The sequence below is a fragment of the Allobosea sp. P1_A7 genome (genome assembly GCF_056406775.1).
This window is the reverse complement of sequence record NZ_JBFTZN010000007.1, coordinates 1-52735: the sequence shown is the minus strand read 5'-3', so window position 1 is coordinate 52735 and position 52735 is coordinate 1. Positions and strand designations below refer to the sequence as shown.

The 52735-nt window shown below is 65.6% G+C and carries 57 protein-coding genes and 1 pseudogene; 35 read left to right on the top strand and 23 right to left on the bottom strand.

Going from position 1 to position 52735, the window contains the following annotated elements; genetic code table 11:
• Positions 1 to 672 (bottom strand): GTP-binding protein (locus tag AC1D34_RS02145; protein ID WP_476823382.1); only part of this gene is annotated, 672 nt, incomplete at its 3' end.
• Positions 673 to 786: 114 nt separating this feature from the next.
• Here AC1D34_RS02145 and AC1D34_RS02140 point away from each other — a divergent pair.
• Complete coding sequence (locus tag AC1D34_RS02140; RefSeq protein ID WP_441490432.1) at positions 787 to 1386, top strand: helix-turn-helix domain-containing protein; 600 nt, start codon at positions 787 to 789, stop codon at positions 1384 to 1386.
• Positions 1383 to 1922 (top strand): GNAT family N-acetyltransferase, encoded by a 540-nt coding sequence (locus AC1D34_RS02135; protein ID WP_441490433.1) that lies wholly within the window; start codon positions 1383 to 1385, stop codon positions 1920 to 1922. Before AC1D34_RS02140 ends, AC1D34_RS02135 begins: the two co-directional genes overlap by 4 nt.
• Here AC1D34_RS02135 and AC1D34_RS02130 read toward each other — a convergent pair.
• Entirely contained in the window at positions 1919 to 2392 is a 474-nt protein-coding gene (locus AC1D34_RS02130; RefSeq protein WP_476823381.1) for a MarR family winged helix-turn-helix transcriptional regulator, read from the bottom strand. The genes AC1D34_RS02135 and AC1D34_RS02130 overlap by 4 nt on opposite strands.
• A gap of 89 nt (positions 2393 to 2481) precedes the next feature.
• On the opposite strand from AC1D34_RS02130, the gene AC1D34_RS02125 reads away from it, so the two are divergent.
• Positions 2482 to 2961 carry an anthrone oxygenase family protein gene (locus AC1D34_RS02125; RefSeq protein WP_441490435.1) on the top strand — a complete coding sequence of 160 codons (480 nt, stop codon included), beginning with the start codon at positions 2482 to 2484 and terminating at the stop codon, positions 2959 to 2961.
• A gap of 11 nt (positions 2962 to 2972) precedes the next feature.
• Here AC1D34_RS02125 and AC1D34_RS02120 read toward each other — a convergent pair whose 3' ends face one another.
• The 3 genes from AC1D34_RS02120 to hrcA all read right to left on the bottom strand — a co-directional run bounded on the left by AC1D34_RS02120 (position 2973) and on the right by hrcA (position 5206).
• Positions 2973 to 3215: a DUF3297 family protein gene (locus tag AC1D34_RS02120; protein ID WP_069877953.1), complete on the bottom strand. Its 243-nt coding sequence runs from the start codon at positions 3213 to 3215 to the stop codon at positions 2973 to 2975.
• Between the two features lie 249 nt (positions 3216 to 3464).
• Positions 3465 to 4127 (bottom strand): ankyrin repeat domain-containing protein, encoded by a 663-nt coding sequence (locus AC1D34_RS02115; RefSeq protein WP_476823380.1) that lies wholly within the window; start codon positions 4125 to 4127, stop codon positions 3465 to 3467.
• Entirely contained in the window at positions 4124 to 5206 is a 1083-nt protein-coding gene (gene hrcA, locus AC1D34_RS02110) for a heat-inducible transcriptional repressor HrcA (protein ID WP_476823379.1), read from the bottom strand. The genes AC1D34_RS02115 and hrcA overlap by 4 nt, the downstream gene beginning before the upstream one ends.
• A 142-nt stretch (positions 5207 to 5348) precedes the next feature.
• Between hrcA and rph the strand changes: the two genes are divergently transcribed.
• The 3 genes from rph to hemW are packed head-to-tail and all read left to right on the top strand — an operon-like array spanning position 5349 to position 7914.
• Entirely contained in the window at positions 5349 to 6065 is a 717-nt protein-coding gene (gene rph, locus AC1D34_RS02105; RefSeq protein ID WP_476823378.1) for a ribonuclease PH, read from the top strand.
• Between the two features lie 2 nt (positions 6066 to 6067).
• Positions 6068 to 6715, top strand: a complete 648-nt coding sequence (gene rdgB / locus AC1D34_RS02100; RefSeq protein ID WP_441490438.1) for an RdgB/HAM1 family non-canonical purine NTP pyrophosphatase — start codon at positions 6068 to 6070, stop codon at positions 6713 to 6715.
• Entirely contained in the window at positions 6712 to 7914 is a 1203-nt protein-coding gene (gene hemW / locus AC1D34_RS02095; RefSeq protein ID WP_476823377.1) for a radical SAM family heme chaperone HemW, read from the top strand. Before rdgB ends, hemW begins: the two co-directional genes overlap by 4 nt.
• A 101-nt stretch (positions 7915 to 8015) precedes the next feature.
• Here hemW and AC1D34_RS02090 read toward each other — a convergent pair whose 3' ends face one another.
• The gene (locus AC1D34_RS02090; RefSeq protein WP_476823376.1) at positions 8016 to 9227 is read right to left on the bottom strand and encodes a penicillin-binding protein activator; all 1212 of its coding nucleotides are present in this window, start codon (positions 9225 to 9227) and stop codon (positions 8016 to 8018) included.
• Between the two features lie 194 nt (positions 9228 to 9421).
• On the opposite strand from AC1D34_RS02090, the gene rsmI reads away from it, so the two are divergent.
• The 3 genes from rsmI to gshB all read left to right on the top strand — a co-directional run bounded on the left by rsmI (position 9422) and on the right by gshB (position 11770).
• Positions 9422 to 10372 (top strand): 16S rRNA (cytidine(1402)-2'-O)-methyltransferase, encoded by a 951-nt coding sequence (gene rsmI / locus AC1D34_RS02085; RefSeq protein ID WP_476823375.1) that lies wholly within the window; start codon positions 9422 to 9424, stop codon positions 10370 to 10372.
• The gene (locus AC1D34_RS02080) at positions 10369 to 10749 is read left to right on the top strand and encodes a YraN family protein (RefSeq protein WP_069877958.1); all 381 of its coding nucleotides are present in this window, start codon (positions 10369 to 10371) and stop codon (positions 10747 to 10749) included. The genes rsmI and AC1D34_RS02080 overlap by 4 nt, the downstream gene beginning before the upstream one ends.
• 70 nt (positions 10750 to 10819) lie before the next feature.
• Positions 10820 to 11770, top strand: a complete 951-nt coding sequence (gene gshB, locus AC1D34_RS02075) for a glutathione synthase (RefSeq protein ID WP_476823374.1) — start codon at positions 10820 to 10822, stop codon at positions 11768 to 11770.
• 68 nt (positions 11771 to 11838) lie between these two features.
• Here the strand turns inward: gshB and AC1D34_RS02070 are convergent, their stop codons facing one another.
• Complete coding sequence (locus AC1D34_RS02070) at positions 11839 to 12627, bottom strand: HesA/MoeB/ThiF family protein (RefSeq protein WP_476823373.1); 789 nt, start codon at positions 12625 to 12627, stop codon at positions 11839 to 11841.
• 160 nt (positions 12628 to 12787) lie between these two features.
• Here AC1D34_RS02070 and AC1D34_RS02065 point away from each other — a divergent pair, with 160 nt between their 5' ends.
• The 12 genes from AC1D34_RS02065 to AC1D34_RS02010 all read left to right on the top strand — a co-directional run bounded on the left by AC1D34_RS02065 (position 12788) and on the right by AC1D34_RS02010 (position 24539).
• Positions 12788 to 13789: a BMP family lipoprotein gene (locus tag AC1D34_RS02065; protein WP_113518360.1), complete on the top strand. Its 1002-nt coding sequence runs from the start codon at positions 12788 to 12790 to the stop codon at positions 13787 to 13789.
• A 61-nt stretch (positions 13790 to 13850) separates the two neighbouring features.
• Complete coding sequence (locus AC1D34_RS02060) at positions 13851 to 14588, top strand: MBL fold metallo-hydrolase (RefSeq protein WP_441490444.1); 738 nt, start codon at positions 13851 to 13853, stop codon at positions 14586 to 14588.
• The gene (locus tag AC1D34_RS02055; protein WP_476823372.1) at positions 14585 to 16111 is read left to right on the top strand and encodes an ABC transporter ATP-binding protein; all 1527 of its coding nucleotides are present in this window, start codon (positions 14585 to 14587) and stop codon (positions 16109 to 16111) included. Before AC1D34_RS02060 ends, AC1D34_RS02055 begins: the two co-directional genes overlap by 4 nt.
• Positions 16108 to 17208, top strand: a complete 1101-nt coding sequence (locus AC1D34_RS02050; RefSeq protein ID WP_441490446.1) for an ABC transporter permease — start codon at positions 16108 to 16110, stop codon at positions 17206 to 17208. Before AC1D34_RS02055 ends, AC1D34_RS02050 begins: the two co-directional genes overlap by 4 nt.
• Positions 17209 to 17210: 2 nt before the next feature.
• Complete coding sequence (locus tag AC1D34_RS02045; RefSeq protein WP_441480867.1) at positions 17211 to 18185, top strand: ABC transporter permease; 975 nt, start codon at positions 17211 to 17213, stop codon at positions 18183 to 18185.
• Complete coding sequence (locus AC1D34_RS02040) at positions 18185 to 18598, top strand: cytidine deaminase (RefSeq protein ID WP_476823371.1); 414 nt, start codon at positions 18185 to 18187, stop codon at positions 18596 to 18598. The genes AC1D34_RS02045 and AC1D34_RS02040 overlap by 1 nt, the downstream gene beginning before the upstream one ends.
• A gap of 57 nt (positions 18599 to 18655) precedes the next feature.
• Complete coding sequence (locus AC1D34_RS02035; protein ID WP_476767929.1) at positions 18656 to 19468, top strand: purine-nucleoside phosphorylase; 813 nt, start codon at positions 18656 to 18658, stop codon at positions 19466 to 19468.
• Between the two features lie 2 nt (positions 19469 to 19470).
• Positions 19471 to 20232 (top strand): deoxyribose-phosphate aldolase, encoded by a 762-nt coding sequence (gene deoC / locus AC1D34_RS02030; protein WP_441490449.1) that lies wholly within the window; start codon positions 19471 to 19473, stop codon positions 20230 to 20232.
• Positions 20232 to 21560, top strand: coding sequence for a thymidine phosphorylase (deoA, locus tag AC1D34_RS02025; protein WP_441490450.1), 1329 nt, complete (start codon positions 20232 to 20234; stop codon positions 21558 to 21560). The genes deoC and deoA overlap by 1 nt, the downstream gene beginning before the upstream one ends.
• A complete protein-coding gene (locus tag AC1D34_RS02020) occupies positions 21557 to 22501 on the top strand; it encodes a 2-hydroxyacid dehydrogenase (RefSeq protein ID WP_476767932.1) in 945 nt (314 codons plus the stop codon). The genes deoA and AC1D34_RS02020 overlap by 4 nt, the downstream gene beginning before the upstream one ends.
• A gap of 102 nt (positions 22502 to 22603) precedes the next feature.
• Positions 22604 to 23962, top strand: coding sequence for an esterase-like activity of phytase family protein (locus AC1D34_RS02015; RefSeq protein WP_476823370.1), 1359 nt, complete (start codon positions 22604 to 22606; stop codon positions 23960 to 23962).
• 214 nt (positions 23963 to 24176) lie between these two features.
• A complete protein-coding gene (locus tag AC1D34_RS02010) occupies positions 24177 to 24539 on the top strand; it encodes an SPW repeat protein (protein WP_476823369.1) in 363 nt (120 codons plus the stop codon).
• A 74-nt stretch (positions 24540 to 24613) separates the two neighbouring features.
• Here the strand turns inward: AC1D34_RS02010 and AC1D34_RS02005 are convergent, their stop codons facing one another.
• The 4 genes from AC1D34_RS02005 to nth form a co-directional block, all read right to left on the bottom strand.
• Positions 24614 to 25420: an ATP-binding cassette domain-containing protein gene (locus tag AC1D34_RS02005; protein WP_476823368.1), complete on the bottom strand. Its 807-nt coding sequence runs from the start codon at positions 25418 to 25420 to the stop codon at positions 24614 to 24616.
• A gap of 15 nt (positions 25421 to 25435) precedes the next feature.
• Positions 25436 to 26677 (bottom strand): sugar ABC transporter permease, encoded by a 1242-nt coding sequence (locus AC1D34_RS02000; RefSeq protein WP_476823383.1) that lies wholly within the window; start codon positions 26675 to 26677, stop codon positions 25436 to 25438.
• A 64-nt stretch (positions 26678 to 26741) separates the two neighbouring features.
• Positions 26742 to 27791, bottom strand: a complete 1050-nt coding sequence (gene xylF / locus AC1D34_RS01995) for a D-xylose ABC transporter substrate-binding protein (RefSeq protein ID WP_476823367.1) — start codon at positions 27789 to 27791, stop codon at positions 26742 to 26744.
• A gap of 103 nt (positions 27792 to 27894) precedes the next feature.
• Complete coding sequence (gene nth / locus AC1D34_RS01990; protein WP_476823366.1) at positions 27895 to 28596, bottom strand: endonuclease III; 702 nt, start codon at positions 28594 to 28596, stop codon at positions 27895 to 27897.
• A 20-nt stretch (positions 28597 to 28616) separates the two neighbouring features.
• Here nth and AC1D34_RS01985 point away from each other — a divergent pair, with 20 nt between their 5' ends.
• Together AC1D34_RS01985 and AC1D34_RS01980 are read left to right on the top strand one after the other, a co-directional pair.
• Positions 28617 to 29156, top strand: coding sequence for a DUF2244 domain-containing protein (locus tag AC1D34_RS01985; RefSeq protein ID WP_476823365.1), 540 nt, complete (start codon positions 28617 to 28619; stop codon positions 29154 to 29156).
• A gap of 69 nt (positions 29157 to 29225) precedes the next feature.
• Positions 29226 to 29612 (top strand): YybH family protein, encoded by a 387-nt coding sequence (locus AC1D34_RS01980; RefSeq protein WP_441490458.1) that lies wholly within the window; start codon positions 29226 to 29228, stop codon positions 29610 to 29612.
• 90 nt (positions 29613 to 29702) lie between these two features.
• On the opposite strand, the gene AC1D34_RS01975 is transcribed toward AC1D34_RS01980, so the two are convergent.
• Positions 29703 to 30914 carry an HD-GYP domain-containing protein gene (locus AC1D34_RS01975; RefSeq protein WP_476823364.1) on the bottom strand — a complete coding sequence of 404 codons (1212 nt, stop codon included), beginning with the start codon at positions 30912 to 30914 and terminating at the stop codon, positions 29703 to 29705.
• Positions 30915 to 31074: 160 nt separating this feature from the next.
• Positions 31075 to 31677 carry a class I SAM-dependent DNA methyltransferase gene (locus tag AC1D34_RS01970; protein WP_476823363.1) on the bottom strand — a complete coding sequence of 201 codons (603 nt, stop codon included), beginning with the start codon at positions 31675 to 31677 and terminating at the stop codon, positions 31075 to 31077.
• Between the two features lie 199 nt (positions 31678 to 31876).
• On the opposite strand from AC1D34_RS01970, the gene AC1D34_RS01965 reads away from it, so the two are divergent.
• The gene (locus tag AC1D34_RS01965) at positions 31877 to 32779 is read left to right on the top strand and encodes a methylated-DNA--[protein]-cysteine S-methyltransferase (RefSeq protein WP_441490505.1); all 903 of its coding nucleotides are present in this window, start codon (positions 31877 to 31879) and stop codon (positions 32777 to 32779) included.
• 12 nt (positions 32780 to 32791) lie between these two features.
• On the opposite strand, the gene AC1D34_RS01960 is transcribed toward AC1D34_RS01965, so the two are convergent.
• The 4 genes from AC1D34_RS01960 to AC1D34_RS01945 form a co-directional block, all read right to left on the bottom strand.
• Positions 32792 to 34417 (bottom strand): hypothetical protein, encoded by a 1626-nt coding sequence (locus AC1D34_RS01960; RefSeq protein ID WP_476823362.1) that lies wholly within the window; start codon positions 34415 to 34417, stop codon positions 32792 to 32794.
• 295 nt (positions 34418 to 34712) lie between these two features.
• Entirely contained in the window at positions 34713 to 35741 is a 1029-nt protein-coding gene (locus AC1D34_RS01955) for a proline racemase family protein (RefSeq protein ID WP_476823361.1), read from the bottom strand.
• Between the two features lie 13 nt (positions 35742 to 35754).
• A complete protein-coding gene (locus tag AC1D34_RS01950; protein WP_476823360.1) occupies positions 35755 to 36690 on the bottom strand; it encodes a PfkB family carbohydrate kinase in 936 nt (311 codons plus the stop codon).
• The gene (locus AC1D34_RS01945) at positions 36687 to 37865 is read right to left on the bottom strand and encodes a fumarylacetoacetate hydrolase family protein (protein WP_441490464.1); all 1179 of its coding nucleotides are present in this window, start codon (positions 37863 to 37865) and stop codon (positions 36687 to 36689) included. The genes AC1D34_RS01950 and AC1D34_RS01945 overlap by 4 nt, the downstream gene beginning before the upstream one ends.
• 228 nt (positions 37866 to 38093) lie before the next feature.
• On the opposite strand from AC1D34_RS01945, the gene ugpB reads away from it, so the two are divergent.
• The 5 genes from ugpB (at position 38094) to AC1D34_RS01920 (ending at position 43095) form a co-directional block, all read left to right on the top strand.
• Entirely contained in the window at positions 38094 to 39395 is a 1302-nt protein-coding gene (gene ugpB / locus AC1D34_RS01940; protein ID WP_441490506.1) for a sn-glycerol-3-phosphate ABC transporter substrate-binding protein UgpB, read from the top strand.
• 61 nt (positions 39396 to 39456) lie between these two features.
• Positions 39457 to 40338, top strand: coding sequence for a sn-glycerol-3-phosphate ABC transporter permease UgpA (ugpA, locus tag AC1D34_RS01935; protein WP_441490465.1), 882 nt, complete (start codon positions 39457 to 39459; stop codon positions 40336 to 40338).
• Positions 40338 to 41096: a creatininase family protein gene (locus AC1D34_RS01930; RefSeq protein ID WP_069877983.1), complete on the top strand. Its 759-nt coding sequence runs from the start codon at positions 40338 to 40340 to the stop codon at positions 41094 to 41096. Before ugpA ends, AC1D34_RS01930 begins: the two co-directional genes overlap by 1 nt.
• A complete protein-coding gene (gene ugpE, locus AC1D34_RS01925; protein ID WP_476823359.1) occupies positions 41096 to 41944 on the top strand; it encodes a sn-glycerol-3-phosphate ABC transporter permease UgpE in 849 nt (282 codons plus the stop codon). The genes AC1D34_RS01930 and ugpE overlap by 1 nt, the downstream gene beginning before the upstream one ends.
• Before the next feature lie 71 nt (positions 41945 to 42015).
• The gene (locus tag AC1D34_RS01920) at positions 42016 to 43095 is read left to right on the top strand and encodes a sn-glycerol-3-phosphate import ATP-binding protein UgpC (RefSeq protein ID WP_441490467.1); all 1080 of its coding nucleotides are present in this window, start codon (positions 42016 to 42018) and stop codon (positions 43093 to 43095) included.
• Between the two features lie 56 nt (positions 43096 to 43151).
• Here the strand turns inward: AC1D34_RS01920 and AC1D34_RS01915 are convergent, their stop codons facing one another.
• Positions 43152 to 44417, bottom strand: a complete 1266-nt coding sequence (locus tag AC1D34_RS01915) for an alkyl sulfatase dimerization domain-containing protein (RefSeq protein WP_476823358.1) — start codon at positions 44415 to 44417, stop codon at positions 43152 to 43154.
• Between the two features lie 146 nt (positions 44418 to 44563).
• A complete protein-coding gene (locus AC1D34_RS01910; RefSeq protein WP_476823357.1) occupies positions 44564 to 44950 on the bottom strand; it encodes a SpoIIAA family protein in 387 nt (128 codons plus the stop codon).
• 112 nt (positions 44951 to 45062) lie between these two features.
• Here AC1D34_RS01910 and AC1D34_RS01905 point away from each other — a divergent pair, with 112 nt between their 5' ends.
• Positions 45063 to 45701: a glutathione S-transferase family protein gene (locus AC1D34_RS01905; protein WP_476823356.1), complete on the top strand. Its 639-nt coding sequence runs from the start codon at positions 45063 to 45065 to the stop codon at positions 45699 to 45701.
• Positions 45702 to 45858: 157 nt separating this feature from the next.
• A complete protein-coding gene (locus AC1D34_RS01900) occupies positions 45859 to 47097 on the top strand; it encodes a multidrug effflux MFS transporter (protein ID WP_476776756.1) in 1239 nt (412 codons plus the stop codon).
• Between the two features lie 68 nt (positions 47098 to 47165).
• On the opposite strand, the gene AC1D34_RS01895 is transcribed toward AC1D34_RS01900, so the two are convergent.
• The 4 genes from AC1D34_RS01895 to aspT form a co-directional block, all read right to left on the bottom strand.
• The gene (locus tag AC1D34_RS01895; RefSeq protein ID WP_052513594.1) at positions 47166 to 47420 is read right to left on the bottom strand and encodes a hypothetical protein; all 255 of its coding nucleotides are present in this window, start codon (positions 47418 to 47420) and stop codon (positions 47166 to 47168) included.
• Between the two features lie 134 nt (positions 47421 to 47554).
• Positions 47555 to 47821 carry a 30S ribosomal protein S21 gene (rpsU, locus tag AC1D34_RS01890; RefSeq protein WP_441490472.1) on the bottom strand — a complete coding sequence of 89 codons (267 nt, stop codon included), beginning with the start codon at positions 47819 to 47821 and terminating at the stop codon, positions 47555 to 47557.
• A 145-nt stretch (positions 47822 to 47966) separates the two neighbouring features.
• Positions 47967 to 48176, bottom strand: a complete 210-nt coding sequence (locus AC1D34_RS01885; RefSeq protein WP_043234255.1) for a cold-shock protein — start codon at positions 48174 to 48176, stop codon at positions 47967 to 47969.
• A 301-nt stretch (positions 48177 to 48477) separates the two neighbouring features.
• Complete coding sequence (gene aspT / locus AC1D34_RS01880) at positions 48478 to 50145, bottom strand: aspartate-alanine antiporter (protein ID WP_476823355.1); 1668 nt, start codon at positions 50143 to 50145, stop codon at positions 48478 to 48480.
• 223 nt (positions 50146 to 50368) lie between these two features.
• Here aspT and AC1D34_RS01875 point away from each other — a divergent pair, with 223 nt between their 5' ends.
• The 4 genes and pseudogenes from AC1D34_RS01875 (at position 50369) to AC1D34_RS01860 (ending at position 52599) form a co-directional block, all read left to right on the top strand.
• Positions 50369 to 51028 (top strand): GntR family transcriptional regulator, encoded by a 660-nt coding sequence (locus AC1D34_RS01875; protein ID WP_476823354.1) that lies wholly within the window; start codon positions 50369 to 50371, stop codon positions 51026 to 51028.
• Between the two features lie 54 nt (positions 51029 to 51082).
• On the top strand, positions 51083 to 51487 hold the full coding sequence (locus tag AC1D34_RS01870; protein ID WP_476823353.1) for a TRAP transporter substrate-binding protein: 405 nt from the start codon (positions 51083 to 51085) through the stop codon (positions 51485 to 51487).
• Positions 51384 to 52081: pseudogene (locus tag AC1D34_RS01865) on the top strand (TRAP transporter substrate-binding protein). The gene AC1D34_RS01870 and the pseudogene AC1D34_RS01865 overlap by 104 nt, the downstream one beginning before the upstream one ends.
• Before the next feature lie 5 nt (positions 52082 to 52086).
• The gene (locus tag AC1D34_RS01860) at positions 52087 to 52599 is read left to right on the top strand and encodes a TRAP transporter small permease (RefSeq protein ID WP_441490476.1); all 513 of its coding nucleotides are present in this window, start codon (positions 52087 to 52089) and stop codon (positions 52597 to 52599) included.
• Positions 52600 to 52735 lie beyond the last annotated feature (136 nt).

Here is a 52735-nt window from a genome sequence, read left to right as displayed (position 1 = left end):
CTTCTTGAGCACGCCGTCGATGATGCGCACGAGCACGACGACGCCGAGATAGGCATCGTACCAGGAATCGACCAGAAGTGCCTTCAGCGGCGCTTCGAGATCGCCCTTCGGCGCCGGCAGTTTCTGGACGATCGCTTCCAGCACGCCTTCGATGTTGAGACCGGTCTTGGCCGAGATCGGCACGGCTTCCGAGGCATCAAGGCCGATCACATCCTCGATCTGCTGCTTGATGCGCTCGGGCTCGGCTGCCGGCAGGTCGATCTTGTTGAGGACCGTGACGATCTCGTGGCCCGCATCAAGCGCCTGATAGACGTTGGCGAGTGTCTGCGCCTCGACGCCCTGAGAGGCGTCGACAACCAGCAGCGAGCCTTCGCAGGCGGCCAGCGAGCGCGAGACCTCATAGGCGAAGTCGACGTGGCCGGGCGTGTCCATCAGGTTGAGGATGTAATCCTTGCCGTCCTGGGCGCGATAATCGAGCCGGACGGTCTGCGCCTTGATGGTGATGCCGCGCTCCTTCTCGATATCCATCGAGTCGAGGATCTGCTCGCTCATGTCGCGGGCCGCGACCGTGCCGGTCTGCTGGATCAGCCGGTCGGCAAGGGTCGACTTGCCGTGGTCGATATGGGCCACAATCGAGAAATTGCGGATGTTGTCGAAACTGCGCGTGCTCATGGGCGCGCAATAGCAGTGAAGCTGCACGGGGCCAAGGGTTTGTGGCAGGCGCCTTGCTTCTCTGCAGCATGGCAGGCGCTTGACATTCCAGTATATTAGATTTTCTCTACTAAAATGGAGAATCCTCCCGAGAGAGACATCGACAGGCGCCTCGCGACGCGCCTGAAGTCAGCGCGCCAACGGCGCGATCTGACGCTCGACGTGCTTGCCGAGCGCACCGGCGTCAGCCGCGCGATGATCTCGCGAATCGAGCGGGGCGAATCGAGCCCGACCGCGGCGTTGCTCGATCGACTGACCGCTGGACTCGGCGTGACCTTGTCGTCGCTGTTCCACGAGGAGCGCCATGCCGGCCCGGTCGCGCGCCTGGCCGACCAGCCGGTCTGGCTCGACCCTGGCAGCGGCTATGTGCGGCGCAACGTCTCGCCGCCAGGCATCGGCTCACCGGTCGAGATCGTCGACGTGACGCTGCCCCCCGGAGCGCGCGTCCTGCTCGACGGACCGCGCATGCTGCACCGCCTCGACCAGCAGGTCTGGCTGCTCGCCGGAGAGATCGAGCTCAGCTTTGGCGGCGCCAGCCATCGACTGCGGAGCGGCGACTGCATCCACATGCTGCTCGATGGGCCGATCACCTATCACAATCCCGGCCCGGAGCCGGCCCGTTATGCCGTCGTGCTGATGACGGCAGACGGCCTATCCCAGGAAAGACCACGATGACGACGCAGCTCGTTGATACGGCCTCGATCACGCGTCTCGATGCCGCTGGTGCGCGCAACGCCATCCCTGCGCTTACCGGTATCCTTCGGGATTCCGTTGCGAACGGCGCCTCTGTCGGCTTCATGGCGGAGAATACCGAGGCCGATTTCAAGGCCTATTGGACAGGTGTCGTAGCCGGCGTCGAAGCAGGACAGATCCTGCTTCTGGTCGCGCGGCAGGGCGACGAGATCGTCGGCACCGCGCAGCTCCACCCCGCCGGCAAGCCGAACCAGCCGCACCGCGCCGATATTGCCAAGGTGCTGGTGCATTCCTCCGCGCGCCGGCAGGGTATCGGCGAAGCGCTGATGCTGGCAGCGGAGGCCGAGGCGTTGGCGGCCGGACGGACGCTGCTCTGCCTCGACACGGACGAGGCCGGCCCGGCGCGGCGGCTCTATAACCGGCTGGGCTGGACCGAGATCGGCACCATCCCGCGCTATGCGCTGATGCCCGATGGCAGCGATTGCGGCTCGACCTTCTTCTTCAAGTCACTCGCCTAATCCAGCGGATTGGGGCTGACCGGCAGATCGGGCTTGGCCGGCTTGTCGGAGAGTGAGGAAATGATGCGGCGCATGCCGGCGAGCAGCTGCTCCGCCTCCTCCTCCGGGAAGCCGGCCAGCGCCCGCCGGTTGACCTGCCGCGCCWCCGCAAGCGCAGTATGCTCCAGTTCCCGGGCCCGCCCTGTCAGATGAATGATACGGGCGCGGGCATCGGCAGCGTCGGGCCTGCGCTCGATCAGACCGTCGCGCTCCATGCGCGCAAGCGTGCTGGCCATCGTCGCCTGTTCGACATCGAGCCGTTCGACCAGGTGTTTCTGCGTGACACCGTCTTCACGCCAGAGTTCGAGCAGGACCATGAACTGCGCTGGCGCAAGCCCCAGCGGTCGGATGGATTCAGCCAGGGCCTTGGCGAAAAGCCGCGCCATGTGGTTGGCGAGATAGCCGGCCGAATGAGTCTTGAAGGTCGTCACGATCGCATCCCCCCGCCGGGTCGGGATACCAGTTGAACAGCATGCTATGCAATGATATATAGCATACTATTCAAAATCGGGAGGTGACGATGCCCCAAGGGACCGACCTCATTCTGCAATCCACGCTCGCCCGGAGCATGGGACCGATCACATTGGCACTGGCGGCGCTGTTCAGTGGCGCAGCGATCTACATCCTCGCGGCCGAGCAGCCGGCGCGGCTGTCGCTCGACGACGGGGCGCTTCTGCGGCAATGGCAAGCCGCCATCGGCCCGGCGACGCGGATGCAGGCGACGCTGGTCGTCATCACGACGCTCTGCGCCGGTCTCTCCTGGCGCTCCACCCGTAACCCCGCCTGGCTGGTCGGCATGTTTGCGATCCTGGCCAATCTGCCGTTCACGCTACTGGTCATCGCACCGATCAACACGGAACTGCAGGCCATGGCCGCGGCGCAAGCCAGCGCCGCGAGCCGCCATCTGATTCAGCGCTGGGGTGAGCTTCACGCTGTCCGCGCCGGGCTCGGGCTATTCGCCGTCCTCAGCTTCAGCTGGGCGCTGTCGCGGCGTCCGTGACGCCCTGAACCTTACTCCGCCTTGCGATAGTAAGGCTCGACCGGCCCCTTGAGCGTGATCGTCATCGGCCGGCCAAAGCGGTCCTTGGCGGCGCCGGCCGCCACCTTGATCCATCCCTCGCTGACGCAATACTCCTCGACATTGGTCTTCTCGGTGCCCTTGAAGCGGATGCCGATATCCTTCGCCAGGACCTCGGCGTCGTAAAAGGGGCTGTCCGGGTTGACGGAGAGACGGTCGGGGAGCGTGTCGGTCATGTCTTTGGCCTTGTGGTCTGGAGCGCACCTGGGTCGCTTTGGCGGCAGAGGTAACGCCAGAATGCGTCGATGCCAAATCGGGATGCTTGAGCGGCCTCCCGGCCACTGCGAAATTCGGGGCCGGCGACGTCATGGAGCGCGGGCTGGCGGTCCACCTGATCGAGCGACAGAGCAGTCTCGGTCCGGGGCAACGCGAAGCGAGCGACTTTCACGCCAGCGAGCAGGTCATGACTCGCTGGCTGGAATCGGTCAGCGGCCGCCGGCCTTCTCGATCAACGCCGCGACGGCCCGCTGCCCGCGCTGGCGGGCATGGGCCAGCGGCGAGACACCATCCTTGTCGGCCAGACTCGGATCGGCGCCGGCCTCGAGCACAAGCTTTGCAACCTCCTGATGCCGTGGCCCGCCATCGCCCAGGATGACGATCTCGAGCAGGCAGGTCCAACCGAGATCATTGACGTGGTCCAGGTCGATGCCGCTACCCAGGAGCAGCTTGACCGTCTCGACATGGGCGCGCTCGCAGGCCGGGATCAGGGCATTGCCGCCATAGCGGTTGCGGATCGTCAGGTCGGGCTTCAGCGGGATCATCGCAGCGACGATCTCGGCACGCCCGGCGGCACCGGCGAGCAACCAGGGCGTGTCGCGATTGGCGGCCTGCGCATTGATGTTGGCGCCCGCCGCGAGCAGCGCCTTGGCGATCGCGACATGATTGCCGGCCACGGCGAGCAACAACGGCGAGCGCCCCTGCGCATCGCGAGCCTCGAGATCGGCTCCGGCCGCGATCAGCCGGGAGACCTCGGCAGTCCTGCCGGTGGCGGCCGCATCGAGGAGGCTCGCCTGTCCGTTCTGCCCCATCGCCGCCATCRCAAAAACTCCCAGCACCAGAATCAGTCCGGCTCGCAAGATGCGCTTCACCGCGCACCATCCAGGAGCCGCCCGACGACCTTGGCGGTATAGTCCACCATCGGCACGATGCGGGCATAGTTCAGCCGCGTCGGGCCGATGATGCCGACGACGCCGACGATACGCTGTTCGGCATCATGGAAGGGGGCCGCGATCATCGAGGAACCGGACATCGAGAACAGCTTGTTCTCGGAGCCGATGAAGATGCGCACGCCGTCGCCGGCCTCGGCACGGGACAGGAGGTCGATCACGTCGGTCTGCGTCTCCAGATCCCCGAAGAGCAGGCGGATACGCTCGAGATCCTCCYGTGCCTTGAGATCCTCCAGCAGATTGGCCTGGCCGCGCACGATCAGATGGCGATCGCTGCTTGGACCTGACGAGGTGGCGATGCCGCTTTCGACAAGCTTCGCCGTCAGCGCATCGAGTTCGCGCTCCATGGTGGCGCGATCGTCGGCGATCTCGCGCTGCAGTTCGCTCAGGGTCTTGCCGAGGACACGGGCATTGAGAAAATTCGCAGCCTCCGTCAGGGCCGAGGCGGGCAGACCCGGCGGAAGGGCGAGCAACCGATTCTCGACCGTACCGTCCTCCGCCACGAGCACCACAAGCGCGCGCACCGGCTCCAGCCGGACAAATTCGATATGCTTCAGCCGGGAATTGGCCTTGGTGGTGACCACAACGCCGGCACCACGCGACAGCCCAGACAGCAGTGCAGACGCCTCGGTCAGCGCGCCGTCCAGCGTCCGGGTCGAGGCCGCTGCCCGCATCTGCGCCTCGATGCGGGCGCGCTCGTCGGAGGTCAGGTTGCCGACTTCCATCATGGCGTCGACGAAGAAACGCAATCCGCGCTCCGTCGGCAACCGACCGGCCGAGGTATGCGGGGCGTAGATCAGCCCGGCCATTTCGAGGTCGGTCATGACATTGCGCACAGTTGCCGGCGACAGGGCCACCGGCAGCAGCCGCGCGATATTGCGCGAGCCGACGGGCTCGCCCGTCGCGAGATAGCCATCGACGATCTGCCGGAAAATCTCACGGGAGCGTTGGTCGGTCTCGACCAGCCCGCCAGGGCTGTCCTGCCGCGTGGGCGCGCTCATGGCGAGGCGAGTATCTGGTTGCACATAGGCTATTGTCCCTTCGGCGCGGCGGCGGATCAAGAGGCAAGCGCTGGCTGCTTGCCTTGCCGCGCCCGGCCCAAACGCCTACAAGCCGCCGAACTCACGAAATCGGGATGTGAACATGCGACCCTCCAAACGCGCGGCCGACGAGATGCGCAAGGTCACGCTGGAACGCGGCGTGGTGCGCTATGCGGAAGGTTCCTGCATGGTCAGCTTCGGCGAGACCAAGGTGCTCTGCGCCGCGACGGTCGAGGAAAAGGGTCCACCATGGCTGCGTGGCACCGGCAAGGGCTGGGTCACGGCCGAGTACTCGATGCTGCCGCGTGCCACGCATGAACGTACACGCCGCGAGGTCACCTCCGGCAAGCCATCCGGCCGCACGCAGGAAATCCAGCGCCTGGTCGGACGCTCGCTTCGCGCGGTCGTCGACCTGACCGCCATTGGCGAGCGCCAGATCGTGGTCGATTGCGACGTCCTCCAGGCCGATGGCGGCACGCGCACGGCCTCGATCACCGGCGCCTGGGTCGCGCTGCACGRCGCGCTGAAATGGATGGAGGGGCGCGGCATGCTCAAGGCATCGAACCCGCTCAAGGATCATGTCGCCGCGATTTCCTGCGGCATCGTCGCCGGCAACCCGGTCATCGATCTCGACTATGTCGAGGATTCCGGCGCGCAGACCGACGCGAACTTCGTCATCACCGGAACAGGCGGCCTGGTCGAAGTGCAAGGCACTGCCGAAGGCGCTCCCTTCTCGGAGGATGAGCTGATGGCCCTGCTCCGCCTCGCCAAGGGCGGTGTCAGCAAGCTGGTCGCGCTGCAAAAGGCGGCGGTGGCCTGACCATGAGCGGACATCGGCTTCTCCAAGGCAAAGTCGTGATTGCGACCCATAATCAGGGCAAGCTGCGCGAAATGCGCGAGCTGATGGCGCCCTATGGCGTCGATCTGGTCTCGGCCGGCGAGCTCGGCCTGCCCGAGCCGGAGGAGAATGGCCACATGTTCTCGGAGAATGCCGCGATCAAGGCGGTGGCCTCCGCGCAAGCGAGCGGCCTGCCGGCGATTGCCGATGATTCCGGCCTGTGCATCGATGCGCTCGACGGCGCCCCTGGCCTGTTCTCCGCCAACTGGGCCGGGCCGGGCAAGAACTTTGTCCCGGCGCTCGCCCGCGTGCAGGCCGAGCTCGCCAAGCGCGGCGCAACGACCTCCGACAAGCGTCGGGGCCATTTCGTCTCCGCGCTGGTCATCGCTTGGCCGGACGGACACCAGGAGCTCTTCGAAGGCCGCGTCTACGGCGAGATCATCCATGAGCCGCGCGGCCCTTCAGGCTTCGGCTATGATCCGATTTTCAAGCCGGACGGCCGCGCCAAGACCTTTGGCGAAATGTCTTCCGATGAAAAGCACGGCGTGCCGGATGATGGTTCGGAGGCGCTGTCGCATCGCGCCCGCGCCTTCCAGCTTCTCGCCGCAGCCTGCTTGAGGCTGCCCCAGTGAACGCGCCGGCCGCCATCGCCGAGCGCCAGGCGGTCCCGCCGCATCCGACCGCGGATGCCGGTTTCGCGGTCTATGTGCATTGGCCATTCTGCCTGGCCAAATGCCCCTATTGCGACTTCAACTCGCATGTGCGGCACACGCCGCCCGACCAGCAGCGCTTCATCGAAGCCTTCAGGCGCGAAATCGCGCACCGCGCCCGGCTGGCGCCCGGACGCACCGTCTCCTCGATCTTCTTCGGCGGTGGCACGCCCTCGCTGATGGAGGGCCGCACGGTCGGCGCAATCCTCGACGCGATCGGCGGCGCCTGGGCGGTCGACCCGAATTGCGAGGTCTCGCTGGAAGCAAACCCGACCAGCGTCGAGGCAGGACGCTTCCAGGATTTCCGCGCCGCCGGCGTCAACCGCGTCTCGCTCGGTGTGCAGGCGTTGAACGACGCCGACCTCAAGGCGCTGGGCCGGATGCACTCGACACAGGAAGCGCTCGATGCGGTGGCGATCGCGCGGCGCTATTTCGAGCGTTATTCCTTCGACCTGATCTACGCCCGCTCCGTCGAGCAGACCCCCGCGCTCTGGCGCGAGGAACTCGAACTCGCGATCGGCCATGCTGCCGAGCATCTCTCGCTCTACCAGCTCACCATCGAGCCCGACACCGCCTTCGCGGCCCTGTACAAGGCTGGCAAGTTGAAGGTGCCGGATTATGAGGTCGGCGCCGCACTCTACGAAACGACGCAGGAGATCACGGCAAAGCACGGCCTGCCGGTCTACGAGATCTCGAACCATGCCAGGCCGGGCGCCGAATGCCGGCACAATCTCGTTTACTGGCGCTATGGCGAATATGCCGGCATTGGCCCCGGTGCGCATGGAAGGCTTGTCACGGCGGACGGCCGGATGGCGCAATCGACCGAGAAGCGGCCGGAAGTCTGGCTTGAGCGCGTCGAGGCCGAAGGGCATGCGCTGGTCGAGAACGAGTGCCTGAACGCCGAGGCGCAAGGCGACGAATATCTGCTGATGGGCCTGCGACTGGTCGAGGGCATCGATCCGGTCACGTTCAGGGCGCTTTCAGGGCGCGAGCTGAAGTCTTCCCGCGTCGACAGCTTGATGAAGGAGGGGCTGTTGACGCGCAAACCCGGCGGCAAGCTCGCCGCGACACCGGACGGGGCCCTGGTCCTGGACGCGTTGGTGGCGGATCTGGCGGCCTAGACCTGCCGCCCCCATGCCCGGCCTCGCGCCGGGCATCATTCTGTTTCTGGAACCGAGGATCTGCGCGTCGCAGCGCCCGGAAACCGCGCGCGGGGGCCCTGTTACGTCCTCGGCCCAAGGTCTCGCGGCGCGGCATTGACCGTCACGATCTGGCCGTTGCGCAGTTCGAGAACCGCAAGCCCGCGCTCGATCTGCCCATCCGGGCGGAAACGGAAGACGCCGTCCGCACCGGCAAAGCCCTGCGGGTTGGTCAGAACCGACTCGGAGAAACGCTGGCTTCCCTGCGTCCGCGCCAACGCCGCTGCCAGAGAGACCGCATCATAGGCTAGAGTCGCGGTGCGGGTCGGCGCGCCGTTGAAGCGCTGCTGATAACGGCCCGCAAAGGCATTGAAACCGGCTGTGTCGGGCGATGCGAACCAGCCTCCCTGGATCGCCGGAACGCGCGCGACGCTGGCATCGTTCCAGACACCGGTGCCGAGAGGCTTCACCTTGGCCGGATCGAACCCGGCTTGCTGAAGTGCCAGTCCCAGCGCCGGCATGGTGTCGGCTGCGGCCGGGACGAAGAGCGCGTCCGCCTGCTGCAAGGCCKGCACGAGGCGCTGGACAGCGGTGCGCATGCTGTTCTGGTCGGAGCCGAAACGCTCGATGATGACCGCCCGCGCCCCGCGATTGGCGACGGCCTGCTGGAACGCGGCCTCGACGACCCGGCCATAGGCGGTATCCGGAACCAGCGCGGCAAAGGACTTGCGCCCCTGCGAAGAGGCGTAGGCGATCACGCGATTGACGTCGTTCTCGGGCGGGAAGGAGAGCAGATAGACGCCGCGCGAAGCGACATTGCTATCGCTGGAGAAAGCCATGATCGGGCGGTTGGCGCCGCGCGCCACTTGAGCGGCAGCCTGCACCGAGGGTGCAAAGAGCGGCCCGATGATCAGTTCAGCACCTTCACGCAGCGCTTCCTGGGCCGCGGCCTGAGCGCCTTCCGGCGACCCGCGATCATCCTTGACCAGCAGCGTGAGGTCGGCGCCCGGGAATTCGGCGAGCGCCATCTCGGCAGCGTTCTTCAGGGAGTTGCCGACGACCGCGCCCTGCCCTTCCGCAGTCAGGGGAAGCACGAGGCCGACCTTGACCTTGCCGGTACCGATGGTCTGGCCGGTCGGCGCCTGAGCCTCGCCGCCCGGGGCCGCGGAACCGCCGTCAAAACCTGGCAGACCGGACGTGCCGCCGCTGCAGGCCGCGAGCCCAAGCGAAACACCGAGGGCCAGAGCCGCCAGACGCAACCTCGAGACCGGAAGGGGGAGCCGTTGGAGCAGCACGGGATCATCTCCAGTCGAGAACGGGGAACGCGGTCATTGCGACCGTATCCAGCTTGCAGTCCCCCGACCGTGGAGAACTCCTGCCAGTGCGACATGGTATTTTCAAGTTGTTAACTCTGTCTTGCCGCATTTGAAACGAGGCGCAGCTGCATGCGGCCGTGGCATAAGGACCGCGGCTGTGGCAGCTTGCGGACATGTCCGCTCCGTCCTCCGCCCCGCCTGCCTCCGCCCCGCCTGCCTCTGCCCCGCGTGCATCGCAGCGCGCCCCCAGCTACACGGCCTTCGGGCTCCGCGCCGAAGCGGAGACGCTGGYGCCCGGCCTGCACATCGTCGCAACCCCGATCGGCAATCTGCGCGACATCTCGTTTCGCGCCCTGGCGACGCTTGCCGCCGCCGATGCCGTGCTCGCCGAGGACACGCGCACCAGCAAGACGCTGCTGGCACATTACGGAATCTCGACACCGCTCCTGCCCTATCACGAGCACAATGCCGCGCAGATGCGGCCGAAGATCCTGGCCAAGCTGCGGGAGGGCGGGCGGCTTGCCCTGATCTCCGACGCGGGCACGCCGCTGGTGTCGGACCCCGGCTACAAGCTGGTCGCCGATGTCGTCGCCGAAGGCCTGCCGGTCACCGGCATTCCGGGCCCCTCGGCCGTTCTGGCGGCGCTGGTGCTTGCCGGCCTGCCGACAGACCGGTTCTTCTTCGAAGGTTTCCTGCCGCCGAAATCGGCCGCGCGGCGCGGGCGGCTGACCGAGCTGGCGGTCATTCCAGGCACCCTCGTCTTCTTCGAATCACCGCGCCGCCTCGCCGAGATGCTCGCCGATGCCGGCGCAGTGCTGGGCGCAAGGCCGGCAGCGGTCGCCCGCGAACTGACCAAGTACCACGAAACCGTACAACGCGGGACGCTTGCTGAACTCGCCGCCCATTATGGCGAGGAGGAAGAAGCACGCGGCGAGATCGTCGTGATCATCGGTCCACCCGGAGCCGAGGCTCTGCTTCCAGCGGGAGATGTCATCGATGAGCGCCTGCGCGAGGCCATGGCGCGGCTCTCGCTCAAGGAGGCGGTCGCGCAGGTCGCCGCCGAGACGGGGCAGCCGCGCCGCAAGATTTATGCGCGCGCCCTCGAACTGACCCGCGAGCCTTGAGAGCCAGGGCTCGCAGCCAGAAGGCCAGACGAGCCGGAACGACCGGCCAGCGCGGCGAGTTGCTGGCGATCCTCTGGCTTGCCGCGAAGGGTTACCGGCCCCTCGCCCGGCGCTTCGGCGGCAAGGGCGGCGAGATCGACCTCATCGTGAAGCGCGGACGCACCATCGCCTTCGTCGAGGTCAAGGCCCGGGGCCTGCTCGACGATGCGCTGACCGCGATCACTCCGGAGAAACGCCGGCTGATCGAGGCCCGCATCCGGCAATGGCTCTCGCGCAATGCCTGGGCGATGGACCATCATTTGCGAGCCGATGCCGTCTTCGTCGCGCCCTGGCGTCGGCCGCGCCATGTGCCCGGCGCCTTCGAGCTGATCCTGTGACGCGCAGCCTGCCCCTTGCACAGGCATGGGGCCTGGGCCGATATGAGGCCGCGCAACAGGAACCTTGCCCATGACCCTTGCCGTCGCCATCCAGATGGACCCCATCGAACGCGTCAGGATCGCCGGCGATACCGGCTTCGCCCTGATGCTGGAGGCGCAGCGGCGCGGACACAGCCTCTACACCTATACGCCCGACAAGCTCTCTCTGCGGGACGGCAAGGTCACCGCGCCGATCCGGCCGGTCGAGGTCCGCGATATCGATGGCGATCATTTCACCCTCGGCGCCGAGGAGCGCACCGATCTCTCGACGCTCGATGTCGTGCTGCTCCGGCAGGATCCGCCCTTCGACATGGCCTATATCACCTCCACGCACATGCTGGAGCGCATCCATCCGAAGACGCTGGTCGTCAACGATCCCGCGCAAGTGCGCAACGCGCCCGAGAAAATCCTGGTCACGCATTTCCCCGAACTGATGCCGCCGACCCTGATCACTCGCGACAGGGCCGAGATCGAGGCCTTTCGCGAGGAGTTCGGCGAGATCGTGATGAAGCCGCTTTACGGCCATGGCGGCGCGACGGTGTTCAAGACCGGGAAGGGCGACCCCAATTTCGGCTCGCTGTTCGACCTCTTCTCCGGGATCTTCAAGGAGGCCTGGGTGGTCCAGCGCTTCATGAAGGAGGTCAGCGCCGGCGACAAACGCATCCTGCTGGTGGACGGCAAGGCGGCAGGCGCGGTCAACCGGGTGCCGGCCGATGGTGACCTGCGCGCCAACATGGTGCGCGGCGGCGCCGCCGCACCGACCGATCTCTCCAAGCGCGAACTCGAGATCTGCGAGGCGATTGGCCCGACACTGCGCGAGCGAGGCCTGATCCTGGTGGGCATCGACGTGATCGGCGGCAACCTCACCGAAATCAACGTCACGGCGCCGACGGGCGTGCGCGCCGTCAAGAAGCTTGGCGGGCCGGATATCGCCGCCCAGGTCTGGGACGCGATCGAGGCGAAGGTGAGCAGCCCAGGCTAGGGGCCCCCACCGCACCGGGTCAGGCTCCGGCCTGTCCCGGCCGACAGCGCAGCATCGGGGCTGGAGGCTCAGGCGCTCCTGGCGACCGCCGTCCCGTTCAACGGATTGGCGGCATCCCAGTCGTAGCGCATCGTATCGAAGCGCATCGTCATCGCGTCGACGAGCAGGAGCTTGCCGACCAGCGGCTCCCCGAAGCCGGTGATTGCGCGAATCACCTCCAGCGCCATCAGCGAGCCCATCACGCCGGCGAGCGCGCCAAGCACACCGGCTTCGGCACAGGGTGCGACCGTGCCAGGCGGCGGCGGATTGGGAAAGAGGCAGCGATAGGTCGGGTTCGGCCGCCCGTCCGGCCGCTTCTCATGCGGGCGCAGCGTGGTCAGCGACCCATCGAAGCGGCCAAGGGCCGCGGTGACCAGCGGCTTCTTCTCGTAGAAGCAGGCATCGGCGACGGCGTAACGCGTCCCGAAATTGTCGGTGCCGTCGGCGATCACGTCGTAGAAGGCAACCATGGCGCGGGCGTTGTGCGGGTCGATGCGGGTGACATGCTCCTCGACCGCGACATGCGGGTTGAGCCGCTTGATGAAGCCGGCAGCCGCAACCGCCTTGTTCGCGCCGAGGTCGGCAGTGCTGAAGATGGTCTGCCGCTGCAGGTTGGAAAGCGAGACATGATCGGCGTCGACGATACCGATCATGCCGACACCCGCGGCGGCAAGATACTGGATCAGCGGCGCGCCAAGCCCGCCCGCGCCGATCACGAGTACGCTGGTGGATTTGAGTTTGGCCTGCCCCGGACCGCCGATCTCCGGCAGCACCAGATGGCGCGCATAGCGTTCGATCTCGTCACCGTGCAGGCTCATGCATCAGAGTTAAGCCGAACCGCTGGATTGGGCAATCGTGGCGTTGGCGGGGCCAAAGGAAATGGCCTGCCGCCCGGCTTGGCCGGGCGAGGAAGCCGTGCCATCGTGCGCACAGGCAGGGGCGGAGAAACCGCGCCGCGCGTTCACAGGGGAAGCACATATGCGGGTCAGATCTCTTGCGCTGGCGCTAGCGGGCGTCGCCTTTTCGGCTCTCGCCGCCATGGCGCAAACCGCAATCAAGCCGGCGGTCGTTTATGACAAGGGCGGCAAATTCGACAAATCCTTCAACGAAGCCGCCTTCATCGGCGCCGAGAAATTCAAGAAGGAAACCGGTGTCGAGTTCCGCGATTTCGAGCCGACCAACGAGGCGCAGATCGAGCAGGCCCTGCGGCGCTTCGCACGCGACGGCCATTCCCCGATCATCGCGGTCGGCTTCAGCCAGGCGACCGCCCTGCAAAAGGTGGCAGCCGAGTTCCCCGACCTGAAATTCACGATCATCGACATGGTCGTCGACCTGCCGAACGTACAGTCGGTCGTGTTCAAGGAGCATGAGGGCTCCTATCTCGTCGGCCTGCTCGCCGGGATGGCATCCAAGAGCGGCAAGGTCGGGTTCGTCGGCGGCATGGATATCCCGCTGATCCGGAAATTCGCCTGCGGCTATGTCCAGGGCGTCAAGGCGGCGAAGAAGGATGGCGAGGTCTTCCAGAACATGACGGGCTCGACGCCCTCCGCCTGGAACGACCCGGTGAAGGGCGGCGAGCTTGCCAAGTCGCAGATCGACCGCGGCGCCGACGTGATCTACCACGCAGCCGGCGGCACCGGCATCGGCGTGCTGCGCGCGGCGGCGGATGCCGGCAAGCTCGGCATCGGCGTCGATTCCAACCAGAACGCCCTGCAGCCGGGCAAGGTGCTGACCTCGATGCTGAAGCGCGTCGATGTCGCGACCTACGCCTCCTTCAAGGCGGCCCGCGAAGGCAGCTGGAAGCCGGGCATCTCCGTGCTCGGGCTGAAGGAGGACGGCGTCGCCTGGGCGCTCGACGATGCCAACCGGGCCTTGATCACGCCCGAGATGAAAGCCGCCGCCGACAAGGCGCGCGATGACATCATCGCCGGCACGGTGAAGGTGCACGACTACATGTCGGACTCTAAGTGCACGATGTGAGGAACGGGCGCATGCCGCCCTCTCCTTCTCGGGGAGGGCGGCGCTTTGGGGCCGCATCCGGATGAAGATCACCATTCTTGGCTCCGGCGACGCCTTCGGATCGGGCGGGCGTTTCAACACCTGCCTGCTCGTCGAGGCCGTCGGCGAGCGCATGTTGCTCGACTGCGGCTCGTCGAGCATGGTCGCGCTGAACAAGGCGGACGTCGCCCGCAATCCGATCTCGAGCCTGCTGTTCACGCATTTCCACGGCGACCATTTCGGCGCGCTGCCGGCCTTTCTGCTCGATGCGCAATTCGTCTCGCGCCGGAACGAGCCCCTGACCATCGCAGGGCCGGCCGGCATCGAACACCGAGCGTGGCATGCGCTGGAGGCCGATTTCCCCGGCGCCTCGGCCAATCCCTGGCGCTTCCCGATCCGTTTCGTCGAGGTGACGCCGGAAGCACCGGCAATGTTGGCCGGGCTCGCGATCACCGCCTTCCCGATGGTGCATGACGAGCGCGCCGGCCCTTGCCAGGGCTATCGACTGGCACGCGACGGCAAGGTCTTTGCCTTTTCCGGCGATACGGCCTGGAGCGATGAGCTGATCTCCTTGGCCGCCGGAGCCGATGTGCTGCTTGTCGAGTGCTACAATTACGACCGGCCGCTGGCCAACCATCTCGACTACAAGACACTCGCGGCACGGCGCGGCGATCTCGCGACCCCGCGCATCGTGCTGACCCATATGGGGCCGGGCATGCTCGCCCATGACGGCCCGTTGCCGGAAGAGCGGGCCCATGACGGCATGGTGATCGTGCCATGAGCGTTCCCGCCATCGAACTGATCGCGATCAGCAAGCGCTTCGGCCCGGTCCTGGCCAACAAGGACGTCTCGCTTTCCATCGCCGCCGGCTCAATCCACGGCATCGTCGGCGAAAACGGAGCCGGCAAATCGACGCTGATGTCGATCCTCTACGGTTTCTATGAGGCCGATTCCGGCGAGATCAGGGTCGCAGGCCAGCCCTTGCGTATTCGCAGACCGGCGGACGCGATCACGGCCGGCATCGGCATGGTCCATCAGCATTTCATGCTGGTCGAACCACTCAGCGTCGTCGAGAACGTCGTGCTCGGCGCGGAGGGCGGCAAGCTGCTCAAGGGCGGCATCGCCAGGGCACGGGCCGAGCTTGCGCGCCTCTCCCGGGATTATGGCCTCGCCATCGACCCGGACGCCATCGTCGGCGATCTCTCCGTCGGCTTTCAGCAGCGCGTCGAAATCCTGAAGGCGCTCTATCGCGGCGCCGAGATCCTGATCCTCGACGAACCCACCGCCGTGCTGACCCCATCGGAAGCCGACCAGCTCTTTGCGCTGCTGCGATCACTGAAGGCGCAGGGCAAGACGGTGATCCTGATCACCCACAAACTGCGCGAGGTCATGGATGTGACCGACACCGTCTCGGTGATGCGTCGGGGTGAGATGATCGCGCATGTCGAAACCGCCCGGACCTCGCCTCCCGAGCTTGCCGAAGCGATGGTCGGACGGCGCGTGCTGCTGCGGGTGGAGAAGACGGAGCATCCGCGCGGGGCCCCCGTTCTGGAGGCTGCCGGCCTCGGTTTCTATGACGAGCGTGGTTGCGAGAAGCTCAGCGATGTCAGCCTGACGCTGCATGCCGGCGAGATCGTCGGCATCGCCGGCGTCGCCGGCAATGGCCAGAGCGAATTGCTCGAGGTGCTTGCCGGCCTGCTCCAGCCCTCGCGCGGCGTCATCCGGCTCGACGGCGAGATCCTCAACGCCGGCGACCGCACGCCCGCCAATCTGCGCGAACGCGGGGTGATGCATATTCCCGAGGACCGCCACAGGATGGGACTGGTCACCGCCTTTCCCGCGGCCGAGAACAGCATCCTCGGCTACCAGGACGACCCGGCCTTCGGACCAGGCCCCTTCCTATCGCCGACCAGGATTGCAGCGCACGCGTTTGCCGGCATGACGGCCTATGATGTGCGCCCGGCAGACCCGTCCCTGAAGGCCGCGAAATTCTCGGGCGGCAATCAGCAGAAGATCGTGCTGGCCCGCGAGATCGAGCGCGCACCAAAGGTCCTGCTCGTCGGCCAGCCGACACGCGGCGTCGATATCGGTGCGATCGAGTTCATCCATCGCCGCCTGATTGCGCTGCGCGATGCCGGAGTGGCGATCCTGCTTGTTTCGGTCGAGCTCGAGGAGGTGATGGCGTTGTCCGACAGGATCCTGGCCATGTGCGGCGGCCGGGTCACCGGCGAGCGAGCCGCCGAGGCCACCAATGAGCGCGATCTCGGCCTGCTGATGGCCGGTGTGAACCAGGAAGCCGCATGAGCGCCACGCCGATCGACCTGCCCCGCTGGGCCGATGCCGGGCTGGTTCCGCTGGTCAGCGTCACTGCGGCGCTCCTTGTCGCCGGACTGGTGGTGCTCGGCATCGGCGAGAGCCCCTTGGAAGCCACGGCCCTGCTTCTCAAGGGTGCCCTCGGCAGCATCGAGGGCTTGGGTTTCACGCTCTACTACACCACGAATTTCATCTTCACGGGCCTCGCCGTCGCCGTCGCCTTCCATGCCGGGCTGTTCAACATCGGCGGCGAGGGCCAGGCGACCGTCGCCGGCATCTTCCTCGCGCTGGCTTGCCTCTGGCTCGCGCCGCTGCCCGGCATCCTGCTCGTGCCGCTCGCCATCCTGGCGGGAGCGGCAGGAGGCGCGCTCTATGGTTTCATCCCCGGCTGGCTGCAGGCGACGCGCGGCAGCCACGTCGTCATCACCACGATCATGTTCAATTTCCTGGCGGCGACGCTGAGCGTCTATCTGCTCGTCAACGTGATGGGGAAACCTGGTTCGATGCAGGCCGAAACCCCGGAATTCGCCGGGCACGCCGTGTTGACGCCGATGCACCAGTTGCTCGCGCCGCTCGGGATCAAGCTGCCGGCGACCCCGCTCAACACCGCTTTCCTGCTCGCGCTCGCCGCGCTCGTCGCAATCTGGGCACTGATCTATCGCTCGCGCCTCGGTTACGCGATCCGCACCGTGGGCGCCAATCCACGCGCTGCCGCCTATGCCGGCATTTCGCCCGCCCGGATGACCATGGTCGCGATGGCGCTCTCCGGCGCCCTGGCTGGCGGGCTCGCGGTCAACGAGGCGATGGGTGTGCAGCACCGCCTCCTGATCGATTTCACGGCCGGCTACGGTTTCGTCGGCATCGCCGTCGGGTTGATGGGGCGCGGCCACCCGATCGGCGTCGCGCTCTCAGCCTTCCTGTTCGGCGTGCTCTATCAGGGCGGAGCGGAACTCTCCTTCGACAAGCCGACCATTACGCGGGACATGGTCGTCGTGATCGGCGGCGTGGTCATTCTCTTTGCCGGGGCGCTCGACGGGCTCTTTCGCAAGCTCGTCGCCAACGCCCTCCGACTCGGCCGGGTGGCCTAGCCATGGACTGGCTCACGACCATCGCCGTCATCCTCGATTCCACGATCCGACTGTCGATTCCGCTGCTCTGCGCGGCACTCGCCGGGCTATGGTCCGAACGCTCCGGCGTCGTCGATATCGGGCTGGAAGGGAAGATGCTGGTCGCGGCCTTCGCTTCGGCCGTCGCAGCCTTCGTGACCGGCTCCGCCTGGGCGGGGCTCGGCGCCGGCATCCTGGCCTCGGTCCTGCTCTCGCTCGTCCACGGCTTCGCAGCGATCACCTGGCGCGGCAACCAGATCGTCTCCGGCGTCGCCATCAACATGCTGGCGGCGGGCGTCACCGTGGTGCTCGGCAATGCCTGGTATGGACAGGGAGGACGGACCCCGCCGCTCGAAGGGGCAGCGCGCTTCGGCGATCTCACCCTTCCCTTCGCCAGGGCCATGCGCGAACACGTCCCCGTCCTCGGCCTTCTCTACGACGAGGTTATTTCCGGCCATGGGGCACCGGTCTATCTCGCCATCCTCGCGGTTCCGATCACCGCCTTCGTGCTGAAGCGCACACGCTTCGGCCTGCGGCTGCGCGCCGTCGGCGAGAACCCGGCAGCCGTCGATACCGCCGGCATCTCGGTCGCCGGGCTGCGCTATGGCGCGGTGGTGATCTGCGGCGTGCTTTGTGGGCTGGGCGGCACCTATCTCGCCGTTTCGCAATCGGCCGGTTTCCTGCCGCAAATGACGGCGGGAAAGGGCTTCATCGCGCTCGCCGCCGTGATCTTTGCGAATTGGCGTCCCTGGCCGGCGCTGGGGGCCTGCCTGCTCTTCGGGCTGCTCGATGCCATCGCGATCCGGCTGCAGGGCGTGCTGCTTCCTGGTATCGGACAGGTTCCCGTCCAGGCGATCCAGGCCCTGCCCTATCTTCTCACCGTCATCCTGCTTGCTGGTTTCATCGGCAAGGCCGTGCCACCGAAGGCCTCCGGCCTGCCCTATGTGAAGGAGCGTTGATGAGCGAGTCTGCGCCCAATTTCGACGCCCTCTTCGCCACGGCCAGGCGCGCGCAGATCCGGGCCTATGCGCCCTATTCCGCATTCCGGGTCGGCGCCGCCATCCTCGATGACAACGGCGCGAYCCATTCCGGCTGCAATGTCGAGAACGCCTCCTATCCCGTCGGGCTCTGCGCCGAGGCCGGCGCCATCTCCGCGATGATCGCGGCGGGCGGACGGGCGATCCATGCCGTTCTGGTCCTTGGCGACGGCGAGGAGCTGGTCACCCCGTGCGGTGCCTGCCGTCAGCGCATTCGCGAGTTCGCTGCCCCGGAAACACCCATCGCGATTGCGGGCCCCGATGGCGTGCGTGCCCGGTTTTCGCTCGCGGAGCTGTTGCCAGCCTCGTTCGGACCGGCCAATTTGCGCACCTGATTTGCGCAGGCCCGCGCGCATCCGTGCGCAGGCCGACCCCGATACCGAGGCATTGGAATGGCGGCTGACCCGAGTTTCGACAAGGCAGCGGGAACGCTGATCGACCGCGGCGTCGACGGTGGGATCGACTGCGCCTTCGTACTCGGCACCGGGCTCGGCCGCATCGTCGACGATGTGGTCGACCCGGTCGTCATTCCGTTCGCGGAGATCCCGGGATTCCCGCAGGGCCATGTCTCGGGCCATGCCCGCGCCGTCTGCTATGGCACGCTGCACGGCAAGCGCGTCCTGATCTTCCAGGGGCGGGCGCATTTCTACGAAACCGGAGATCCTGCGGTGATGCGCGTGCCGATCGGCATGCTGACAGCCTTCGGCTCGCCGCCACTGGTCCTGACCAATGCATCGGGCTCGCTGAAGCCGGACCTGCGGCCCGGCGGCCTCGCCCTGATTACCGACCACATCAATCTCAACGCGCCGAACCCGCTGATCGGCGATACCGGCGATGGGCGTTTCGTGCCGATGGTCGATGCCTATGATCCGCATCTGCGGGCACGCCTGAAGAAGGCGGCGGCCGCTTCAGGGGTCAATATGGGCGAAGGCGTCTATATGTGGTTCTCAGGGCCGAGCTTCGAGACGCCAGCCGAGATCAGGATGGCGAAGATGCTCGGCGCCGATCTCGTCGGCATGTCGACCGTGCCGGAGGTCATCATCGCGCGCCGGCATGGCGTTCGCGTCGCCGGTATCTCGGTGATCACCAATATGGGCGCGGGTATTCTTGGCGGCGCGCCGAGCCACGGGGAGACCCGTGACGTTGCGGCGGCCGCGTCGACGGGCCTGCGCCGCCTGTTCCGCTCTTTCCTGGCGGAGCTCTAGAGATGGCCGATCTTGAAGCCGCGGCCCGTGCACTGAGTCTCCTCGACCTGACCGATCTCTCGGACCAGGCGAGCGAGGCCGGCACCCTGCAACTTTGCGCGCGCGCCGTCGCTGCGCCTGGCCCCGTTGCCGCCGTCTGCATCTGGCCGCGCTTCGTCGAGATTGCGCGCAAGGCGCTGCGCCATTCGACCGTGAAGATCGCGACCGTGGTCAATTTCCCGGCCGGGGGCAGCAACTGCACGCTGGTTGCCGGAGATGTCGCGGAAGCACTGGGGGACGGCGCCGATGAGATCGACCTCGTCCTGCCCTGGCGCGCCTTCCTCGATGGCGACAGCGACATTGCCCGTGAGATGGTTGCGAGCGCCAAGGACCAGTGTGGCGACAGGCTGCTGAAGGTCATCCTTGAAACCGGCGAATACCCTGATCTCGACGCGGTGAAGCGAGCCTCAATGCTCGCGATTTCGGCCGGGGCCGACTTCATCAAGACCTCGACCGGCAAGACCGCCCATTCCGCCAGCCTGCCGGCGGTCGAGACCATGCTGGCCGTCATCAAGGCAGCCGGACGACCGGTCGGCATCAAGCCCTCAGGCGGCATCAAGACGCTTCCCGACGCAAACGCCTATCTTGCGCTGGCCGACAAGGCGATGGGACCGGATTGGGCGAAGCCCTCCACCTTCCGCATCGGCGCCAGCGGCCTGCACCAGGTCCTCGTCGACATCATCGAGGGCAAGACCGCCGGCGAACGGATCGACGGGGCCTATTGATGCGACTGCCTCAGGAGATCATTGCCGCCAAGCGCGATGGCGGCACGCTTCCCGGCGAGGATATCCGCCAGATCGTCGCCGGGCTGACCGACGGTTCCGTCAGCGAGGGCCAGGCCGCCGCATTTGCCATGGCCGTATTCTTCCGCGACATGAACGCCGAGGAACGCGTTGCCCTGACGCTCGCCATGCGCGATTCCGGCACGGTCCTGAACTGGGACGACCTGCCCGGCCCCGCACTCGACAAACACTCGACCGGCGGCGTCGGCGACACGGTCAGCCTGCCTCTGGCCGCGGTCGTCGCGGCCTGCGGTGGCTATGTGCCGATGATTTCGGGACGTGGCCTCGGCCATACCGGCGGCACGCTCGACAAGCTCGATGCCGTGCCGGGATATGTGACGCAACCGGATATCGCGCTGTTCCGCAAGGTGGTGCGCGAAACCGGCTGCGCCATCATCGGCCAGACCGCCGATCTCGCCCCCGCCGACAAGCGCCTCTATGCCATCCGCGACGTGACCGCGACGGTCGAGACGATCCCGCTGCTGGTGTCCTCGATCCTGTCGAAGAAGCTCGCCGCAGGCCTGCACGGCCTGGCCATGGACGTGAAATTCGGCTCCGGCGCCTTCCTGCCCGACTTCAACAAGGCGCATGACCTCGCAGAGGCGCTCGTCGGCGTCGCCAATGGCGCCGGCCTTCCGACAACCGCGCTGATGACCGACATGGCCGAGCCGCTCGCGTCGGCGGCCGGCAACACGCTCGAAGTCGCCTATGCTCTCGACCACCTGACGGGACGCCGGCGCGAACCGCGCTTCCACGAAGTGACCGTGGCACTGGCCGCCGAGATGCTGCTGCTCGGCAAGCTTGCGCATAACCTCGACGAAGCCCGGGCGAAGATCGAGGCAGCTTTCAGCAGCGGCGCCGCCGCGGAGCGTTTCGCCGAAATGGTCGTCGCGCTTGGTGGCCCGGCCGACCTGCTGGAGAAGCCGACAAAGCATCTCGCGCCCGCCGCGGTCATCCGGGCGGCCTATCCGGCCTCGAGCGGAGCCGTGCGCACCGTCGACACGCGCGGCGTCGGGCTTGCCGTGGTGGCGCTCGGCGGTGGGAGGACGCGGCCGCAGGACGCGATCGACCATGCTGTCGGCCTCGTCGAACTGGCAGGGCTTGGCCAGGATGTCGGGCCGGAACGGCCGCTCGCAATCATCCATGCCCGCGACGAGGCCAGCTTCACCGCGGCCGAGGCCCGGCTGCGGCGAGCCTATACACTCGGCGAGGACGCGGCCGGACACGGTCCGCTGATCGCGCAACGCATCACGGAGACTTCAGGATCATGAGTCTGCTTCTGGCAATGACCGGCTGGCATATCGAGGATTGGCGGGGGCGTTTTGCCGCCCTGCTGCCGGAACTCCCGGTCGTCACGCTCGGCGAGCCCTTCGACCGCCGCGCCGTGCATTACGTCGCGAGCTGGAAGCATCCCGAGGGAAGCCTCGCGGGCCTGCCCAATCTCGCAGCGATCTTCTCGCTCGGCGCCGGCGTTGACCACATCTTCGCCGATAGCCGCCTGCCGCCGGTGCCGATCGCCCGCGTGGTCGATCCTGATCTGACGACGCGCATGAGCGAATACATCGTACTGCACTGCCTGATGCATCTGCGCCAGCAGCGCCGCTATGACCGTCAGCAACTCGCCAAATCCTGGGAAGACGATCGCAACCAGCCGGCGGCCCGCTCGGTGCGTGTCGGCGTCATGGGGCTCGGCGAGCTTGGGCTCGACGCGGTGCGAAAACTGCAGGTCCTCGGCTTCGACGTCGCCGGCTGGAGCCGTTCGCCGAAGAGCGTCGACGGGCTTGTCACCTTCGCCGGGGAAGACGGCATGGCAGCGTTCCTCGCTCGCACCGACATCCTGGTCAGTCTGCTGCCGCTGACACCGGATACGCGCGGGGTCATCAATGCAAAGCTGCTCGGCGGTCTCGCGCAGGGCGGGCGGCTCGGCGGGCCATTCCTGATCAATGCCGGTCGCGGCGGCCTGCAGGTCGAGACCGATATCCTGTCCGCGCTCGAAACCGGCACACTGAGGGGGGCGACACTGGACGTGTTCCAGACTGAGCCATTGCCGGCCGATTCCCCGCTCTGGAGCCATCCAGCCGTGACCGTGACACCGCATAATGCCGCGATGTCAGACCCGGAGGCGATCGCGACCCTGATCGCGGCGCAAATCCGGCGGCTGCAGGCCGGCGAAGCGCTGGAGCATGTCGTCGATCCCGCCCGAGGTTACTGAGCGGCCTGCCGCTCCGTCACGCAAGCGTCACGGCACCGTCGTTGTGCTGAGATGCTGCACGGCCAAGCCGGCGCGGTCTTCTTCCCCGCGCCGGAGTGACCCATGCGCCTTGCCCTCGCCGCAGCCCTGCTGCTGTCCTCGACCATGCTCGCCGGTGCGCAGGACGCGCCGAAGGAATTCCCCGCCAAGCTTGTCGGCCATGCGCTCCTGCCGGCCAACACCATCATCCCGGCCCCGGCCGATGCGCCGGCTGACCTCAAGGTCTCCGGCAAGTTCGTCCAGCCCGGCAAACGCGTCGAGGCCGTCGGCACCGTGATGGGTACGTCGGGCGGCCGCCCGACCGGGCTGTCCACGCCATTTGCCGGTCAGCCGGTGCAGGGCTTCTCCGGCATCCRCTCGCTCGGCAATGGCGAGTTCCTGGTGCTGACCGATAACGGCTTCGGCTCCAAGGTGAACTCGCCCGACGCGATGTTGTTCTTCCATCGTCTCAAGACCGATTTCAACGGCGGCAAGATCGAACGTCTCGCGACCACCTTCCTGCATGATCCCGACAAGAAGGTGCCGTTCCGCATCGTCCACGAGGGCACCGAGAAGCGCTATCTGACCGGCGCCGATTTCGACCCCGAATCCATCCAGCCGATCGGCGGCAAGTTCTGGATCGGTGAGGAATTCGGACCCTACCTGATCCGCGTCGACACCAACGGCAAGGTCGAGGCGGTGTTCGAGACCACGGTCAACGGCAAGCCGGCGCGCTCGCCCGACCATTACGCCRTGACGACGCCCGGCGCGCCGAACCTGCCCGTCGAGTTCAATGTACGCCGCTCCAAGGGCTATGAGGGCATGGCGGCCTCGCCGGACGGGCGCTTCCTCTACCCGCTGCTCGAAGGCCCGCTCTGGAACGCCGAGACCAAGGGCAATGAGGAAGTCGACGGCAAGGAAGTGCTGCGCATCCTCGAATTCGACGTGCAGAACGAGAAGTGGACCGGCCGCTCCTGGCTCTTCCCGCTCGAGCAGAAGGGGCTCGCCATCGGCGATTTCAACATGATCGACGCCACCACCGCCTTGATCATCGAGCGCGACAATGGCGAAGGCACTGCCGACAAGGGCTGCGCGGCCGGCCAGAAGGGCCCGGACTGCTTCCATGACCTCGCCAAGTTCAAGCGGATCGTGAAGATCGAGATGACCGACGCCAATGTCGGCAAGTCGGTGCGCAAGATCGGCTTCATCGACCTGATGAAGATCGCCGACCCGGACAAGAAGGCGAAGCAGGGTGCCATCGACGGCGTGCTGCCTTTCCCATTCTTCACCATCGAGAACGTCGATGTCGTCGACCGCGCCAATGGCATCATCGTCGTCGGCAACGACAACAACCTGCCCTTCTCCTCGTCGCGCGACCCGAAGAAGGCCGATGACAACGAACTCGTGCTGCTCTCGGTCAAGGACCTGCTCGACGCCAAGTGAGCGAGGCAGCCGGGCTTGCGACGATCAAGTCGTTGCCAAGTAAGCCTCTCGCGGGGTGCAGCACTCGCAACGTCATGGCCGGCCTCGCGCCGGCCATTCTCGTTTCGATCCGGCGAGCTTGAACAGCTCTTCCGCCAACACCACATTTTCCTTACCAAGCGCCTTCGGGCGCTAGGCATGGTGGTTTGGATGATCGTCACTGATGGAGGTGATCATGTTGACCGCGAATACGGAAGGCAAACGGCCGCAGGACTTGTGCAATCTTCTCCTCGCCGCGTGCCTGTTCATCTCTCCCTGGATCATGCGTTTTACGGGCGACATGATGGCCGCCCGCAACGCCTGGATCATCGGCATCGTGCTCGCCCTTGTGGCGGTCGCGGCGCTCTCGATGTTCAAGGAATGGGAGGAATGGGTGAACCTGGTGCTCGGCGTCTGGCTGATGGCAGCTCCCTGGGTGCTCGGCTTTACCGGCAACTTCAACGCGTTCTGGACCCACACGGTCCTCGGCGTGCTGACGGCTGCGGTCTCGGCCTGGGCTGTCTGGGACTACCGGCACGAGCCGCACGCGACGGCCTGAACGGGTCGCGACACCGCGCGATCTCCTGACCCGCCGCTGCGAGGCGGCGGGTTCTTATGGTCCGACGACCCACACTACGCCTGGCCGCGCAGCGCGCCCGGCCCCGGAATGGCGCCCGCGGGACATTTCCCTGAGATGATCATCGCCAGCACCTCGTCCTGCGTCACATCGCTGGTGCGCGCAGTACCGACAACCCGGCCGTTCTTCATCACGCTGACCCGGTCGGCGAGATCGAAGACGTCATGCAGGTCATGACTGATCAGGAAGATGCCGATCCCCTGACGCTTCAGTTCAAGGATGAGATCGGCAACCTGTTTCGTCTCCGCAGGCCCGAGCGCTGCCGTCGGCTCGTCCATGATCAGAACCCGGGCGTTGAAGTAAATCGCGCGCGCGATCGCAACCGACTGGCGCTGACCGCCCGAGAGCGCTTTGACCGGCTCCTTGAAGCGCCGGAAATGCGGATTGAGCCGTCCCATCACCTTGCGCGTTTCGGATTCCATCGCGGAATCATCCAGCGTGTGCCAGGGCGTCAGCAGCTCCCGTCCGAGGAAGATATTGGCTGCGGCATCGACATTGTCGGCCAAAGCCAGGGTCTGGTAGATCGTCTCGATGCCGTAGCGCTTGGCGTCGCGCGGATTGACAATCGCAGCCGGCTCGCCGCTGATGCGGATCTCGCCGGCATCGGCCTGGTAGGCTCCCGACAGGATCTTGATCAACGTCGATTTGCCGGCACCGTTATGACCGAGCAGGCCGACAACCTCGCCGGCCTTGAGGTCGACACTGACAGTGTCGACCGCCTTGATGCCACCGAAGGCGATCGAGATGTCGCGCATCTCGACGAGCGGTGGGGTCTCGATGTCCCGGGCCGTGGCGAGGCTCATGACGTCCCTCCTCCCTCAGCTCAGCTTGCGACGATAGAGCCCGTCGAGCCAGACGGCCACGACCAGCACCACGCCGACGACGATGTTCTGCAGCGGCGTATCGACGCCGATCAGCACCATGCCCGATTGCAACGACTGCATCACCAGCGCGCCCAGCATCGCACCCGCGATCGTGCCGACGCCACCCGCAAGCGATGTGCCGCCGATCACCGCCGCCGCAATGACATAGAGCTCGTCGAGGGCTCCGGCCGAATTCGTCGCGGCATTGAGGCGGGCCGTGGAGATGCAGGCGGATATGCCGACAAGCACCCCCATCAACCCGAAGACCAGGGTCAGCACCTTGCGGGTGTTGACGCCGGAAAGCTGCGCTGCCTCGGGATTACCGCCGATCGCGAAGACATAGCGGCCGAACCGCAGCCGCTTGGTCAGGAAGCTCATCACGATGCCGACCGCCAGCGCCAACAGCACGGGAACCGCTAGGCCATGGCCGATGGTCAGCCCGCCCTCCGGCCAGACGAGGCCTCTGGCCTCGACCAGGCGGCGCGCAACGCCGGCCGGCAGAGGATAGGCATTGGCGACCATCACGGTGCCGAGCACCGCGCCGCAGCCAAGCGCGGCAATGGCGCCTTCAGCCCAGACCGGCCGCAGGCCGAAACCGAAGCGCCGCCGCCGGCGGCGGGCAAGCACGATCCCGGCAAGGATCAAGGCGCAGATCACCAGACCGATCGCCCAGGATGCACCTGTGCCGATCGCGCCTTCGATGCCGCCCCCAAGGGGGCGGAAACGCGTGTCCATCGGCGCGATGGTCTGGCCCTGCGTCACCCACCAGGCTGCGCCACGCCAGACCAGAAGGCCACCGAGCGTGACGATGAAGGAGGGGATGGCGAGATAGGCTATCAACGCCCCCTGGAACAGGCCGAGGACGCCGCCGAGCGCAACGGAAACCAGGATGCTGATGAACCATGTGGCGGGATGCTCGAAGCCAAGCAGCTCCGGCAGCAGTCGCGCCTGGACCAGCCCGACCACCATGCCGACGAAGCCGAGCATCGAACCGACCGAGAGGTCGATATTGCGCGTCACGATGACAAGCACCATGCCGCAGGCCATGACGGCGATCGATGCCGTCTGGACCAGCAGATTCCAGAGATTTCGCGGAGTCAGGAAGGCTCCGTCGGAAAGCCAGTTGAAGCCGAGCCAGATCACCCCAAGCGCGGCGACCATGCCGATCATGCGCGGATCGAACTCGATCTCGCGCATGTGGTCGGCCACGCTCCTTGCGCCTGGCCCCGGCACCTTCTCAGAAACCGGGGCTGGAGCGACCTCAGTCACAAGCCTTGACCTTGCCGGCTGCGACGCCCTGGCAGACAGCGGCCTTTGGAGCCCAGCCCGCCTCGATCACCACACCGAGATTGTCCTTCGTCACCGGTACGGGCTTGAGGAAGAGCGCCGTCATCGCCTRCTTGCTCGGGCCCTGGTTCCAGCTTGCCGCACCCGCGATYTCGGTCAGCTTGGCGCCGCCGGCAAGCTTGATCGCGATCTCGGCCGCATTACGCCCGAGCTCGCGTGCATCCTTCCAGATCGTCACCGTCTGCGTCCCGAGCGCGACGCGGTTCAATGCCGCGCGATCGGCATCCTGGCCGGAAACCGGTACCGAGCCGGCGAGCCCCTGCGCGGCCATTGCCGCAATGGCGCCGCCCGCCGTGCCGTCATTGGCCGCGATCACCGCGTCGACCTTGTTGGCATTGCGGGTCAGGAACTGCTCCATGTTGCGTTGGGCGTTCGCAGGGAGCCAGCCGTCGGTAAAGGCCTCGCCGACATTCTTGATCTTGCCGGAATCGATTGCCGGCTTCAGAATCTCGACGGAGCCCTGATAGAGGAAGCCGGCATTCGGATCTGAGCTCGATCCCTTGATGAAGACGAAGTTTCCTTCCGGCTTCGCTTTCTGGACCTCGCGCGCCATCATGCGACCGACCTCGACATTGTCGAAGGTCAGGTAGAAGGCCTGCGGAATCTCGATCAGCCGGTCATAGCCGACGACCGCAATGCCTTCATTGACCGCCTTCTCGACGGCGGGCCGGATGGCCTGCGCATCCTGGGCCAGGACGATCAGGGCCTTGGCACCACGGGCGATCAGGCTTTCGACATCGGTGAGTTGCTTGGCAGGAGAGGATTGGGCATCGGCCGAGAGATAGGTGCCGCCGACCTTCTCGATCGCCGCCTTGATCGCGGCCTCGTCGGTCTTCCAGCGTTCTTCCTGAAAATTCGACCAGCTGACCCCGACGACCGGGCCCTTCGTCTGGGCAAAGGCAGGCGAGAATCCGCCCGCTGCCGCCAGGGTAACACCGGCGGCAAGCATCATATGTCTGAGCATGGCAATCTCCCGCGATTCCTCTGGCCGTGCGCTCTCTTGGGGATCGCCTGGTCAGCGTCCGGAGCGCCTCACATTCAGAGGACAGCCTATCGCGAGAAAGGCGTCAAGCCACCCGCTTGTCGGGGGAGTCGCAGAGATCGTTGAGCAGGCAGCGGCCGCATTCGGGGCGCAGCGCCTTGCAGATGTAGCGACCATGCAGGATCAGCCAGTGATGGGCATGGCGGCCGAATTCCGGCGGCACCGCCTTCTCCAATCCCATCTCGACTGCGAGCACGGTCTTGCCCGGCGCGATGCGCAGGCGATTGGCGATGCGGAAGACGTGGGTGTCGACGGCGTGGGTGATCTCGCCGAAGGCGATGTTGAGCACGACATTGGCGGTCTTGCGCCCGACGCCAGGCAGGCTTTCGAGCGCGGCACGGTCGGCAGGGACCTCGCCACCGAATTCCGCAATCAGCTTCTCGCTGAGCAGGATCACATTCTTCGCCTTGGTGYGGAAGAGGCCGATCGTCTTGACCAGCTCGCGCACCTTGTCCTCGCCGAGCGCCACCATCTTCTGCGGCGTGTCGGCAAGCTCGAAGAGCTTGCGCGTCGCCTTGTTGACGCCCGCATCGGTCGCCTGCGCCGACAGCACGACTGCGACCAGCAACGTGAAGGCGTTGGTCGCCTCGAGTTCGCCCTTGGGCTCGGGATTGGCGGCCTGGAAGCGCAGAAAGATCTCACGGATGCCCGCCGCGCTGCGCGGTCTCGGTGTCGTGATCTTTGCCAGGCCCTGGGCGCGGCCCGCGGGCCTGTTCCGTTCGCTCATGTGGGCGTTATAATTACGCGATGAGCATCGGCAAGCACGATCGCGATGGATATGCCGGAGAGCGGACGCAGGCCTCGGAGCGGCCGGTCTTCGACGCGACCATTACTCCGCATCGCTCGCTCGGCCGGAACGGCTTTCGCATCGTGATGACGCTCGTCTGCCTCGCCAGCATCGTCTCCTCGATTCCCTTCGTCGTGCTGGGCGCCTGGCCCGTCGCCGGCTTCTTCGGCCTCGACATCCTCGCACTCTTCATCGCCTTCAAGGTCAATTTCAACGCGGCGCGCGCCTTCGAGCGCATCGTGGTGACGCCGCTCGAGGTGCTGCTGCGCAAGGTTTCGCATCACGGCAAGGAGGCTATCTGGCGCTCCAATCCAGCCTGGACCAAGCTCGAGAGGGAGCGAGACGAGGATTACGGGCTGATGGGGCTCTCGCTGGTCTCGCGTGGCCGCAGCGTATCGGTAGCTGCCGCGCTCTCTCCGCAGGAGCGGGAGGGATTTGCGGATGCACTCGGCGCCGCGCTCGCCAGCGCAAGGCGAGGGACGGATTTCAGCGCGGCGTGAAGGCCGGCAACCTCTCGCACCCAGCAACCATGGCCCCTGCACTGGTCATCAACCCTTGAAGGAGGCGGCATGAGTGATGACGAGAGGGAGATTCGTGCGCTCATCGAGAAATGGCTCACCGCGAGCAAGGCTGGCGATGTGGCATCGGTGCTGGAGCTGATGACGGAGGATGCCATTTTCATGGTTCCGGGGCAGGCCCCGTTCGGCAAGGCGACGTTCGCCGCGATGTCCGACACCATGAGCGACCTCAAGATTGAAGGGAGCAGCACGATCGACGAGCTGAAGGTCCTCGGCGACTGGGCTTTCGTGCGCAGTCATCTCGACATGACCGCAACATCTCTCGCCACAGGCTCATCGCGGCACAGGGCCGGCTACACGCTGACCCTGTTCAAGAAGGAGCCTGACGGGCGCTGGAAGCTCGCACGGGATGCCAATCTGCTGACCGAGATGGGCTGATCCGAGTGTGGCGGAAGCGGCAGGCGATCCACTCCAGACTTGAAGGGCTGTGGCCGGGATGCGAGCCGAACAGGCCGCCTGAGTTGAGACCTAAGGGCCGTCCGAGAATGCCCGGTGGATCGTCTCGAAGCTTGCGGCGATCTCCATGAAGACATCGGTCAGCGCTGGATCGAAATGGCGCCCTCGGTCGCCGGCGATGATCTCGACCGCCTGGGCGTGCGGGAGCGCCGACTTGTACGCCCGCTCGGTAACGAGGGCGTCATAGACATCGGCGATCGCCATCAACCGCCCCGAGAGAGGGATCTCTTCTCCCTTCAACCCTCGTGGATAGCCGCTGCCATCCCATTTCTCGTGATGGCTATGGGCAATCTCCATGGCCAGGCTGAGGAACGAGCTCACTCCGCCGAGATGCCGCTCGGCCTCGGCAATGGCCTGCCGGCCCAACTCGGCATGCGTCTTCATTACCGCGAACTCGTCCGCGTCGAGCTTGCCTGGCTTGAGCAGGATGCTGTCGGGAATGCCGACCTTGCCGATATCGTGCAGCGGCGCGGATTTGTAGATCAGATCGACCATATCCGTGTCGAGCACCTGCATGTACAGGCCCCGGTCGCGCGAAGCCCTGGCGAGGGCACGAACATAATGCTGGGTGCGGCGGATGTGGTTTCCCGTCTCGCTGTCCCGGGTCTCCGCCAGCGATGCCATTGCCAGGATGACCGCCTCTTTCGCCCGCACAGCCTCTTCCTTGGCTGCCCGGAGCGAGTTGAGGAGGGCGACATTGGTCATCGCGACGGCAGCGCTGTTGGCGATGCGGTTGAGCACGATGATGCTGGCTTCGGACGGCGGCTGCTTGCTTGCCCAATAGGCTCCGATTGCAGCGACGGGGTCCTCCGGTCGAACCGGAACCATGACGAGGCTGCGTACGAATGTCGGACGATAGGCCGCATGTGGGATACGGCTGTCGGCATAGATATCGTCGATGACGACGACTTCGCGATGCCCCATCGCCCAGCCGGAAATGCAGGATTCGAAAGGAAAGCGCTGGCCCTTCCAAAGCGGCGCGATCGCATCCTCGTCGGCATAGTAGCACTGGTCGCCTTCGCGCAGGACGAAGGTGATTCCGTCTGCCCCGACAAGCCTTCGTGCGCTGCCCCGCACGATCGCCATGATCTCGTCGAGGCCCCGCGCCATCGACAGGCTCAGGGATAGCTCCTCGAGGTCAGTCAGCGGGACGTCGTAAGGGACGTCCCTGGGCGGAGCCCGCATGTCGCTGCCGAGGTTAAGCAGATGAGGCGGCTCGCTCATGGAACAGCTCGATGATTCGCAACATGACGCTAGGGAACCAAGGCCTACCACAAGATGGAGTACACGCCTTCACGTCGTCTTCGACATATGCAGGAATGTCATTAACAAGCAGTACAATACTGCCCCGACAGGAGCGCAGGTTTCAATTGCGGACCGGTGGCTATCTCAATCTTGCGAGCCAGATCGTGTGCCCGCCGCAGTCCGGGTCCTCGGCGACATGGGACAGGACGTCGAAGCCGTTCTCGTCGAGCAGGGCCCCGTACTCCGCCGGGGCCAGGCTGCCGTGATAGAGCCGCTCGCCCTCGAAGGAGCCGATTGCCTCGCCATGCCGGGGGCCGCTGGTGAACATCAGCGCCGCGCCCGGCGCAGCATGCTCTCTGAAGATCGGGAACATCGGCCGCTGGTCTTCGGGGGTGAGATGAAAGAAACTGTCCCAGGCGATCAGCCCGTCGAAGCGGCGCTTCAGTGAAAGCTTGCGCATGTCGCCGATCTGCCAGTCATTGGCCGGGAAGCGTTGCCTGCAGAGATCGATCAGAGGGGCCGAGGCATCGATGCCGGTCACGCGATAGTCACTCTCGATGAAATAGCGCGCAATCGGCTCCGCGGCGCCGCAGCCGATATCGAGAATCGATGCCCCGGCCGGAAGGAGCTGCAGGAAGCGATCAAGCCAGGCCTTTTCGACAAGCATCCTCGATCGTAGCTCGTCGAAGGCCCGGGCATGGCGCTGGTAGAGGCCGGTGATGTCCTGGTCGGGACGGGACATGGTGGCAGACGGCTCGAATCGCGTGGCAAGGCCGCAGAGCTTGCCAGCTTTCGGGTGGAGGCGGCATCCTCCCGGCCCTAGATTCCCGGTCATGATCCATGACACGAGGCTCACGACCATGAACGCTCAGGTCCCGATGAAAACGGCAATGACACCCACCCGCTTCTCCAATGCCGTGCTCGCCCGCGYCGCGCAGGCCATGCCGGCGGAGGCGGATTTTCCCGCCGCTGCGCCCGGGTCCGACTACGATACCGTCCGGCGTATCCTGGCCTACATCACGGAGAACTGGCGCGAGCAGCCGACGATCGAGGCGATCGCGGACGCTGCCGGCGCGACACCGACCGACGTGCACCATCTCTTCCGGCGCTGGTGCGGGCTGACCCCCAAGGCCTTTCTGCAGGCGATCACGCTCGACCATGCCAAGGGCCTGCTCGGATCATCGGCCAGCGTGCTCGACACGGCGCTGGAGGTTGGGCTCTCCGGCCCCGGCCGACTGCATGACCTCTTCGTCACGCATGAGGCGATGTCGCCCGGCGAGTGGAAGAGCGGGGGCGAGGGCCTGCGCCTCTCCTACGGCTTCCATGAATCCCCCTTCGGCGAAGCACTGATCGTCGTGACGGAACGCGGGCTCGCGGGGCTCGGCTGGGTCTCGACCAGCGTCGATGGCGGCAAGGTCGTTGGCGGCCGGGCGGAGGCCCTGGCCGACATGATGCGGCGCTGGCCGCATGCCGATTATCGCTTCGACCCCGCCTCGACCCGGCCCTATGCCGGCCGGATCTTCGACCCGAAGGCCTGGGCCGCCGAGACGCCATTGCGGGTCGTGCTGATCGGCACCGATTTCGAGGTGCGCGTCTGGGAGACCCTGTTGAAGATCCCGGTCGGCAGGGCGACGACCTATGGCGATGTCGCCTGCCATCTCGGCCGGCCAACGGCGGCTCGGGCGGTCGGCATGGCAGTCGGCAAGAACCCGATCTCCTTCGTCGTGCCCTGCCATCGCGTCATCGGAAAGTCCGGGGCCCTGACCGGCTATCACTGGGGCCTGACGCGCAAGCGCGCCATCCTCGGTTGGGAGGCAGGGCAGACCGGCGGGGTGACGGCCTGAGAGGCAGTTCCCTTACGCCTTCAGATACATGTCCCAGCAGGGGGCCAGCGCGACCAGCCGGCGCCCTTTCAGGGCCTCCGAGAAATGCGCGGCGATGGTCTCGCGCGCCGTCGTCAGAGGGCATTTCGGAACCAGGACGGCATCGACCTGTTTCAGGCTTTCCAGCGTTGGCGGATCGATCTCCGGCGTGGTCCGGCCGGGATCGACACCGATCGGCACGCCTCGCGGCGGCCTGCGGTCGAGCAGCTGGTTGAACGGATCGGTGAAATCGAGCGTGAAGAGGCTGTCGAGCCGGCGCCCATTGGCCGCTTCCCAGGCGCGGATCGCCGTGATGCCCTGCTGCACTTCGAGCAGCCAGGTCGCCTGATAGTCGATCTCCGAATAGAGAATGTAGGAGGGCAGTTCGCCGCGCTCGGCAAGATCGCGATAGCCCGTCTGCTGCGCCGCGTAATGTGCGAGCATGATCACCGCACGTTCGGCGATGTCGGGCTTGACGCTGACCCGACCGAGGGGGCCGAGATCGGGCACGGCAAGCGCCTTGTAGTTCACCGCACCAAGGACCGCGCGCGTGCTGCGCTCGGCGAAGATCAAGGCCGACGGTAGGGCAACCACCAGGGCCAGCACCGTCACGATCCTGCCGAGCCGGTCGGTGCGACCGCTCCATTCCGCCAGGATCACCAGAAGGACGGGCCAGAGCCCGATGAATTCGAGCGAACCCGTGTTTTGGGTCTCGAACAGGGTCAGCGCCAGCAGAACCGCGGCGAACCATCCAAGCGGCGCGGCCAGGAGCCCGTGCAATCGGGCCCGGGAAAGCCTGCCGCCCTCCAGCCAGGCAGCGTAGGCCAGCGCGACAAGCAGCAGCAGGCTCGGCCCGACGACATTGAACTTCACGGAAGCGACGGTGAGAAAGCGCGGCAGCAAGGCGCCGGTGTTCAGGCCGAGCAGGGTCAGGATGTCATCGACATAGGCGCGCACGATGCCGGTCACGAAATCGAGCGGCGCGAGCACGGCAATGACCAGCGCTGCGGCGACGGACGCGTCGCGCAGGCGCATCCGTCCGGACAGAACCGCATAGCCGACGAGGAACGTCCCCGACACCGCTCCCGTGACCTTGACCAGGAAGAGGGTGAGCATCAGCAGGACGACAAGCCCCACTTGCAGGCGGCGCGCCTCGACGAAGAGGAGTGTCGACACGAGCAGGTAAAGCAGGAGGCTGATATGGCGGTTATAGTGCCCGAAGCCATCGAAGCCTGGCATCGGATACAGGCTGTGCAGGTTGATCGGCAGCGACGCGAACAACAGGAAAGGGAGCAGCAGGGCCAGAGCTTGGCCACGCGAGCGCTGCCCGACATGGGCAGCAATCAGCGCCATCATTGGCAAGGCGACCGGCAAGATGCCCCAGTTCGCCAGCAGCATCGGCTGCGCCTGCGGAAACAGGGCGTGGAGCCAGGTCACAAGATAGTAGCCGAGAGGGCCGACAGGAGCGAAAAAGTCGATATTGGGCAATTGCCCAACCTCGATGCGTTGCGCAGCATCGAGATAGATGTTCGTGTCCCAGTAGTTGGGCCCCAGCGGCAGGCGCAGGGGCAGCATCAGGCCAATGACAACCGCTGCTGCGAACGCGACCAGCCAGATCATCGGTGCTCCAGCGAGCCGACTTAACATCTGCACGACGCCAAGCGCGGAGCCGGGCCTTCTGCCCTCTCTCATGTCCCCAACCGTCATGCCCAGATCCTTGGCCTCACAGCCAACATGACAGAGAAACCTTACTCGTATCCTGCACAAGCCAAGGCCAATGCACTCTGCGGTCGAGTGAAGGGGCCCGCGCCCGGCGATCTCGCGGCGGCCATGTGCAGCGCCGAGCGGGGCTCAGCCAACGAAGACGGTCCGAAGCATGGCGCCGCCGACGACAGCGGCCGGCCGCAGATCGTTATCATCCGTCGCGGAGAGGACTGATCTCCGCGAAGCGGGCAGGCAAAGCGAAACCCAGTCCGAGCGGATCGTCGGCCTCGAYAATGAAGGCGCCCTCGCCTGCGAGGTAGCTGAGGCCGCCGACCTCGACGGTGACCGCTCCCTCGGCGGGATAGGCAGCAGGCCCGAGGACACGCCCCGAGAAACGCCCGCCTGTGATACTGCGGAAACTCCGTGTCCGCCCCAACCCGACCAGCCCCTTGGCGTGGTCGAGCGCCATGCGGGCGGTCACGCCCGAGCCGGTCGGTGAGCGGTCGATCTGCCGCTCGGCGAAGATGCAGAGGTTGAAACTGGTCTCGCCCGGTCCGGCCTCGTCGGTCACGATCGTCCCGTAGAGAAAGCCGAGATCGGGCTCGGTGGGATGCGTGATCGGCGCGCCGGCCCGCACAATGTCGGTGAGGGCAGCAGCAGCCTCGGTCAACTGCTCGACCGGGGTTTCGAAGAGATCGAGCCCGAAGCGTGAAGCCGGAAGGATGCAGTAGAAGGCTCCGCCATAGGCGATGTCGGTCGTGACGCTTCCGAAGCCGGGCACCTCGACCACACGGTCGCGGGCATGGACGAAGGCCGGCACACTCTCGAAGCGCACCTCCCCGACCTTCCCGTCGGCGACGTCGCAGGCGAGCCGCAGCAGGCCGCAGGGCGCCTCGATGGCAAAGTGCGTGACGGGCTCGACCGCTGGCACCAGGCCGCGCTCGATCGCATAGCGGCCGAGCGCGATGGTGGCGTGGCCACACATCGTCGAGTAGCCCTCGTTATGAGTGAAGAGCACGCCGAAGGCAGCCTCGGGATGGCTCGCCTCGACCGGAATGACACCGTACATTCCGGCATGGCCGCGCGGTTCCAGCATCATCGCACGGCGCAGCTGATCGTGGCTGTCGCGCGCCTGTCGACGCTTGTCGAGAATCGTCGCGCCGGTCAGCTCGGGATAGCCGCCCGTAACGATGCGCACCGGCTCGCCGCAGGTGTGGTAGTCGAGATAGCTCAGGCGCATTGGCGCGTTCCCCTCACTCATAGGGTGGTTTGGGTGTGAGACGCGGCGGATCGCAGCCGCGCCGGCCGCAGGTCTCGGCTGCGACCTCTGCCGCAAAACCCATTGCGGATGCGGCAACGCTGTCTGACAATCCGCGCAGTCCTGCTCCGAGCTCGCCCGCATGCGCGAGCGAAGCGAGAAATGCGCCGATGAAGCTGTCGCCGGCGCCGATCGTGTCGACCAGCTCTGCAACCGGAACGAAGCCGCGGACAGTCTTTTTCCCGGGCCGCTCGAGCGCCGCTCCGCGATCGCCCTCGGTCAGCAGGATCGCTGAAACGCCCCGGTCGAACCAACGGCGCAGCGGCGCAACGTAGCCGCCGGGATAGAGCCAGTCGGCATCGTCCGTACTGAGCCGGATGAGGTCTGACAGCGCCATGCGCTGCTCGATGGCGGCAAGCGCCGCCTCCCGATCCGGCAGCGCCGGCGGCCTGATATTGACGTCATAGCTGGTGCTCAGGCCGGCGGAGCGCGCCTGGCGCAGCAGCGTCAACGCCGCGTCTCCGGATGGACCGACCGTCGCTCCGAACGAGGTGACATGCAGATGGCCAAAACCCGTGAGGTCGGGCAATGGCGGAGGCTCGGCCAGCGCCGTACCGGCGAGGTGAAAGTGATATCGCGCCCCGCCATCGACCCCAAGCGGGGCAACGACGGCCAGCGGTGTGGGGGCGTCGCTCTCAGCAACTAAGCGCCGATCGATCGCCTCTGCCACAAGCCGGGCCTGGAAGCGCCGCCCCGTGACGTCGCGCGAGAGCGTCGCGCAATAAGCCACGGAGGTGCCGCAGCGGGCGAGCGCCAGCGCCGTGTTGAAACCGGATCCGCCCAGCACGCACTGATAGCGCTCGCCGCACCMATCCTCCGGCACCAGATCGGCGAGCGCTTCGCCGAAGACGAGGACCGCCCCCTGGTTCACAGAAGCCCGCGCTTCGCCAGATTGCGCATCAGATGCGAGGCGCCGAAGGTCCAGGGTTCGCATTCATCGGTGCGGCGCATGCAATTGACGAGCGCTCCCAGTTCCGGCGCGGCAATCGTGACGATGTCCCCATATTTGTGGGTGAAGCCGCCGCCCGGCGTGTCGCGATCCTTGATCGGAGCAAACATGGTGCCGAGATAGAGCGCCGCGCCATCGGGATACTGATGGTTGCGATTGAGCATCTGCGCAGCAAGATCAGCCGGGTCGCGGCTGATCTTTGCGATCGAGGACGAGCCTTCGAGCCTGAAGCCGTCCTCGCCCTCGACCGTCAGCGTCACGGTTGTCCTGCGGACATGGTCGAGCGAGAAGCCGGCGTCGAAGAAGCGGATGAAGGGACCGACCGCTGCCGCTGCATTGTTGTCCTTGGCCTTGCCGAGCAGCAGCGCCGAACGGCCCTCGACGTCGCGCAGATTGACGTCATTGCCGAGCGTTGCTCCGACGATGGCGCCGGTCGAGGCGACGATCAGCACGATCTCCGGCTCGGGATTGTTCCAGGTCGAGGCCGGGTGCAGGCCGGCATCGACACCGGTGCCGACGGCCGACATCGGCGGCGCCTTGGTGAAGATCTCGGCATCCGGCCCGATACCGACCTCGAGATACTGGCTCCAGGCTCCCTGCTTGATCAGCACGTCCTTGAGATGCATCGCCTCGGGCGAGCCGGGCTTCAGCTTCGAGAGATCGTCACCGATGAGCTTGCCGATCTCCTCGCGGATCGTGGCGGCGGCGGCCGGGTTGCCCCGCGCCTTCTCCTCGATCACGCGCTCCAGCATCGAAACCGCGAAGGTCACTCCGGCGGCCTTGACCGCCTGCAGGTCGAGTGGTGCGAGCAGCCAGGGCTTCGTCGCATCGCGACGCGAAGGCGGCGTGTTTGCAAGGATGTCGGCGAGCGTCCCGATGGGCTGCCCCTTGGCGGCGCGCAGGGCTGCGGCGGGATCGGCCGTCTCGCAGAGATCGCGCATCGTGGCGAAGGCAGCGGTGATATCCACAAGTTCATCACCGCGCAGAACAACGACCGCGGGACCGGCGACGTCCGGGCGCCAGACCCGGCCAGCGAGCGCGGCGGCTGCGGCGTCCGCCGGCAAAGTGTTCCGTGGCGTCAGGGCAAGCTCGGGCATGATCGATCGTCCGTTGGTGGAATTGTCACGTTGAAAGTCGCAGGCGAGAACAGCCGCTTCGCAGCCAATGTGCAAGAGTGCAGGGACGCGGATCAGACATGGCGCACATGTCGTGCGATTGTCATTGAAACGTCACCTGTTCTTCATGCTAGCTTGCGCACCAACGACAAGAGCCGCCCGCACGAGCGGGGCATAAGGGAGAGATAGATGACATCCAGATCGCGCTTGATGATTTCGGCCGCGGTGTTGACGCTGGCCGGTGCGGCTCCGGCCGTCGCGCAGACAGAGATCCAGTGGTGGCATGCGCTGACCGGTGCCAATAACGACGTTGTCGTAAAGCTGGCCGAGGAATTCAACGCCTCCCAGAAGGAATACAAGGTCGTTCCGGCCTATAAGGGCTCCTATCCCGACACGCTGAATGCCGGCGTCGCCGCCTTCCGCGCCGGAACCGCGCCGCACATCCTGCAGGTCTTCGAAGTCGGCACCGGCACGATGATGTCGGCCAAGGGCGCGGTGAAGCCCGTGCACGAACTGATGAAGGAAGCCGGCGAGCCTTTCGATCCCAAGGCTTATTTGCCGGCGATCACCGGCTACTACTCGACCGCCAAGGGCGACATGCTCTCCATGCCGTTCAACTCGTCGAGCATGGTGATGTGGTACAACAAGGACGCCTTCAAGAAGGCGGGCCTGAACCCCGACGCCCCGCCGAAGACCTGGCCAGAAGTCTTCGAGGCCGGGAAGAAGCTGAAGGCCGCCGGATATGACAAGTGCGGCTTCACCAATGCCTGGGCGACCTGGGCCAATATCGAGCAGTTCGGTGCCTGGCACAACATCCCGATCGCGACCAAGGCGAATGGTCTCGATGGTTTCGACACCGTCCTCAACTTCAACAGCCCGCTCTTCCTGAAGCACTGGACCAACCTGGTCGAGCTGCAGAAGGACAAGACCTACGATTACTCCGGCCGCACCAATAACGGTGAAGGCCGCTTCACCTCGGGCGAATGCCCGATCATGCTGACCTCGTCGGGCTTCTTCGGCAACGTCAAGGCCAATGCCAAGTTCGACTGGGCCAACGCCGCGATGCCGTACTATCCGGAAGCGGCCGGGGCACCGCAGAACTCGATCATCGGCGGCGCTTCGCTGTGGGTGATGGGCGGCAAGAAGGCTGACGAATACAAGGGCGTCGCCAAGTTCTTCACCTTCCTGTCCGATGTCGACCGCCAGGTGAAGCTGCACACCGAGTCCGGTTATCTGCCGATCACCAAGGCCGCCTATGCCAAGGTCAAGGACTCGGGCTTCTACAAGGACAAGCCCTATCTCGAGACGCCGCTGCTGGAACTCAACAACAAGGAGCCGACCGAGAATTCGCGCGGCCTGCGCTTCGGCGGCCTGGTCCAGATCCGCGACATCTGGTCGGAAGAGCTCGAAGCGGCGCTGAACGGCCAGAAGACACCGAAGGCTGCGCTTGACGCCGCCGTCGAGCGTGGCAATCAGGCACTGCGTCAGTTCGAACGGACCGCCTCGCGCTGAACCGGCTGCGATCCAGAGCCGGGGCATTCCGCCCCGGCTTTTCTCTTGCTTCACGGGCTGCATGCAGAAGAACGCCTATTTCCGGAGCCTGACGATCCCGCTCCTGCTGCTCCTGCCGCAGCTCGCGATCACGGTCGTGTTCTTCTATTGGCCCGCAAGCCAGGCGGTCTGGCAGTCCTTCCTGCTGGAAGACGCCTTCGGGACGTCGACCCAGTTCGTCTGGTTCGAAAACTACCAGAGCCTCTTTTCCGATCCGGGTTACTTCAAGGCGCTGCGCAACACCGCGATCTTCTCGACCTTTGTCTGCGTGTTCTCGCTCTCGATCGCGCTGCTCTTTGCCGTCATGGCCGACCGCCAGATCCGCGGCGCGGAGATCTACAAGACCCTGCTGATCTGGCCCTATGCCGTGGCTCCCGCCATTGCCGGCGTGCTCTGGATCTTCATGTTCGATCCCTCGCTCGGCATGCTCGCGCGTGGACTGCAGAACCTCGGCATCGCCTGGAATCCCCGGCTCAACGGCAATGACGCCATGACGCTGGTCATCCTCGCCGCGACCTGGAAGCAGATCAGCTATAATTTCCTGTTCTTCCTCGCGGGGCTGCAATCGATCCCCAAGAGCGTGATCGAGGCGGCGGTGATCGACGGCGCGCGGCCGATGCGCCGCTTCTGGACCATCATCTTCCCGCTGCTCTCGCCGACGACGTTCTTCCTGCTCGTCGTCAACATCGTCTATGTCTTCTTCGACACCTTCGGCATCATCGACACGGTCACTGGCGGCGGGCCTGCGGGCGCGACCGAGACGCTGGTCTACAAGGTCTATTCCGACGGCAAGGGCGGCTCCAATCTTGGTGGCTCGGCGGCACAATCGGTCATCCTGCTCGTGATGGTCATCGCCATGACGGCGGTGCAGTTCCGCTTCATCGAGCGCAAGGTGAATTACTGATGGCCTCGGTGCTCTGGAAGGAACTGACGGCCGAGGATCTGCGTCACAAGGCGGCGAAGGATGCGATCGTCGTCCTGCCCGTGGCCTCGATGGAACAGCACGGGCCGCACCTGCCGGTCGGCGTCGACACCATCCTGTGCGAGGGCGTCTGCAAGGCCGCGGCCGAGCGCCTGGACGAGGCCGATGTCGTGGTCGCCCCGACGCTCTGGTGCGGCATGGCCGAGCATCACATGGCCTTCGGCGGCACCTTCACCTTCGACATCCCGACCTATCGGTCCGTGCTGCTTTCGCTGCTCAGGAGCATCGAGCGGCATGGCTTCCGCCGGGTCGTGATCGTCAATGGCCATGGCGGCAATATCGCCGCGCTCGGTGCATTCCTGCCGGATTTCGCCCGCGAGACCGGCCTGCGCATCATCGCGACCACCTATTTCGAGCTGGCGCAGACTGCGATGCTGCCCTTCATGCAGGATCAGACCAGCGTGATGCATGCCTGCGAGATCGAGACCTCGATGATGATGGTGCTGGCGCCGGAAACGGTGAAGCAGGAGCGGCTGGGGCAGGCCTTCGGCATGCTCGGCGCGGATCCGCGTGGCCTGATGCGCCCGACCGTCGCGCGCTACCGCCCCTTCCGTGAGATGACGGAGACCGGCGTGATCGGCGATGCGCGGCGCGCGACGCCGAAGAAGGGCGAGGAATTCCTCAACGCCTGCGCCGAGGCGCTCGCGGCCTTGCTGCGCGACGGGGAGGCCTGGCACTGATGGTCGAGAACCGCCGCTTCGGCGACATCGTCGCCTATATCATCCTGACGATCGGCGTGCTGATCGTCGCCTTTCCGGTTTGGCTGACCTTCGTCGCCTCGACCTGGGATGCTGCGACCATCATCAACGGCCAGCTCCCGCTCTATCCTGGCCCGCATTTCTTCGAGAACTACTACCGCATCCTCTTCGTCGGGACCTCGGGCTCGACCCGCGAGCCGGTGGCCGTGATGATGTTCAACTCCTTAGTGATGGCGCTGGCCATCGCGTTCGGCAAGATCTTCATCTCCGTGCTCTCTGCCTACGCAGTCGTCTATTATCGCTTCCCGTTTCGGATGGCGGCATTCTGGATCATCTTCGTCACCCTGATGCTGCCGGTCGAAGTCCGCATCTTCCCGACCTTCAAGGTCGTCTCCGATCTCGGCATGCTCGATACCTACCAGGGCCTCGCCGTGCCGCTGATCGCCTCGGCGACCGGCACATTGCTGTTCCGGCAGTTCTTCATGACGATCCCCGACGAACTGCTCGAGGCCTCGAAGATCGATGGCGCCGGTCCGTTCAAGTTCTTCAAGGATACGGTGGTCCCGCTCTCGCTCACCACGATCGCGGCGCTCTTCGTCATCCAGTTCATCTATGGCTGGAACCAGTATCTCTGGCCGCTGCTGGTCACCACCAAGGATTCGATGCAGACCATCGTCATCGGCATCCGCAAGATGATCACCACGGCCGACGCGCTCACCGAATGGCAGCTCGCCATGGCAACCGCGATGCTGGCGATGCTGCCGCCCGTCTTCGTCGTCATCGCCATGCAGCGGCTCTTCGTGAAGGGCCTGGTGGAAACCGAGAAGTGACATTGCGTACCGGCAGCCCGGCCCGCTGAGCCGATCGCCGATTATCCGTTACCGACTGACCAAGGAACCCAATGGCCCAGGTTACTCTTTCCAGCGTCAAGAAGGTCTATGCCGGCGGCGTMGAGGCCGTGAAGGGCGTCTCTTTCGACATTCCCGATGGCGGCTTCTGCGTGCTGGTCGGCCCCTCCGGCTGCGGCAAGTCCACTTTGCTGCGGATGGTGGCAGGCCTGGAGACGATCTCGTCCGGCGAAGTCTCGATCAGCGGCAGGGTTGTCAACCAGATCGAACCGGCGGACCGGGACATCGCCATGGTGTTCCAGAATTATGCGCTCTATCCGCATATGAGCGTCTACGACAACATGGCCTATGGCCTGCGCAACCGCGGGACGCCGAAGGACGAGATCGAGAAGCGGGTCAAGGAAGCAGCCCGCATCCTCGCGATCGAAGGCCTGCTGGAGCGCCGGCCGCGCCAGCTCTCGGGCGGCCAGCGCCAGCGCGTCGCCATGGGCCGCGCCATCGTGCGCAAGCCCCAGGTCTTCCTGTTCGACGAGCCGCTCTCCAATCTCGACGCGAAACTGCGCGTGCAAATGCGCGTCGAGATCAAGAAGCTGCAGCGGGCGCTCGGCGTCACCGCGATCTATGTCACGCACGATCAGGTCGAGGCGATGACGCTCTCCGACAAGCTCGTTGTGATGAATGGCGGCCAAGTCGAGCAGATCGGCGTCCCGGCCGAGGTCTATCGCAAACCGGCAAGCCGCTTCGTTGCGACCTTCATCGGCTCGCCGCCGATGAACCTGCTGCCGGCAGCCATCGACGGACCCGGCATCGTTGCGCTCGGCGACGCGCTCCTCGAAGCGCGTGACCTCAAGCAGAACCTTGCATCGGGAACGAAGGTCGAGGTGGGCCTGAGGCCGGAGGATATCGAGATCGCGTCCGAGGGCCAGGCCGGGGCCCTGCCCTTCGATGTCGAGTTCATCGAGGAGCTGGGCGCGACCCAGCTCTTCCACGGCAAGCTTGCCGGACAGCCCTTCGTGATGCAGGCCGCAACCGGCGATGTCGCCGCCGAGGCCAAGCGCCTGTGGATTTCGGTCGACCCCGACCGAGTCCACGTCTTCGATGCGCAATCGGGCGTCCGACTCGGGCGCGAATAAGAGGGATAGACCGCGGACGATCTCCAGCGGCCGGAAACAGCCGCTGGATGCGCTGCTCAGCCCGCCGACCGTTCTTTTGCATCGCGCTCGTAGACGGCGAGGAATGCCTTGCCCATCAACGAGCTTTCGCCATCGATGGCTTTCCGGAGCACCGCGCCCCGGATTGCCTGGATCMCTCGATCCTCGGGCGCTGCTGAACTCGCGAACTCGGCAAGATGAACGGCGAGGCGCGTCTGGCCGTCCTCGGCCAGCGCCGCGGCTCGCTCAGCCAGTTTCTCGGCACCACCCGCAAGCCGAGCCAGTTCGGACGCAAGATCAGCGTTCTTCGCCGGCTTCAGGTTTGCGGGGTTTCCGTCAAACCAACCCGCATAGAAATGGTAGATCCCCCGGACCAGAAATTCGGGGTCATCATATTTCGGCACGAGATAGGGCTTCGCCAGATAGGCGGCCGGTACCTTGACCGCGCGCAGCACCTCGTCGAGCGTCGCACTCTTGTTCATCAGCGCCAGGGTATCGCGAACCAGATGCTCAAGCGCTTCGGCTCCGTCGCGCAACACCTGCGCTGCCCGGCCCTCCCCAACAATGACCGGGCCATGTCCGGGGATCAGGATGTCCGGCTTCAGGCGCTCCATCCGGCGCAGGGCGACAGCCCACTCGGCTGCATAGCGCTGGACCTTGCGCGGATTGCCTGCATTCGGGAAAACCCAGATTACGAAGTCCCCGCTCGCCAGCACGCGCCGCCGCGGCAGCCAGACGAATGTGGCATCGTCGGTCTCGCCGCGCCCGTGGATGAGTTCGAGCTGTTCGCCACCGATCGCAAGCGATAGCGTGTCGTCATAGACGTCATCGGGACGCCGCTGGCCTATCGGATAGACATAGTCCGGCTTGTTGAACTGCTGCCCCTGCACGATGCTGTTGAAGCCATGGGAGGCTTCGTATCGCTCCATCCGGCGCGCGACGTTGCGATGAGCCACGATTCTCGGCCGCGGCCTCGCTCTCGCATCGGCCTCCTCGTCRATGACCTTGATGCCGCTGGTGTGGTCGATATGGCCGTGGGTATAGATCACGGTGTGGATGGGGCTGTCGTCCCAGCTGCGGATCGTCGCGAGCGTCTGGGCGGCGGTGTCTGGCTTGGCCGTATCGATCAGGACAAGGCCTTCACTCGTCCGAATGGCCGTGACGCTGCCGCAGAAATAGGTGGTGTGGACGGTGATGATGTTCTCTGCCACCGCAGTGATGGCGCCGGCAGAGACCGCCTCGGTCCATTCTTCCATCTGCGCTGCGCCACTCCAAAGGCGCTCGAACAATGCGTCCTGCCGCATCTGAATTCCTCCGTCGACCAGAGCATGTCGATAGCACCGCTGGGGAGGAATGACAGGCCACGCACGCGCAGTCCTGACGCGCGATGTCAGCTATGGGTGAGGCGCGCGGTTCGCTGTCGCGGCAACGCGCTCCGGGCACGTGCAACCTAAGCCTCGGGCCCGCCCTCGATCTCGCTGGCCCAGGCCAGCGCCGCCTCGTACTCGATCGGTTTGAAGCAGCGGATCTCGACGAAGGGGATGACCGGATTGGCGATCGCCACCAGCGTCTCGATCCAGCCCTTGTCGCTGATCAGGGCCTCACGCGGAAAGCGCCTGAGTTCCGACRGCTTGCTGAACCCATAGCGCAGATCCCTGGCACCCGCCCGGAGCGTGATATCGTGAAAGCCGGTCAGATCGACCAGAACGCCGATCTTCTCGTGCCGGGTCAGCCGTGCGTCGATATCGGCGATCACACTGTCATAATCCTCCACGGTCAGCGTGCCGGAGAGGCGGTAGGCCGCGACATGATCGGGCCCAGCGAGGATTTCGAACATGGACGTCATCCTTTCGCTTCAGACAACGCAGCAGGCCCGCCGCGGTTTCGATTGCTGCCATTGCGCGGTCATGCGTCGTGGTTAGTCTCGCCCTCCACRGGAGGAACGCAGCATGAGCGATGAACTCGTCTTCTACACCCACCCGATGTCACGCGGCCGGATCGTGCGCTGGATGCTGGAGGAAGTCGGCCAGCCCTATCGCACCGAGCTGGTCGGCTTCGGCCCGCCGATGAAGGCGGCCGCGTACAAGGCGCTCAATCCGATGGGCAAGGTGCCGGCCCTGAAGCATGGCGACATGATCGTCACCGAATGCGCCGCGATCTGCGCCTATCTCGCGGACGCCTTTCCCCAGGCCGGGCTGGCGCCGGAACCGGGCAGCAAGGAGCGCGGCCCCTATTATCGCTGGCTCTTCTTTGGCGCCGGCCCGACCGAAGCTGCGGTGACCAACAAGATGCTTGGCGTCGAGGTGCCACCGGAGAAGACCGGCTCGGTCGGCTATGGCTGCTTCGCCGATGTCATGGACACATTGGAAAAAGCGGTATCGCAGGGCGAGTATCTGGTCGGCGACAGGTTCAGCGCGGCCGATGTCTATCTCGGCGCGCAGATCGGCTGGGGCCTGCAATTCGGCACGATGGAGCGGCGGCCGGCCTTCGAGGCCTATGCCAAACGACTGCAGGCCCGCCCGGCAGCGATCCGCGCCAATGAGATCGACAATGCGCTGATGCCGCAGCAGCAGCCGGCGGCGGAATAGGCGTCGTTCCACGCTGAGTGCATGCCAAACCCGGCCTCTGGCCGGGTTGTTGCGCAGCGGCGCATCGCCTAATCCTGCGAGAATCGGCCGGCTATCTTGCTGGCCTCTCCCATCTGCGAGACGGGACGTTCCGGGCTGTGCCCGGCAGCAGGCAGAAATGACCGACACATTCGACATTGCCCGGCCGCGCCACGGCATGGGTTTCTATCCCTTCGTGGCGATGATGGCCGCACTGATGGCGACAAACGCGCTTGCGATCGACGCCATGCTGCCGGCCCTGCCCCAAATGGGCGAGACACTCGGCATTGCCGAGCCGAACGACCGGCAGTGGATCGTCACCAGCTATCTGCTCGGCTTTGGTGTGGCCCAGATCATCTACGGCACGCTTTCCGACCGCTTCGGCCGACGGCCCGTGCTGCTGACCGGGCTCAGCATCTATGTCGTCGCCAGTGTGTTCGCTGCCTTCTCCGGCTCCTTCGAGATCATGATGGCGGCGCGCGTGCTGCAGGGCGTCGGAGCAGCCGCGACGCGGGTGCTCGCGGTCTCGATCGTACGGGACTGCTATTCCGGCCGCGACATGGCCCGCGTCATGTCGCTGGCCCTGATCGTCTTCCTGGCCGTACCGATTCTGGCGCCCTCGATCGGCCAGGCGATCCTCTGGGTCGCACCCTGGCGCTGGATCTTCGGCGTTCTGACCGCCTTCGGCGCCATCGTGATGCTCTGGACCGCAATGCGCCTGCCCGAGACGCTGCATGAGGAGGACCGTACGCCGATCAAGTTCGCCAGCATCGTCTCCGCCTTCCGCACGGTGCTGACCTCGCGCATCGGCGTCGGCTACATGCTGGCGATGACCTTCGTTCTCGGCGGCTTGTTCGGCTTCATCAACTCGGCACAGCAGGTCTTTGTCGATGTCTTCCGGGCGCCGGAATGGTTCACCACCATCTTCGCCCTGATCGCCGCATGCATGGCGGTCGCGTCACTGCTGAATTCGCGCATCGTCGGCCGACTCGGCATGCGCCGGGTCTCGCATGGCGCATTGCTCGGCTATATCACGCTGACCAGCCTGCACGCGGTGCTGGCCCTTGCCGGCAAGGAAACGCTCTGGCTCTTCGCCATCATGCAGGGTGGGACGATGTTCTGCTTTGGCCTGCTGGCGCCGAATTTTGGGGCGATGGCGATGGATCCGCTTGGCCATGTCGCGGGTACGGCCTCGTCCGTCCAGGGTTTCATCACCACGGTCGGCGGAGCACTGCTCGGCTTCTATGTCGGCCAGCATTTCAACGGCACCGTCGTGCCGCTGACACTCGGCTTCTCACTCTGCGGGCTCATGGCGCTCGCGGTGGTTCTGGCGGTCGAGAAGGGGCGGCTCTTTCACCCGGCGCCGGGGCGCAGCTAGCGGCCTGCCCTCTGGGCGCGGAACGTCGTTCCAGGCCGGGCACGCGCGGGTCGCAAGCCGCCGGTCCGTCAGGCCCGCTTCGTGCGCTTGGACGCTACGGTCTTGGGCCGTGCAGCCTCGGCGATCGCGGCGGCCTCTGCGTCTGCGGCTTCCTTCGCCAGCCGCAGCGCGCGCAAGCGCGCGGTCTTCTCCGTGACGGCAACCTGGGCGGCGCGCTGCGCATCCAGCCCACGCTGGGCTTCCTGCCGCTTTTGCTCGGCCTTCTCCAAATTCGCCTGGGCCCGGCGCTTGGCTTCGTCGGCCGAGAGTCCTTTGGTCGACATGGCAGTCCACTCCTTCACGATTGCCGCCCGGTTGGCGGCACTCACAGCGACGCGCCCTATCGGTAGCGCGCATCCAGGCGCACTGGACTGCGTCGAGCAGACCCTTGCGCCGGCATCGTCAGCCTGGCCTGAGCTCAGGCTGCCGCCGGTGCAAGACGCGGCGGACGAACAGGCTTGGCCTTGGGCTTCGGCGCTGCGATCAGTCCTTCGCGCTGAGCCTGCTTGCGCGCCAGCTTGCGTGCACGCCGAATGGCGTCAGCCTTCTCGCGAACCCGCTTCTCGGACGGCTTCTCATACGCCGCACGCCGCTTCATCTCGCGGAAGACGCCTTCGCGCTGCATCTTCTTCTTCAGGACGCGCAGCGCCTGGTCGACATTGTTGTCGCGAACGAGAACCTGCATCTCGGGCTCCTTTCAGAAAAGAAAAAAGGGCCGGGTAATCCCGACCCTTCGTCCAACCGTGCTGCGTATCGTCCTGAAAGGGGGGCGCCAGTACATCCGTGGTCGCCACTCGATTCGGAATGCTACGTTTGCACGGTCATGCAGATCACTCGGCGCGAAGATTGTCCGCGGACATCTTGCCAGAGCGCTTGTCCTGGACGAGCTCGAAGGTGATCTTCTGACCTTCGCGGAGCTCGCGCAGACCAGCACGCTCGACAGCGCTGATGTGGACGAAAGCATCCTGACCGCCATCATCGGGCTGAATGAAGCCGAAACCCTTAGTCGAATTGAACCATTTAACAGTGCCGGTGGCCATGACGAATTCCTTCTCGCAAGGCATTAGTTCGCATGAGACGACGCCTCACACGGTGTTCGATTTTGAGCGGGAAGTTCGTCAGCTAGCGCGCCATTAGCGCGGGGGCCAATTCATTCGGCCTAAGATCGATGCCCCTATATGGGTGATTGTGACCAATTTGTCAATGCAACCTGTCGTCGAAGCAGGACCGCAGCCTTGCGTGCCCCTGTGCGGCCATCGACCCCACCCAGACACAGCGCGAGCTCACGACGCCTCTTCGAGCCCTTCGGGCTGCCGCTGAAGCAGCCGCAGCGGACGCCCTTCACCCGATCAGCCCGACCATGCCAACCACGACCGGCCCCATCAGCGGCAGCAGGACGTTCGAGATCGCATAGGTCACGGTGTAGCCGATCACCGGCGTCGAATTGCCAGCGAGGGAGACCAATGCGCTGATCGACGGGGTGCTGCAGTGCTGGCCAGCGATGGCTCCGAGCAGGATCGGAGCCTCGATCTTCAGCAGGTAATGCCCGATATAGAGAGAAGCCAGGGCCGGCAGTGCGGAGACGAGAATCGCCAGGACCGGCAGCACCAGCCCGTACTGCTTGAGCAGCGCGAAGGCATCGGGCCCGACCGACAGACCGATTGCGGCGATGAAGGTCGCCAGGCCGAAGTCCTTCATGAACTCCGCAGCATGCAGCGGTATCGCGCCATAATGCGGGCGATGCATGTGGAGCCAGCCGAAGACCAGGCCGGAGACGAGCGCACCACCGCCGGTCCCCAGCGTCAGGTTCAGGGCGCCGACCCTGAAGCTCAGTTCTCCCAGCAGGAGACCCGCGACCACTCCCAGCCCGAGCATCACGAAGTCGGTACTCGAAGTCGCCGGGAGCAAGTGGCCGAGCTCCGGGGCCGCCCGCGTGATCGCGTCCTCGGAGCCGTAGAGCGTCAGGACGTCGCCCTGCTCGAGAACGGTGCCCGGCAAAGCGGGAACGATATGCCCGAGCCGCCTGATGCGCGAAATGAAGACACCGCGCCGCTGTTCCGCGCTCGCCAGCCGACGAAGATCCCGAATCCGGCGCCCCATCGCCTCGCTACGGACGAGCACGACATCGCGCTCGACGAGTGGCACGTTGTCGCCTGCCGGCATCGGCACCTCGGCGCCCAATCTCTCGCTGATCGCGATGACGGCGCGGCGGCGGCCGAGCACGAGGACAACATCGTCGGCCTCCAGCACCATGTCCGTGGTTGCCTTGGTAAAACCTTCGCCGCGGCCGACCTGTTCGATGGTCACAACGCCATTGACGCTGTTTTCGAAGGCGCCGACGCTGCTTCCCGCAATCGGCCCGGCATGGAAGCAGCGGGAGACGATCTCGGGCACGCCGTTCTCCTTGCCCGCGTCGTCCTCGGCTCCCAGTTGTTTTGCAAGCGCGGCGGATTCCTCGCGCACGTCGATCCGCAGCAGCAGGGGACCGATCTGCGTCGTGAAGACGACGATCGCCACGAGGCCGAAGAGGTAGGTGACGCTATAGGCCGTCGCCATGTTGGATTGCAGCCGCGCCACTTCGGCTGCCGGCAGGGCCAGCCGGGCGATCGCATCCGAAGCCGTCCCGAGCACAGCCGATTCCGTGGCCGAGCCGGCGAAGAGCCCCGACGTGGTGCCGGGATCCAGGCGGAACAAGATGATGGCCGCTGTAAGCAGCAGCAGGACCGTCCCGACCTCGACGAAGGACAGGATTCCGTAGCGCCAGCCACCACGGATATTGTTGAAGAACTGCGGTCCGGCCGTAAATCCGAGAGCGAAGATGAACAGCGCGAACGCCGTGTTCTTCAGGTCCGCGCTGATGGTGACACCAAGCTGCCCAAGGGCCAATGCGACGAAGAGCGTGCCGCAGACACCGCCGATCTGAACGGGGCCAATTCTGATCTTTCCGATCAAATGGCCAAGAGCCAGCGAAATGAACAGTGCAACAACCGGCTGTTCAACAAATGCCACGATGGACCCCAGTTCCAGAGCAGTGGTCGACGGCGACTATTCGCTGCCTGCCCCTGCTCTGCAAGAGCCGCGATCGCCGGTGCGGCACTCGTCTGCGGCACATCGAGGTCGTCCACTCTTTGGCCAGTGCCAAGTGAAGTCGCGGCACGTCGACGATTTGGATTGACTCCAAAGCAAGTTCATCCCTAAATCGTGCACGATCCAAGATGCAGGATAATAGGCATTGAACGGGGCGCGAAAGATCGAACGGGTCGTCCTTGGCGACCAGGTCTATGAGGCGATCAAGGAACGCATCCTCGATCAGGCCTATGCGCCGGGCGAAAAGCTCAATGTCGATGGGCTGGTGCGCGAACTGGCCGTCAGCTCGACGCCGATCCGCGAGGCGCTGACGCGGCTCGTCGCGGAAGGGCTCGTGTCGGCCGTCCCCTTCGTCGGCTTCGCGACCGCGGCGCTGCCCGATCGCAACTATTACGAGGACGTCTACAGCTTTCGGAGCGTGATCGAGCCCTGGGCCGCGGCGGAGGCCGCCAGGCGGCGCCCCGGCGCCGATGTCATCACGGCGCTGCGCGACGCCGTCGCGGTCATGATGGCCGATCCGCCGTCCCGCGAGTATCGCAGCCACCGCGCGTTCACCGAAGCCGATGACCGCTTCCACCGCCTCATCCTGACAGCGGCGGGCAATCAGGTCGCGCTGAAGAGCTATGACGACCTGCGCTTCCATCTGCACATTTCACGGCTCTACCTCAGCCGCGAGCAGGATGTCGGGATCACCCATGCCGAGCATTTCCGCATCATCGATGCGCTCGAGACCGGCGATCCCGAAGATGCCGCCGAGGCGATGCGACGGCATCTCGAGGGCTCCCATGAGAGGCTGATCAAATAGGCCGCCCGTCAGAGGCAGCTGTGCAAGAACCACCATAACATCCGGGAGGATATGATGTTTCTACGACGCCTTGCCGCTGCGAGCCTGATCGCAGGCAGCTTCCTCGCGACAGCCGCCCAGGCACAGACCCTGCGCTTTGGCCATGCGAACACCACCACCGAGATCGCCGGCGAACTGTTCCAGGAATTCGCCGATCGCGTGAACAAATCGACCGGCGGCGCCGTCACCATCAAGGTCTTCCCGGCCGAGCAGCTCGGCAAGGAAATCGACCTGTTCAAGCAGGTCAAGGAAGGCGCTCTCGACATCTCAGCGCCCTCGATGGCGGCCCGCCTCCGCGCTCGTACCCGCCCWCGAGATTCCGAGTGCGCCCTTCCTCTGGAAGGACTGGAGCGAGGCCGAGGCGATCATTCGCTCTGCTGCCTTCGACCCGATCTTCGACGAGCTCCGCGACAAGCATAGCATCGTCCCGGTCAGCCGCATCTGGTACTGGGGCTGGCGCAACATGACGACGCTCGACCGCGCGGTGAAGAAGCCGGAGGACCTGCAGGGCCTCAAGATCCGCGTGCCGGAAAGCCCGGTCTGGGTCGAGATGATCAAGGCCTATGGCGCCTCTCCGACGCCGGTCCCCTTTGGCGAGGTCTACACCGCGCTCCAGCAGAAGACGGTCGACGGCCAGGAAAACCCGATCCCGACGATCTTCTCGCGCAAGTTCTAAAGGTGCAGGGCTATGTCGCGATGACGAAGCACATGCTCCAGAACAACATGATCGTCATCAACAAGGACAGCCTCGCCCGGTTGAAGCCCGAGCATCGCGAGGTCCTGTTCGCCGAAGCCGCCCGCGCCTCGGCCCTGAACACCTATCTCCAGCAGAAGCGCGAGGCCTCGATGCTCGAGGACATCCGCAAGTCCGGCCGCTCCAAGATCGTCGAGGATGTCGATCGCGACGCCTTCGCCGCCAGGTCCAAGGTCGTGGCAACCGCGATGGAAGGCCGCTGGGGCAAGGCCCATCTCGACAGCGTGCTCGCCGCCATCGACGCTCAGCGCAAGCGCTGACCGGCATGACCGGGCTCGACCTGATCCGGCGGCTCGACGACTGGTCGAGCCGCCTGGAGAACGCCTTCCTTGCCGCGCTGCACGGCGCGATCGCGACGCTGGTCTGCGCCGCCGTCGTCTTCCGCTACGCGCTGAACGATCCGCTGACCTGGTCCGAGGAACTGATCCTGCTGCTGTTCGGCTGGATGATCTTCCTCGGCATCGCCAACGCCTTCCATGCCCGGACCCACATCATCATCGATGTCGTGGTGCTGTTCGCCCCGCGCTGGCTCTGCACCCTCTTCGGCGTCGTGGCGCTGCTCGCGACAGCGGCGGTTCTCGGCACGCTGACCTGGTTTTCCTGGCGCTATCTCCAGCGCGAACTGCCGAACCTGACGCCGATGCTCGGCATTTCGGCCGGCTGGACGGTGGCGCCGCTCTTCGTCGGGAGCCTGCTGTCGCTGCTGCATCTCCTGCGCAACCTGATCGACGAAGGCGTCACCGGCGCACTCTGGTCCGACATCACGACGCGGGACTAGCGGCATGGTCTCCATCCTTCTCCTGACCTTCGCGGTCCTGCTCGTAGTCGGCACGCCGATCTGGGTCGCGATGGCGGGCTCGGCCCTGCTGACGATCTTCATCGAAGGCGTGCCGCTCACCGTCGCCGCCCAGCGC

Excerpts from the sequence above, each read along its gene's own strand:
- AC1D34_RS01905 (WP_476823356.1), top strand. The coding sequence starts at position 45,063 with ATGAGCGATGAACTCGTCTTCTACACCCACCCGATGTCACGCGGCCGG.
- AC1D34_RS01885 (WP_043234255.1), bottom strand. The coding sequence starts at position 48,176 with ATGGCCACCGGCACTGTTAAATGGTTCAATTCGACTAAGGGTTTCGGC.
- deoC (WP_441490449.1), top strand. The coding sequence starts at position 19,471 with ATGGCCGATCTTGAAGCCGCGGCCCGTGCACTGAGTCTCCTCGACCTG.
- AC1D34_RS02120 (WP_069877953.1), bottom strand. The coding sequence starts at position 3,215 with ATGACCGACACGCTCCCCGACCGTCTCTCCGTCAACCCGGACAGCCCC.
- AC1D34_RS02020 (WP_476767932.1), top strand. The coding sequence starts at position 21,557 with ATGAGTCTGCTTCTGGCAATGACCGGCTGGCATATCGAGGATTGGCGG.
- AC1D34_RS02035 (WP_476767929.1), top strand. The coding sequence starts at position 18,656 with ATGGCGGCTGACCCGAGTTTCGACAAGGCAGCGGGAACGCTGATCGAC.
- AC1D34_RS01960 (WP_476823362.1), bottom strand. The coding sequence starts at position 34,417 with ATGATCTGGCTGGTCGCGTTCGCAGCAGCGGTTGTCATTGGCCTGATG.
- rpsU (WP_441490472.1), bottom strand. The coding sequence starts at position 47,821 with ATGCAGGTTCTCGTTCGCGACAACAATGTCGACCAGGCGCTGCGCGTC.
- AC1D34_RS01985 (WP_476823365.1), top strand. The coding sequence starts at position 28,617 with ATGAGCATCGGCAAGCACGATCGCGATGGATATGCCGGAGAGCGGACG.
- AC1D34_RS01895 (WP_052513594.1), bottom strand. The coding sequence starts at position 47,420 with ATGTCGACCAAAGGACTCTCGGCCGACGAAGCCAAGCGCCGGGCCCAG.
- ugpE (WP_476823359.1), top strand. The coding sequence starts at position 41,096 with ATGGTCGAGAACCGCCGCTTCGGCGACATCGTCGCCTATATCATCCTG.
- AC1D34_RS02140 (WP_441490432.1), top strand. The coding sequence starts at position 787 with ATGGAGAATCCTCCCGAGAGAGACATCGACAGGCGCCTCGCGACGCGC.
- AC1D34_RS02070 (WP_476823373.1), bottom strand. The coding sequence starts at position 12,627 with ATGAGCCTGCACGGTGACGAGATCGAACGCTATGCGCGCCATCTGGTG.
- AC1D34_RS01970 (WP_476823363.1), bottom strand. The coding sequence starts at position 31,677 with ATGTCCCGTCCCGACCAGGACATCACCGGCCTCTACCAGCGCCATGCC.
- rdgB (WP_441490438.1), top strand. The coding sequence starts at position 6,068 with ATGAGCGGACATCGGCTTCTCCAAGGCAAAGTCGTGATTGCGACCCAT.
- AC1D34_RS02060 (WP_441490444.1), top strand. The coding sequence starts at position 13,851 with ATGAAGATCACCATTCTTGGCTCCGGCGACGCCTTCGGATCGGGCGGG.
- deoA (WP_441490450.1), top strand. The coding sequence starts at position 20,232 with ATGCGACTGCCTCAGGAGATCATTGCCGCCAAGCGCGATGGCGGCACG.
- AC1D34_RS02065 (WP_113518360.1), top strand. The coding sequence starts at position 12,788 with ATGCGGGTCAGATCTCTTGCGCTGGCGCTAGCGGGCGTCGCCTTTTCG.
- AC1D34_RS01860 (WP_441490476.1), top strand. The coding sequence starts at position 52,087 with ATGACCGGGCTCGACCTGATCCGGCGGCTCGACGACTGGTCGAGCCGC.
- AC1D34_RS01980 (WP_441490458.1), top strand. The coding sequence starts at position 29,226 with ATGAGTGATGACGAGAGGGAGATTCGTGCGCTCATCGAGAAATGGCTC.
- AC1D34_RS02050 (WP_441490446.1), top strand. The coding sequence starts at position 16,108 with ATGAGCGCCACGCCGATCGACCTGCCCCGCTGGGCCGATGCCGGGCTG.
- AC1D34_RS02135 (WP_441490433.1), top strand. The coding sequence starts at position 1,383 with ATGACGACGCAGCTCGTTGATACGGCCTCGATCACGCGTCTCGATGCC.
- AC1D34_RS02000 (WP_476823383.1), bottom strand. The coding sequence starts at position 26,677 with ATGCGCGAGATCGAGTTCGATCCGCGCATGATCGGCATGGTCGCCGCG.
- AC1D34_RS01975 (WP_476823364.1), bottom strand. The coding sequence starts at position 30,914 with ATGAGCGAGCCGCCTCATCTGCTTAACCTCGGCAGCGACATGCGGGCT.
- AC1D34_RS01930 (WP_069877983.1), top strand. The coding sequence starts at position 40,338 with ATGGCCTCGGTGCTCTGGAAGGAACTGACGGCCGAGGATCTGCGTCAC.
- gshB (WP_476823374.1), top strand. The coding sequence starts at position 10,820 with ATGACCCTTGCCGTCGCCATCCAGATGGACCCCATCGAACGCGTCAGG.
- AC1D34_RS02010 (WP_476823369.1), top strand. The coding sequence starts at position 24,177 with ATGTTGACCGCGAATACGGAAGGCAAACGGCCGCAGGACTTGTGCAAT.
- AC1D34_RS02125 (WP_441490435.1), top strand. The coding sequence starts at position 2,482 with ATGCCCCAAGGGACCGACCTCATTCTGCAATCCACGCTCGCCCGGAGC.
- AC1D34_RS01945 (WP_441490464.1), bottom strand. The coding sequence starts at position 37,865 with ATGCCCGAGCTTGCCCTGACGCCACGGAACACTTTGCCGGCGGACGCC.
- AC1D34_RS02005 (WP_476823368.1), bottom strand. The coding sequence starts at position 25,420 with ATGAGCCTCGCCACGGCCCGGGACATCGAGACCCCACCGCTCGTCGAG.
- AC1D34_RS01900 (WP_476776756.1), top strand. The coding sequence starts at position 45,859 with ATGACCGACACATTCGACATTGCCCGGCCGCGCCACGGCATGGGTTTC.
- AC1D34_RS02055 (WP_476823372.1), top strand. The coding sequence starts at position 14,585 with ATGAGCGTTCCCGCCATCGAACTGATCGCGATCAGCAAGCGCTTCGGC.
- AC1D34_RS01965 (WP_441490505.1), top strand. The coding sequence starts at position 31,877 with ATGCCGGCGGAGGCGGATTTTCCCGCCGCTGCGCCCGGGTCCGACTAC.
- ugpB (WP_441490506.1), top strand. The coding sequence starts at position 38,094 with ATGATTTCGGCCGCGGTGTTGACGCTGGCCGGTGCGGCTCCGGCCGTC.
- ugpA (WP_441490465.1), top strand. The coding sequence starts at position 39,457 with ATGCAGAAGAACGCCTATTTCCGGAGCCTGACGATCCCGCTCCTGCTG.
- AC1D34_RS02045 (WP_441480867.1), top strand. The coding sequence starts at position 17,211 with ATGGACTGGCTCACGACCATCGCCGTCATCCTCGATTCCACGATCCGA.